Below are 56658 nucleotides of genomic sequence, written 5' to 3'. Positions count from 1 at the left end.
CGGGCAGCCGTCGCACAGGTCGCCCTTGCCGTCGCCGTCCGTGTCCTTCTGGTCCGCGTTGGCCACGAAGGGGCAGTTGTCCTTCCAGGTGGCGACGCCGTCGTGGTCGTCGTCCTCGCCGCGGAAGGCCTGGCACGCGGTGGTGCCGGCCTCCAGGGGGCACGGGTCGCACGCGTCACCCACGCCGTCGCCATCCGTGTCCAGCTGCCGCCCGTTGTCCATGGGGCGCACGGGATTGAAGATGGTGGGGCAGTTGTCGCTCGCGTCCTCGACGCCGTCCGCGTCCGCGTCCGCCGCGCTCGCCGCGCCGGTGTAGACGGTGGAGCCGTTGACGGCGGCCACCGGGAAGGAGGTGTTCACCGCGCTGCGAGAAGGCTCGCAGGTGGGCTCGTTCTGCGGGGTGCCGCACGCGAACAGCGGGTAGAGGCCCTGGGTGTCCGGGGAGCCCTGGAACTCCGTCAGCGTCTTGCCAATCTCCGACTTCACGCACGCCGCCTTCTGGGTGCCGCACACGTCCAGCGCGTCGCAGGCGTCCGTGCCCTTGAGGCCGTCCACCAGCGCCTGGTCGCCGAAGAGCGGCTTGCCGCCGCGCACCGTCAGCACCACGTCCTGCGGCTGCGCGGTGATGACCGCGCGGAACGGCGAGGCCGCGTTCGCGCCCACGCGGAAGATGGCCAGGTCCGCCATCTTGCCCGGGGCGATGCGGCCCACGCGCGTGTAGACCTCCACCGCGTCCGCGGCGTTGGCCGTCACCATGCGCCACAGGTCCTCGTCCGTGAAGGTCTTGGCGTAGCGCGTGGTGTTGAGGTGGTCCGCGCACGCCAGCTCGCGCAGGATGTTCATGGAGCCGGAGCGGATCCAATCCGTGCCCAGGGAGATGGACACGCCCATCCGCTTGAAGGCCGTCACCATCGCCGTGTCGCCGTACAGCGAGATGTTGGAGCGCGGCGACCAGATGAGGCCCGTGCCGTGCGCCGCCATCTCCGAAATCTCCCGGGCGGTCAGGCCCACGCCGTGGATGATGGCCGAGCGCGGGAACAGGACGTTGCCGCCGCCCGTGGACAAGCAGCGGAACTCGTTCTGCGCCGTGGCCGCGATGCCCTCCGCGATGTGCGGCAGGTACGCGGACGTGCGCCCGGTGATGGTCGCCGAGGACGGGAACGAGGAGTAGGAGCAGCCGTCCGTCAGGGTGCTGCCGGAGCTGTCACCCAGCGGGAAGGTGTCCGAGTCCGCGTACGACATCCCCAGGCCCTCCTGCTGAGCGGTGGTGGACACGTCCAGGTTGCGCAGGAACCCCGCCTGCCCGCCCGCGCCCGCGATGGCGGTGGTGCCCGCCATCACCTGGCGCAGCTCCGACCAGCGGATCGCGTCCGCCTTCGGGTTGGCCTTGTTGTCCAGCGAGGTGTGATTGTTCTTGCCCGTGCGCCAGTCGTGGCGGTGCTCGTAGCGCTCCACGCTGGTGCTGGCCAGGGGCGAGCCCGGGTAGGTGATGTGGTCATGCGGGTTGATGAGCCCCGGGGAGATGACGCCCGTGGGGCACGTCACCACCGTGGCCTCCGCGGCGCCGGCCGCCTTCGAGCAGTCGCACTCGGAGCAGGTGATGACGCCCTGGGCGTCCACCAGCACCTGGCCGCCCACCAGCGTCTGGCCATCCTTGAGCACGATGCCCGTGAAGAGCTGGCCCGCCGTGCCCGCCTTCGTCACCTCACAGGTGGCGCCGTTCGCCAGCGGCGCGGGAGGCGTGGCCCAACACTGAACCGTCTGGGTGGTCGTGACGGTACAGTCCGCCTCACACCCGTCTCCACCCGTGGTGTTGCCGTCGTCGCACGCCTCCGTGGGTGCCTTGACGCCGTCACCACACTTCGTACCCGGGAGGGTGCAGTTCGCTTCGCACCCGTCTCCCCCCTGGGTGTTGCCGTCATCGCACTGCTCGGCGCCTTCCCTCTTTCCGTCACCACAGACCGCATTGACCTCTGGATCTGAACTGCAGGCACTGCCCAACAGAAGGACCGCGCCCAGAGCGGCCAGCAATAAACGGGGGGAGCTGCGCATGAAGCCTCCTGCCCGAAGGCAGTGCCGTGAAGAAAGAACGGGTGCGACGAGGAAAGCCCCCGTGCCTCGCATGCCGCCTGGGACGGGGGTGCAACATTTCAGCGATACCTGACCCCTGAAGTCCACTTCGTGGGGCTCCAAGGGCCTTCCGTGTGGCGGAAGGTATGTTAGGAGCACACCCAACGTGTGGGGGAGCAGGCGGATGACGCGTCCTGCCACGTTCTAGAGTGGGGGGACATGATTACCCGGAATCCATCCAGCACCGTGTCGCGCTTCCTGGACTCGCATCTGCGGCGGGACGCGCAGGCCCGGGAGCTGTCCGTGGCGCGCTTCATGAGCATCCTGTCCGCCATCTGCGTGGTGGTGGCCGCGGCGCTGGGGCCCGCGATGGGCTGGGACCTGACGCTCGCGCTGATGGGGCTGTCCGCGGTGCTGTCGGGCTATTACGGCTGCATGTGGTGGGTGTTGCGCTCCGGCGCGTTCCACCCGGCCATCCCGTGGCTGAACGTCTTCATTGAAGTGAGCATCCCGGCGGTGGTGCTGGCGTTCGACCTGCACTTCAAGGGCCCCGTCTATGCGCTCACCGCGCCCACGCTGGTCATCTGGGGCACGCTGGTGACGCTGGCGGGCCTGCGCAGCAACCCGCGCCTGGGGCTGGCCGCGGGCGCGCTGGTGGCGGCGGAGTACCTGGGGCTCTACTTCGGCTTCGTGCGGCCGCTATTGCCGGAGGAGCCGCTCGTCACACTGGGACCGCTGTTCATCTGCGTGCGCGCGTTCTTCTTCGTGGCCACCGGCGCGCTGACGGCGACGCTGGCGCGGCACTTCCTGGAGCGCACGCGGAGCGCGCTCGCTGCGCTGCGCGAACAGGAGGTCATGGGCAAGTACGTGCTGCATGAGCGCGTGGGCGCGGGCGGCATGGCGGAGGTGTACCGGGCCACGTACTCGCCGGAGGGCGGCTTCGAGAAGCAGGTGGCCCTCAAGCGCATCCTGCCGTCGTACGCGGACGACGCGGCGTTCGTGACCATGTTCCGGCGCGAGGCGGAGCTGTGCTCGTCGCTCTACCACCCCAACATCGTCCAGGTGTTCGACCTGGGCCGCCACGGCGGCACCTACTTCCTGGCCATGGAGTACGTGGACGGGCTGCCCCTGAGCGCGCTGCTCAAGCCGCAGAACCGCCGGCCGCTGCCCGTGTCCGCCGCGACGTTCCTGGCCGCGGAGCTGGCGGGCGCTCTGGACTACCTGCACCGGCGCACCAGCGCGGACGGCGTGCCCCTGCGGCTGGTCCACCGCGACCTGAACCCGCCCAACATCCTGGTGTCTCGCATTGGCGAGGTGAAGCTGTCGGACTTCGGCATCGCGCGGGACGCGATGCGCGCGAACCTCACGGTGGCCGGCAGCGTGCGCGGCAAGCTGGGCTACATGGCGCCGGAGCAGGCCATGGGCAAGGACATCGACGGGAGAGCGGACCTCTTCGCCCTGGGGCTCACGCTGCATGAAGCCCTCACCGGCCGGCGCGCGCTGAGCGGCCACTCGGAGGAGGTGCTGCTGCGCGCGGCGGTGGACCAGGAGGTCGTCCCGCCCTCGCAGCTCAACCCCGCGGTGCCGCTGGCGTTGGACCTCATCGTCATGCAGCTGCTCCAGAAGGACCCGGAGAAGCGCACGCCCAACGGCGCGGCGCTGCGGCAGCAGCTGCTGGCGCTGGACGGCCCCGCGGCCCCCTTCCCTCACGGCCAGGGAGAGCTGGGGCGGGTGGCGCGCGAGGCGAAGGCGCTGACGGAGCAGCTGACGCAGGAGACCGTGGAGACGGCGGCCGTGGGGCCGTCCCTCGCGCGCCTGGCGTGACGCGGGGCGTGGCTGCACGGGGCACGGGAGCGCGTTAGAACGCGGCGCGTTTCCCGTCGCCTGGAGCCCGCCGCCTTGGACATCGCCGTCATCACCTACGCCGGACTGCCTCGGATGAACCCGCTGGACGCGCCGCTGGTGCCCGCGCTGCGGGCGCTGGGCCTGGACGCGCGGCCGGTCATCTGGGACGACCCCTCCGTGGACTGGAGCCGCGTCCGCGCGGCGGTGGTGCGCAACGCCTGGGACAGCCACCTGCGCCGCGAGGAGTTCCTCGCCTGGGCGGACCGCGTGGGCAGCGTCACGCGCCTGTTCAACCCCGCGGACGTGCTCCGGTGGAACACGCACAAGGGCTATCTGAAGACGCTGGAGGCGCGCGGCCTGCCGCTGACGCCCACCGTCTGGGTGCCGCCCGGCGGGACGCTGGATGTGGCGGCGACGGCGCGCGAGCGCGGCTGGGACGCGGTGGTGCTCAAGCCCGCGGTGGCGGCGGGCGGGCTCAAGGTCTTCATCGTCCGGCGCGAGCAGTGGGACGACGCGAGCGCGAAGGTGGCGGAGCTGGCGAAGGAGGGCGACGTGATGGTGCAGCCCTACCTGCGCGCCTTCGAGACGGAGGGCGAGCGCTCGTACATCTTCTTCAACGGCGTCTTCAGCCACGCGGTGCGCCGCCCGCCCACGCTGACCACCGCGCCCCGGGGCTTCGCGGAACCGCACGGCTTCACGCCGGACAACGCGGCGGAGCAGCAGCTGGCGCACGAGGTGATGGAGGCGTCCGGGGGCGCTCGGCTGCTGTACGCGCGCGTGGACGTGGCCACGGACAACGAAGGGCGCACCCGGCTGCAGGAGGTGGAGGTGACGGAGCCGTGCCTCTTCCTGCCCATGGACGCGGGCGCGGCGGAGCGGATGGCCAAGGCCGTCGTTGCCCGGTTGTAGCCTTTCGGGTGGGCCCATTCGCCCACTCGTGGACACCTGGGCGGCCGTCAGGGCGACGCGAAAGCGGCGGATGGGGTTATGAATGGGCCATGCGAGCCCTGTTGCTCTCGCTGCTCATCCGGCAGCACATGGCACTCAAAGAGAAGTTCAACGCCAAGTACCCGCACGCGTGGCTGGTGTGGGAGGCGGGCGCGTGGAACGTCCCCGAGGAGCAGAACGTGGCGGCCACGCGGCTGCCCATGATGGACCTGCGCGACTGCCTGCCCGCGGGCGACGCGCTGTGCTTCGAGCTGATGGGGGTGGCGGACCGCGGCCCCCTGAAGCTGGGGCGCGCGTCGCACAACACCTTCGTGGTGAATGACGCCACGGTGTCGCGCGAGCAGTTCGCCCTGCACCCCGCGCCGGACGGCGGCTGGAAGGTGGAGCGGCTGGCGCAGTCCCGGCCGGTGACGGTGAACGGCGAGGCGCTGGAGGCGGAACAACCGCGCCTCCTGAGCACGGGCGACGAGCTGAAGGTGGGCGACGTGCGCCTCACCTTCCACGACGCCCCGTCGTTCCACGCGCGCATCGGCCGCATCGCCGCGCAGGTGCTGGCGCAGGCCGCCACACCACCGTCGCCCCAGCGCTGATGCCAGTGCGGGCGGCCTCGCCGCGCTGATGCCAGTGCGGGCCGCCTCGCCGCGCTGAGGCCCGCGCGGGCTGCCTCGCCCGCGCCGCGGAAGCGTGTCGTGAACGTCCGGGCGGCTTTGGGAAGCCGCCTAACGCCCCACGGTGCCGAGCGTCGTGTCCCGGGGATTCGGCGCCGTGGCGAGCCACACCGCGCCGCCCGCGAGCAGCGCCACCGCGCCCGCGCCCGCCCAGACGTACCAGCGGCGCGTCCACGGCTTGGAGGCGCCCGCCTCCGTCTTCACGGACGCGTCCGGCACCTGCATGGCCAGGGCTTCCGAGGCCCCGTTCTTCTCCGGCGCGGCGGACGGATTCGCGGCGAGCCTCGCCTCGTTGGCGCGCGCCTCCGCCAGCGCCGCCTGCTCCCGCGCCTTCTGGAGCTCGCGGTCCCTGGCGAAGCGCTCGCGCTCCCGGCGCTGCTCCTCCTGGACGCGCGCCTTCGCGTCCATCTCCGCGACGAGCTCGCGCACCACGTCCGCGTTGGCCGGCTCCTCCTGCGACAGCGACAGGTAGCGCCGGTAGAAGAAGGACGCGCGCGACGGGTTGTTCAGCTGCCGGTGGCACTGCGCGATGTTGAAGAGGAACGCGGGCAGCGGCTTGAGGCGGTACGCCTCGCTGAAGGCCTTGAGCGCCCGGTCGAACTCGCCCAGGTCGTACGCCAGGTTGCCCTCGGAGAACTTCTCCCGCGCCGGGTCGTCCGCGGTGGTCGCCGTCGCCTCCGCCGCCACCACTGGGAACGGCGTCCCGAGCGCGAGCGCGAGCGCCAGGCACAGGGCCTTGGGCTCACTGCGACGCGAACGGATCAATGACCGCATCCCGGCTTCCTCCCTTGCGGCCCGGCGCACGCGCGGGGGCACGGCGCGGCCCCGCGCTCGCCTTCACGAGCGGTACGGACAGCTCCGCGGCGGCGGCACCCTGCTTCAGCTCCACCGCCCGCTCCAGCGGAACGTAGCCCGCGAGCTCCACGCGCAGCTGCGGCGGCACGGCCTTCCGGCTCAGCGCCTTCGTCAGCGGCGTGACGCCCAGCTCCTCGCCGGTGTCCACGCGCACCACCTTCGCGCCCGGCGGCGACGAGTGCACCGTGAGCGTCACTGGATCCGCCGCGCCCGCCACCGGCGTCCCCTCCGCGGCCAACTCCGTGACGGACGCCACCGCCACCGGATCCTGCCCGGCATGGGAGGCGCGCATCGAGTGCAGCCCCTTCCACGTGGTGATGCCGGACACCAGCGCGAGCGCCGCCAACCCCACGGACACCTGGAGCCGCCGGGAGCGCAGGAGGCCCGGCACCCGCATGCGCAGGGTGGGCCGCTCCGCCTCCTCCACCACCAGCGCCTCCGTGCGCGGCTCCGGAGCCGGCGCGGTGGGCATCAGGAGCAGCGCCGTGGTGACCTCCGCCAGCTGCTGGGGCCGGCCCTCCGGCTCCTTCGCCAGGCAGCGCATCACCAACTGCGCCAGCTCCGGCGGCACGCGCTCGCCCGAAGGCAGGTGCGACGGCAGCGGCGGCGGCGGCTGGGTGATGATCTGCACCACCAGCTGCCCGAAGGCCGACGCCTGGAAGGGCGGGTGGCCGGAGAGCATCTCGTAGAGGATGTTGCCCACCGCGTAGATGTCCGCGCGCCCGTCCACCGGCAGCCCCGCGGCCTGCTCCGGCGCCATGTACGCGGGCGTGCCGATGATGGTCCCGTCCAGCGTGCCGGTGAGGCTCACGCCCGTCTGCGTGGTGATGAGCTTCGCCACGCCGAAGTCCAACACCTTCACGAAGTCCCGCTGCCCGGAGCGCTGCGTGATGAAGAGGTTGTCCGGCTTGATGTCCCGGTGCACCACGCCCACCTGATGGGCCGCGCCCAGCGCCGCGCACACCTGCACGCCCATGCGCTGCACGCGCTCCAGCGTCAGCCCCTCTTCCTTCAAGAGCGCCGCCAGGCTCTGCCCGCGCAAGAGCTCCATCACGCAGTAGACATGCCCGTCGGGCGACTCGTCCACGAAGTCGAAGACCTCCACGATGTGCTCGTGGTTGATCTGATTGACGGTGCGCGCCTCCTGGAAGAAGCGCTGCACGAACGAGCTGTCCCGCGCGTGCTCCGGCTTGAGCACCTTGAGCGCCACCTGGCGCCCCAGCCGCACGTGCCGCGCCTGAAACACGCGGCCCATGGACCCTTCGCCCAGCAGCTTCTCCAGCTGGTAGTTGCCCAGCACCGCGCCTTCCTGCGCTTCCTGTCCGACCGGCGACATCACGACAGGCGCTCCGCCACCGTCGGTCACGGCGTCACCCGATTCGGACAGGACTGTGTGTGCGAAGAGGTCGTCGGTGCCCATGGGGGGATCAGGTTTCCATGCCCGGGCGACCCTGCAACCCACGGGAGGGCATCAATCGCGCGCGAAGCGGAAAAACTTTCGGCACGTGACGATTCACCCGCCGTGTACCGGATGGACGGGTGGCATGTACGGTGGCCACACACCTTGAGTCCACGGACATTGAAATACTTCTCCATACAGCCCACTCCCGTCCAAATCCCCCAGCGCGCGATGGTCGCCGCTTGGATGCGGCGGGTCAACGTGGGCGGAGGTCGTCAGGCACCGGGGGGCACGCAGAGTGTTCCCGTTCGTGTTCCCGCTGCGCGAAGGGGGCGGCGGGCGGGTCGCCTGGCCAGCGCGCGGAGGGGAGTCGGCTCGGTGGGGGAAGCTTGCCGGTGGGCGGGGGGGTCCGCATCCCTCAAGAGACAAGGAGGCGTGAAGATGGCGGACAAGAGGCTCTGGATCCTGGTGGCCAACGCGAGTCGCGCCCGGCTCTTCGCCACGGATGCGAAGGCGGAGAAGTGGGACCTCATCGAGCAGTTCCAGCATGACGAGAGCCGCACCAAGCCCGTCGAGCTGTTCAACCAGGCGGACAACCCCAACGCGGGCACGCTGCACGGCCCGGTGCCGGAGAACGACCCGAACGGCCGCAGGGAGCTGGAGCACGAGCGCTTCGCCCGGGAGCTGTCCGGGCGCCTGGACAAGGGGGTGGACTCGCACGCGTTCGACCAGCTGGTCATCGCGGCGCCTCCGGCCTTCCTGGGCATGCTCCGGGGGCTGCTCAGCACGCGCGTGAGGCAGCGGGTGCGGCTGGACCTGGACGCGGACTACTCCAGCCTGCCCGCGAGGGACCTGCCTGACCGGGTGCCGGTGCTGTAGGCGGCCAGCCGGACAGGGGGTTCGGGGCCCGGGTTCTGGTATAGGAATCCGGGTCCTCTTCTTTAGCGCCGGCGTGCCATGCCTTCTTTCATCCTGCCGTCCCTGACGCTGCGTGGGCGGCTGCTGCTGTACATGACCCTGGTGTCGTGCGTGCCGCTCCTGGCACTGACCGGCATGCAGGACAAGCTGATGCGCCAGCAGACGGAGGCGCAGATCCACACCTCCCTGCGCATGGAGGCGGAAGGGTTCAAGGACCTGCTGGAGTCCACCCTGGCGGAGCGCGAGGCGAGCGCTCACAGCTGGGCGGAGGACCCCGTCCTGCGGCAGGCGCTGCGCACGAAGGACCCCACCGCGAGCGACGCGATGCTGTCGCTCTTGCAGCGGCGCTACCTCACCCTCAACGGCATCGTGCTCTTCAGCGACGACGGCGCGGCGATCTCCGCCAGCACGTCCGAGCTGCGCAAGTCCTACGCCGGGAGCGCGGAAGCGGTGCGTCAGACGCCGTGGTTCCAGAAGGCGCAGGCCGGCACCACCACCGCCGAGGGCGTGGAAGCAGAAGACCCCATCTACAGAGTGCACGTGCTGCCGCTGGCGGTGCCGGTGATGGACGAGCGCGGCCAGCGGCTGGGCGTGCTGCTCGCCGCGTTCGACTGGGGACAGGTAGGAGAACTGGTGAAGCCCGCGCTCAACCGCGCCCAGCACCGCGGCCACGCCACCTTTTCGCTGGAGGTCCAGGGCGCGGACGGCCGGACGCTGTTCGACACGCGCAAGGGCGAGCACGACGACTCGGGCCGCGTGGCGGTGGTCGCGGTGAACGGCTCGGAGGTGCGCGACGTGGGGGACGGGTGGAGGTTCATCTCCCAGGTGGACCCCGCGGAGGCCTACGCGCCCCTCAACGGGATGCGCAGGCTGGTGCTGGGGCTGGCGGCCCTCTTCGTGGCGTCGGTGGGCCTGGGCTCGTGGGTGCTGGCGCGCGGCATCACCCGGCCGCTGCGCGCGCTCGGTGAGGTGGTCCGCCGCGTGGTGAAGGAGGGCGACCTCACGCAGGAGATGGAGGTGACGGCGGGGCGGGACGAGGTGGGCGAGCTGACGCAGGCCTTCGCGCAGATGATGAAGAACCTGCGCGAGACGGCGACCAGCCTCCAGGAGGGCACGCACGTCCTCAGCGAGACCGTGGCGGAGCTGAACCTCGCCTCCGAGGTCCAGGAGCGCAACGTGGCCCGTCAGGCCGCCGCGCTCCAGGAGACGCAGGTGACGGCGCAGGAGATCAAGCAGACGTCGCTCCTGGCCGCGGAGAAGGCGGAGACGGTGCTGGGCGTGGCGTCGCGCGCGGAGGAGGTGGGCCGCGCGGGCGAGGTCGCCATCCGCGACAGCCTGGGTGGCTTCCAGGGGCTGCACGAGCAGTCCGGTGAGATGGCCATGCGCATCGTGCAGCTCAACGAGCGCACGCAGCAGATTGGCGGCATCACCCAGACGGTGAAGGACCTGGCGGACCAGTCCAACATGCTCGCGCTCAACGCGGCCATCGAGGCGGTGCGCTCCGGCGAGCACGGCAAGGGCTTCAGCGTGGTGGCGCGCGAAATCCGCAACCTGGCGGACCAGTCCATCCAGGCCACGGAGAAGGTGCGCGACATCCTGGGGGACCTGGGCCACGCCATCATCTCCACGGCGAAGATGACGGAGCAGAGCCACTCCAGCGTCGCGGAAGGGCTGGAGCAGGTGCGCACCAGCGGCGAGCACCTGAAGGAGCTGGCCACCATCGTCCAGGACAACGCCGCGGCGGCGCGGCAGATCGCCGGAGCGGTGAACCAGCAGAACGCGGGCATCGCGCAGATCTTCAGCGCTGTGACGGATTTGTCCTCCATGATGACGGAGACGCAGACCAGCCTGAAGTCCACCACCGGCGCGGCGAAGCGGCTGCAGGAAGTCGCCAGCCAGATGGAAGGCGTCGCGCGCGCCTACCGCATCTGAAACAGGAGTCACCGTGTCCGCCGTGAAGGCCGTGTTGCTGGACCTGGGCAACGTGCTGGTGTTCCACGACAACTCGCTGCTCTTCGCGAGGCTCGCGGCGCGGGCGGGGTTGGAGCCGCAAGAGGCCGCGAGGCGGCTCACCGGCGCGGGCTGGACGGCGGCGAACCGGGGCCTGCTGGACGCGGAGGGCATCCGCAAGGACGTGTGCGGCGCGCTGGGCGTGGACCTGCCCATGGAGGAGTTCGCGCCCCTGTGGAGCAGCCACTTCAAGGTGCACGACGCGGTGCTGCCGCGCGTGGAGGGGCTGGCCGGGCGGGTGAAGCTGGTGCTGGTGTCCAACACCAACGCGCTGCACGTGGCCTGGCTGAAGCCCCTGCTGCCCGTGCTCCAGCGCTTCGACGCGCTGGTGATGAGCTGCGAGGTGGGGCACGTGAAGCCGGAGCCGGCCATCTACCAGCTCGCGCTCCTGAAGGCGGGCTGCGCGCCGCAAGAGGCCGCCTTCTTCGACGACCTGCCGGAGTTCGTGGACGCGGCCCGCGCGCTGGGACTGCGCGGGTACGTCTTCACGGATGCCCCTGCGTTCGACGCGCAGCTGAAGTCGCTGGGGCTGTGAGCCCCGAAGCGGATGGATTCTGAGTCCATCCGCTCGCATGGATATTGACGTGACGGCCTGTCATGCCGATACATTCCGGGCTGAAATCCATTCGAACGGATGGATTTTGGGAGTCCACGGCACATGGCTCGACCAGAAACCTCCTGGCTCCGTCCCCTCGCGGAGGCCGTCAGGGCACAACGCACGAAGCTTGGATTGACCCAGCAAGAGGTCAGCGTCCTGGCGGGTTGCGGACCTGTCTTCATCTACGACGTGGAGAGCGGCAAGAAGGCCACGCTGCGCCTGGACAAGCTCCTGGACGTCCTCCATGTCCTGGGACTCCAGCTGACGCTCGAGCCGGGCCAGCACCGCCTTCGGGTGAGCGAGCCGGCGTCATGATCCGCCCGACCGACATCGAGGTCGCGGAGGTGTGGCGCGAGTCCACCCACGTCGGCTCCATCACCCGAACCGCTCACGGCTCCAACTTCGAGTACGCGGCGGACTTCTTCGAGCAACACGCGGCAAGGCCTGGTGGCATCGCGGTCCACCTGCCCTATTCGAGACGTCGCACCGAGACCCTGGGCGCCAACCTCCACACCTACTTCGCGGGACTCCTTCCTGAAGGACTCCGGCTGCGGGTCCTCCTCCAGAACGTCAAGACGTCGGAAGACGACCTGCTCAGCCTGCTGGTGGCGGCGGGGGCCGATACCGTGGGGGACCTCTCCGTCGTTCCCCAGGGACAGACATTCCCGCGACCCGTCCCTCGCGGAGCGAAGTGGAAGCCCGAGTCCGTTCTCTTCACGGACCTCTTCGCCCAGAGCCTCCCGCGCCTGGGGACGGAGAACACCGAGCCGACGATTCCAGGCGTCCAGGAGAAGCTCTCCGCCTCCACCATCTCCTTCCCGGTGTCTTCGTCGGGGCAGCGTGACTACATCCTGAAGCTCAACCCGAGGGACAAGCCCGAACTCGTGCGCAACGAGCACTTCTTCATGGGCATGGCGAAGCAGTGCGGTTTGCGCGTCGCCACCACGCGGCTCGTCCATGACCGCGATGGGAACGACGGGCTGCTTGTCGAACGCTTTGATCGCAGCTGGGAGAAGGCGGAGAAGCGCCTGCGCCGCATCCACCAGGAGGACGCCTGTCAGTTCCTGGATCGCTACACCAGCGACAAGTACCGGCTCACCTGTGCGGCCATCGCCGAGGGTCTTCGCGAGACCTGCGCCGCGCCTGTTCCCGAGCTTGCGCGCTTCCTCCACCTCCTCGCGTTCAGCTACCTCATCGGGAACGGAGACCTGCACGCCAAGAACGTGAGCATCCTGGCGGAGGGGCCCGGCGGCGGTTTCCGTTTGTCACCCGCCTATGACCTGCTCACCACCCTGCCCTACGGCGATCACCGCATGGCCCTGAAGTTCGAAGGGCGCGACGACAACTTCCGGCGCGCGCACTTCATCTCCTTTGGCGAGCGCTACGGCGTGAACGCGAAGGCTGTCAGCGCCATGCTCGACAAGCTGTGCATCAGCGCGGAGCCCTGGATGGAGCGCCTGGAGGAGATTGGCTTCGACGCGCGCCGCACGGACTTCCTGCGGCGGACGATGCACAAGCGCCTTCAAGAGCTCCGAGCCCCGTAGCGCTCCTACCGGTAGCGCGCGAGCGGCGGCTCGCCGTGGGCGGCCTCCGTCCACTTGAGCATCGCGGGCAGGCCCAGCACCGCGTCGCGGTACGCGGCGGTCTCCGGGCGGAACGGGATGCCGTAGGTGACGAAGCGGGTGATGACGGGCGCGAAGAACGCGTCCGCGATGGAGAAGGCGCCGAAGAGGAAGGGCCCGCCCTTGCCATAGCGCTCGCGGCAGCCCGCCCACAGCGCCTGGACGCGCGCGATGTCCGCGTGCACGCCCGGCGCGTCCACCCCCGGCACCGTCTTGCGAGCGGTGAGGTCCATGGGGAGGTTCGTGCGCAGCGCCTGGAAGCCCGAGTGCATCTCCGACGTCACCGAGCGCGCCATCGCGCGCATCGCGCTGTCCGCGGGCCACAGCTTCGCTTCCGGGAAGGCCTCCGCCAGGTACTCGCAGATGGACAGTGAATCCCACACCACCGTGTCGCCGTGCTTGAGCACCGGCACCCGGCCGCTGGGCGAATGCAGCGCGATGAGTGCCGCCGTCTCCGGCGTGTCCAGCGGCACCAGCACCTCCCGGAACGGCTGGCCGGTGTGGGCCAGGGCCAGGTAGGGGCGCAGCGACCACGAGGAGTAGTTCTTGGAACCAACAACCAGGGTGAGCTCGGACATGGCGCGGCACCATACCGCCGCGCGTCCGGCAGTCAGCTTCAACCGTCCGCGCGCGCGCGCTTACGGCCCAGCAGTGAACGCACGCGCGACATGAGCGCCCGCTCGCCGCGGCCCTCCACCGGCGAGTCGATGCGGAACACCGCCACCGGCAGCCGGATGTTCTTCAATTCGTTGCGGCCCAGCTTCACCGGAGGCGCCTTCAGCCGTCCCTCCAACTGCGCGGCCACCGTCTCACTGACGTAGACGGTGCCCGGACGCGCCAGGGACTCGATGCGGGCCGCCAGGTTGACGCCCTCGCCGAAGATGTCGCCGTCGCGGTGCACCACCATGCCCAGGTGCGCGCCCGCGCGGACGGACATCCGACGCTCGGTGGGGACGGCGCGGTTGCGAGCATCCACGGCGTCGCGCCACTCCAGCGCGAAGGCCACCGCGGGCAGACCCGACTCGAACTCCAGGAGGAAGCCGCCCTCCTCCATCCGCTTCACTTCGCGGCCACCGTGCCGTGCGAGCAGCCCGCGCACCAGTTGGCCCTGCTCTTCATGCAGCGCTTGTTGTAGCGACTCATCCCGCCAGCGTTGACCTGCAGGGGCCTCCATGTCCGTGAACATGATGGCCGACATCGTCCGGGGCTCCGGGGCCTCCACCACCATCGTGCATCCTCCCTCCCCCCGGCGTGAGACGACCGAGATGCTACCGCACGTCGGGCGCCGACTCCCAACCACCCCGGGAAGGCGCCCGGACGGAGACGTTCCGGGGAACGCAACCGTGCGAAGACAGAGGCGGATTCAAGTCCGCATCCCCAAGGTAGCGACTTCCTGACGCGACGCACCAATCACCCGGTAGGTTCTGGACCAGGGTTGTCCTGCACCCGACGCGTCGCGGTGGGAGACGTCCAGTGCGAGTCAGGTGACGGGGGCGCGCAACGTCCGCGCCGGTCACGGAGGGCCCGCGGGCCATGATCCACTCAGACGAGAAGGTCCGGCAGATGGCGCGCTCGCTGTTGCCGTCGAAGAACCGGGAGGCCGCGCGCACCTCGCGCAAGCACATCCACCGCGCGGCCCGCAAGGAGGCCCGTCAGGAGCTGGCGGTGTGGATGAAGTCCGGAGACATGGAGCACGACCTGCCGCCCTTCGCGCCGTGGGAGCGCAAGGAGATCAGCGGGGAAGTGCGGTGGCGGCGCGGCGGCGACAAGGTGATGCCGTTCATCCGCTGGGCCACCGCTCGCACGCGTGAGCTGCGCAGGGAGGATCGCCTGAGCCACGTGCGGAGCCTGCTGCCCCCGGGCGTCATCGGAGAGCACGCGCTCGGCCACGTGGAGCACACGACCGCGTTCCGAGACCCTACCGAAGTCGAGTGGCGCGTTCTCCAATGGTCGCGCTCCGGACGCAAGGTGCACCGGATGGAGCGGGGGGAGATGGCCCAACTGCTGCGCGCGCTCCTCGCGGCGCCGGATGGCCACGCCACCTTCAACCGCTTCCTGCGCGAGCGACACACGTGGACACGGACCGTGAACGCCCAGGTCCCCGAGAACCGCAAGCTCGCGACGCTGCTGAAGCACCGCCCGCTGCTTGGCGTGCATGACGTGCTCCCCTTCCTGGACACGCTGGAACCCGCTGCGTGGGATCCGTACTTCAGGTGGGGCACCCTGACGCCGCCGCTGCACTGGGCGCGCCTGTTCCTCCAGCGATTCAAGGAACACCGCGGCTGCATCCCTTCCGTGCTGGCCGCGCTGGAAGCCGAAGGACTGATGGAGCGTGCCGTCCCAGCGCATCCGCGAGAGGCCCACGCGCGATGATCCACTCGAACGAGAAGGCGTTGCAGATGGCGCGCTCGCTGCTGCCGTCCACGGCCCGGCGACAGGCGCGCAAGGAGCGGACGGTCACGAACCGCGCCGCCCGCCGCGAAGCCCGGCTGGCGGTCGTGGCGTGGCTCCGCACCGGCGACCTGGACGCGGACGAGCCCGCGGAGGTCCCCTGGCGCAAGCACGAGATCGAGTTGATGGTGCTGGACCGGCGGAGGGCGGACAAGGTGAACCCCTTCGTCCGCTGGGCCGCCGCCCGCGTGCGCCGCATGCCCCATGATGCCCGCGAGGGCTACGTGCGCGGCATCCTGCCCAAGGGCGTCATCGGTAGGCACGCGTGGTCCCACCTGGAGCACACGCCCGCGTTCGAAGACACCGTGAAGCGCGAAGCACGCGCGCATCACTGGAAGCACCGGGAGCAGTTGGCCCGCAAGCGGGAACGCGATGAGGTGGCCTCGCTGCTGCGTGAGATCCTCGCCGCACCGGACGGCCACGCCACCTTCAACCAGTACCTGCGCGAGCACGCCACCTGGCGGCGCTCACCGTCCTCCAAGAAGGGATGGATTCCACGCACGCCCCCACTGCCTCACCGTCCGCTGCGCGGCGCGCACGACGTGAATGCCTTCGTGGACTCCCTCAAGCTTGATGGCCGGAGCGCGTACTGCTTCTCCTCGGAGACGATGGACGCGCCGGTGCGCTGGGTGCGCATCTTCCTGGAACGGTCCAAGGCGAACCTGGGAGACATCCCGGCCACGCTGGCCGCGCTGCGGGCGGAGGGATGGATGTCCCCCCGCCCCCTCGGGCAGCCCTGCTTCAGCGAGCCGGAGCCGCGGACGCCGCCTGCGCGCCCTTCAGCTCATTGACGACGCGGGTGGCACCGTAGACGTGCTCCAGCGCGGCCATGATGCCGTCGCCGTGCACCGCCACCGCGCGGTTCGTCTCCGGCACGTAGAGGTAGCGGCCTCCCAGCGACGGGAGGTTGCCGTCGAAGATGAGCCCCACCACCTGCCCGTCCCGGTTCACCACCGGAGAGCCGGAGTTGCCGCCGATGATGTCGTGGGTCGTCGCCATGTCCAGCGGCGTCGCGTCCGGCACCTTCCCCTTCGCCTTCACCCACGGCGCCGGCAGCTTGAAGGGCTCCTTGCCCGTGTCGCGCCCGTAAGCACCCCCGAACGTGGTCAGCGCCGGCACGGCCTTGCCGTTGTCCTCCCAGCCCTTCACCTGCCCGTAGTTGAGCCGCAGCGTGAACGTCGCGTCCGGAGCGCCCGCCGTGCCGTTCACCAGCAGGTACGCCTTCGCCAGCCGCTCGCCGTTGCGCTTGAGCACCGCCTCCACCGTGTCCTCGTAGCGCTTGCGCGACGCGCGCGTCTCCGCGTCCACCTTGCGCGCCAGGACGATCATCGGATCCTTCGACGCGTCCACCGCCGCCTTGCCGCCCTCCAGCAGCGCCTTGCGCACCTTCACGTCGCCCAGCTTGGAGCCCTTCACCAGCGCCTTCGCCAGGTCCGCCGGGGCCTCCTTCTCCAGCACCAGGCGCACGAACGGATCATCCGCGCCCAGCGTCTCGCGCAGCTTGTTGAAGCCGAACGTCAGCGTCAGCGTCTCCAGCTCCGCCGGGATGGGCGCCTCCCGCAGCAGCCGCTGCTTCAGCGTCGGCAGCTGGCCGTCCGTGTACTCGCGCAGGCGCTCCGCGTTGGCCTTGGGCAGCTCATCCGCCGCGCGCACCAGCGCCTGGGCGTAGGAGAACAGGTCGGAGCGGAACGCATCCCCCGCGCCCTTCATGCGGTGGTCGTTCGTCATCCGGCGCCACGCGTCCAGCGCCTGCGCCGTCTCCTCCCACATGCCCTGCGTCAGCGCCTTGGCCTGGGGGTTCGCGTCGATGCGCTTGCGCAGCTCCGCCTCCTCCTGCCGCTTGCGCGCGAGGACCGCGGGGTCCGCCAGCGTCTCCTGCCGGCCCTTCAGCGCCTTCAGTCCGTTCTCCACGCCGCGCAGGCTGGAGCGCGCCACGCGGAAGCGCTCCGGCGACGCGCTGGTGAACTCGCGCAGCGCGCCCCGCATCTCCGACAGCTGGAGCAGCGTCTGGGGCAGCGCCACGTCGCGCTGGAACTCCAGCTCCGCCACCGTGCTCTTGCGCTCCGTGCCGCCCGGGTGACCGGAGACGAAGACGAGGTCCCCCTCCTTCGCGCCCTCCTTGGCCCACGGCAGGTAGTCCGGGCTCTTGGCCGGCGCGTCGTCCTGCCACACGCGCACGAAGGACACGTCGTAGCCGTAGCGAGGGAAGTTGAAGTTGTCCGCGTCCCCGCCGAACGCCGCCATGGAGAACTCCGGCGCGAAGACGAGCCGCACGTCCTGGAAGCGGCGGTACTTGTAGAGCTGGTACTTGCCGCCGTTGTAGAGCGTGACCACGTCACACCGCACGTCCGCGCCGGTGGTGCACGCGGCCTCCACCGCGGCCATCTCCTTCTTGAGCGCGGTGTTGAAGGCGGCGCCGGTCAGGCTCTTCGTCGCCGCGTTCATCCGCTCGGTGACGTCCGTCATCTCCACCAGCTGGTTGGCTTCGACCTTGGGACAGCGCCGCTCCTCCTTCGCCGTCTTCGCCTGGAAGCCCTTCGCCAGCAGGTCGTCCTTCGCGGTCGTCAGCTCTTCGATGCAGCTGCGCACGCAGTGGTGGTTCGTCATCACCAGGCCGTCCGGCGACACGAAGCTGGCGGAGCAACCACCCGCGAGCCGCACGGAGCCCAGGCGCACCTTGTCCAGCCACGCCTGGGTCGGCTCGAAGCCGTAGGCCTTCTTCACCTGCGCGGCGGGAAAGGCATCGTAGGTCCACATGCCCTCTTCCGCCGCGGCGGGGAGGGACGACAGCAGGCCAAGCGCGAGCAGTCTGCGGTACACGGGGAGTCTTCCTTCGTGGGTAGGGGAAACGGGCGACCGTTTTGTCAATGCGTCCGGGCGCGCGTCAACCCCGTGGGACGCTGGGTATTCCAAGCCCATCCGGGGAGCGTGGGGTATGCTGGGCGACCCATGTCCGTGAAGCACCACGTCTACCTCGTCCCTGGTTTCTTCGGCTTCACCAACCTGGGCGAGCTCCTCTACTTCGGCCACGCGTACGAGTTCCTGAAGCAGGACCTCGCCCGCAGGGGAATCGACGCGGAGGTGGTGACGATCGTCTCGCACCCCACTGCCTCCATCCGCCAGCGCACCGCGGACCTGCTCAAGGCCGTGAGCGAGACAGCCTCCGGAGATGACGGCCCCATCCACCTGGTGGGCCACTCCACCGGCGGACTGGACGCCCGGCTGTTCGTCTCCCCCGGCGCGCAGGTGTCGGACGCGCTGGAGCTGGAGCCCTTCGCACGCCGCGTGCGCAGCGTCGTGACGCTGTCCGCGCCCCACGCGGGCACGCCGCTGGCCACGTTCTTCCTGGGCCTCTTCGGCCAGCAGCTCTTGAAGCTGTTGTCGCTGTTCACCATGTACGTGCTGCGCTTCGGCCGGCTGCCCCTGAGCGTGGTGTTCCGCTTCGGGCACCTGATGGCGCGAGCGGATGATCAGCTGGGGTGGAAGGCCACGCTGCTGGACCAGCTCTTCGACCAGCTCCTGGGCGACTTCTCCAGCGAGCGGCGCGACGCGGTGACGAAGTTCCTGTGGGACGTGGGCCGTGACACGTCGCTCATCCCCCAGCTCACGCCGGAGGGCATCGACCTGTTCAACGGCGGCACGCATGACCGGCCCGGCGTGCGCTACGGCTCCGTGGTGACGCAGGCCCGGCCGCCGTCCTTGCGCACGCGGCTGGCCGCGGGCCTGGACCCGTACGCGCAGCTCACGCACACCATCTACGCGTTCGTGTACGGCCAGACGCAGCGGATGCCGCTCACGCAGCTGCCCCTGCACACGCCCGCGCAGACGGCGGCGCTGGTGCAGGCCTACGGCGCCATGCCCGGCCCCACCGCGTGTGACGGCATCGTGCCCACGCGCTCACAGGTGTACGGCCGCGTGCTGGCGGCGGTGCGCGCGGACCACCTGGATGCCATTGGCCACTTCGACCAGCCAGCGCACCAGCCCCCGCACGTGGACTGGCTCATCTCCGGCTCCGGCTTCCGCCGCCCCCAGTTCGAGGCGATGTGGAAGACCATTGGCGACTTCCTCATGGAAGAGGAAGCGCCGCGCTAGCTTCTTCGCCTCGCTTCACCGCCCTGGAGCCGCGCCATGAAGACCCTTCGCTTGTGGTCCGCCTGTCTCACGCTCACTGCCTGTGCCAGCACGAACACCGCCTCGCGCACATCCCCGGAGGCCGCGCCCGGCGTGAAGCTCTACGCCATCCACTGCGGCCGCGTGGAGCTCGGCGACTCCGGCTTCATGGCGGACGACGGTTCGATGAAGGGCGTGCCCGCCGAGACCGTCGTTCCGTGCTACCTGATCCGCCATCCGAAGGGGGACCTGCTCTGGGACAGCGGCCTCTCTGAAAGCATCGCGGACATGCCGGACGGCATGCGCCCGCAGGGCCAGCCCGTGCACTTCGAGGTGAAGAAGAAGCTCACCGCCTCGCTCGGTGAGCTGGGGCTCTCACCGGCGGACATCGAGTTCGTGTCGTTCTCCCACCTGCACTTCGACCACGCGGGCAACGCCAACCTGTTCGCGGGCTCGACATGGCTCGTGGATGCGGAGGAGCGCGACGGCGCCTTCTCCGAACAGGCCCACCGGCGCGGGGAGGTCCCCCACTACAGCGCCCTGGAGCAGGCGAAGACCGTGCGCATCGAAGGTGACGCCCCCTACGACGTGTTCGGCGACGGCACCGTCTCCATCCACCAGGCGCCCGGGCACACTCCCGGCCATACCGTGCTGCTGGTGAAGACGGCGAAGTCCGGCGCCGTCCTGCTGACCGGCGACCTGTGGCCGCTGCGCGAGTCCCGCGAGCGGCAGCTGGTGCCGGTCTACAACGCCAGCCGCGAACAGACACTGGAGTCCATGAAGCGCGTGGAGGCGCTGGCGAAGGACACCCACGCCCGGGTCATCCGCGAGCACGTGCCCGAGGACTTCGCCGCGCTGCCCGCGTTCCCCACGCCGCTGGAGTAGGCCCTACCCGCGCTTGAACACGGCCAGGAAGCGCGATTCGGCGACGCACTGGCCGTCGGTACCCAGCAGGCGCACGGGAATCCACGCCTCCGCCTTGTCGCCCGTCGCGCGCAGCTCCGACGCGAGCTTCTGAAGCAGCTCATCCCCCGGCTCACACACCGCGCTCACCGCCGTCTTCGCCTTCGCGTGGAAGGCGACCTCCATGCGGTTGACCAGCATCTTGTATTGGCTGGGCGGGAAGCGGCGGAAGAGCATCACGCCCATCGTCAGCTCCATCACCGTCACCTGGGCGCCCAGGTACACGCTGCCCACGTGGTTCTTCGTCTTGCGGTTCAGCGGCACCGTCGCCTTCACGCGCGCGTCCGTCACCTCGTCCACGCGGTAGCCCATGGCCGCCGCCAACGGGACGATGTTCTTCACCGCCAACGTCGTCAGCGCGTTCGCCGCGCCCGGCGACACCTGCCGCACCTTCTCCACCATCTCCAACGCGAACATCCGGTCCTCCACCCTTCCCTGCTGACGTCCCGCGCGCATCCTAGCCACCCGGCGCTTCCGGCATAGAGTCCGCGGACCTATGGGTGACAACGCGGACGTGGTCGTCATCGGCGCGGGCGTCGCGGGACTCACCGCGGCCCGGGACATCGCTCGCACCGGAGCCACCGTCGCCGTGCTGGAGGCGCGCGACCGCGTGGGCGGCCGCACCCTCACCCGCGAGCTGGGTGGCGGGCTCGTGGACCTGGGCGGTCAGTGGGTGGGCCCCAAGCAGCGCCACGTGCTCAAGCTCGCGGATGGCCTGGGCCTCCAGCGCTTCCCCCAGCACCACCAGGGCACCAAGGTGCTGGAGCTGCGCGGCGAGCGCCGCACGTACCAGGGCAAGGTCCCGTCCCTGCCCCTCCTGTCGCTGTTGGATTTGCAGCGCATTGTCTGGAAGCTGGATGGACTGGCGAAGCGCGTCCCTCGTGAGAAGCCCGCCGCCGCGCTGAAGGCCGCCGAGTGGGACGCCCTCACCGTGGAGGACTGGAAGCAGCGCCACGTGCCCACCTGGGGCGCCCGCGCCGCGTTGGACATCGCCACCCGCGCGGTGTTCGCGGCGGAACCTTCCGAGTTGTCCTTCCTGCACTTCCTCTCCTACGTGCACTCCAACGGCGGCCTCATGCCGCTCACCGAAATCGAGGGCGGCGCCCAGGCGGAGCGCTTCGTGGGCGGGGCGCAATCCCTCTCACGGCGGCTGGCGGAGGCGCTTCCCGAGGGCCGCGTCGTCCTCTCCGCGCCCGTGAAGGCCCTGCTCCAGGACGCTCGCGGCGTCACCGCCACCACGGAGGATGGCCGGACCTTCCGCGCTCGCTACGCGGTGGTGGCCACTCCGCCCGCGCTCGCGGAGCGCATCGACTTTGGCGCGGACCTGCCGCCGGGTCGCCGCCGCGCGCACGCGGACATCCCCATGGGCAGCGTCATCAAGGTCGTGGCCACCTACGCCACGACCTTCTGGCGCGAAGCAGGCCTGTCCGGCGAGGCCGTCAGCGACGCGGGCCCGGTGCGCCTGTGCTTCGATGACTGCGGTCCCCACGGCCACCACCCCGCGCTCGTGGGCTTCTTCCTGGGCGACACCGCGCGCGCGTGGACCGGGCGCCCCGAGGAGGACATCCACCGCGCGGCGCTCGCGGACTTCGCGCGCTTCTTCGGCCCCCAGGCGCTGTCGCCCGTGGCCATCGCCGCGCTGGACTGGAAGCAGGAGGCGTTCAGCACCGGCTGCTACGTGGGCCTGCCCCGCCCCGGCACCCTCACCGCCATTGGCGACGCGCTTCGGGCGCCATTTGGCCGCGTGCACTGGGCGGGCACCGAGACGGCCATCGAAGGCTGCGGCTACCTGGACGGCGCGGTGGAGTCCGGCGAGCGCGCCGCCACGGAGGTCGCCGCCCGGCTGACCGCCCCCGACGCGGGCTGATCATCCACGACGCCCGGCCGCCCGCCCTTCGAGCCAGCCGGGCGGCCAGGCGACGCATGCCGCGCCATGGCCAAGGGCCCGGCCCATCCCCACCCTGTGGGAAGCGCCGAGACGTCATGCCGACGGCCTGCCGCGCGCACCCCACCAGCGAGGGACCAGGACCATGTACACGACCAGCCACGTGAACCTTCCCCAGGACGCGCGCGAAGAGCTCATCGACATGCTCAACACGCTGCTCGCCAACGCCATCGACCTGCACTGGCAGGTGAAGCAGGCCCACTGGAACATCCGGGGCACGCACTTCTACAGCCGGCACCTGCTCTTCGATGAAGTGGCCAAGCACGCGCGCAAGCACGCGGACTCCTACGCCGAGCGTTCGGGCGCGCTGGGCGGCTACGCCCAAGGCACCATCCGCCTGGCCACCAACAACAGCCAGCTGCCCGAATACGATCTGCAGGCCGTGGACGGCGAGGCCCACATCCGCGCGCTGGTCGAGCGCGTGGGCCGCTACGCCGCCGGCCTCCGCGACGGCATCAACAAGTCCGACGAGGTGAACGACCCCGTCACCGCGGACATCCTCACCCAGACCCTGGGCGAGACCGAGGAGGACCTCTGGTTCCTGGAGAGCCACCTCAACGGCGACGCGCGCGCGAGCGCCACCCTGCCCCCCAAGGGCGGCAACCGCCGGGGCCGTCAGGCCGAGGACATCAGCCAGGCCTCCACCTGACGCCTGACGCCACCCGCTTCCGCCTCCCTGGCAGGTTCTCCTGCGCGGGGAAGGCGGGGAGCGTATAGAACGCGTCCCCGGATTCCAGGAGGACGCGTCCCATGGCGGCAGGGCTTCCCGAAGACCGTCTCGACGGCAAGGTGTGCCTCATCACCGGGGCTACCGGTGGCATTGGCCAGGAGACGGCCAAGGCGCTGGCGCGGCGGGGGGCCACGCTGGTGCTCTCCGGCAGGGATGAGGCCCGCACGGCGGCCACGGTCGCCGCGGTGCGCGAGGCCGCTCCCGGAGCGCGGGTGGAGACGCTGCTCGCGGACCTGTCCTCCCTCCAGTCCGTGCGCGACCTGGCGAAGGCGTTCCGCGACCGCCACCCGCGGCTGGACGTGCTCATCAACAACGCAGGCCTCATCATCGACCGGCGGCAGGTGACGGTGGACGGCTACGAGGCCACGTTCGCCACGAACCACCTGTCCCACTTCCTCCTCACCCACCTGCTGCGAGACCTGCTGGTGGCGAGCGGCCCCGCGCGCATCATCAACGTGTCCTCGGAAGGACACCGGCTGGCGTACTCGAACTTCCTGGACGACCCGCAGACGGAGAAGCGTCGCTACGACGGCATCCGCGTCTATGGCAACGCCAAGCTCAGCAACATCCTCTTCTCGCGTGGGCTGACGAAGCGGCTGGCCGGCACGCAGGTGACCGCGAACGCACTGCACCCCGGCGCGGTGCGCACGGGCTTCGGGCACAACAGCCAGGGCTTCTTCAAGCACCTCATCAAGCTGGCCGGACCCTTCATGCTCTCCCCCGAAAAGGGCGCGAGGACGTCCATCTACCTGGCGTCGTCGCCGGAGGTGGCGGGCGTCAGCGGCGAATACTTCATCAAATGCCGCAAGGCGAAGCCGTCGTCCGCCGCCCGGGACGAAGCGCTCGCGGAGCGGCTCTGGCAGGTGAGCGAAGAGCTCACGGGAGTGAAGGCATGATCGACCTGTACACGTTCAAGACCCCTAACGGCCGCAAGATCTCCATCGCCCTGGAAGAGCTGGGCATCCCCTACAAGACGCACTCGGTGGACATCTCCAAGGGCGAGCAGTTCAAGCCCGAGTTCCTGGCCATCAATCCCAACAACAAGATTCCGGCCATCGTGGACCACGACGCGCAGGGGGGCCGTCCCCTGGCGCTCTTCGAGTCCGGCGCCATCCTGCTGTACCTGGCGGAGAAGACGGGCTCGCTGATGCCCACCGACCCGCGCGGCAAGGCGGAAGTGACGCAGTGGCTGATGTTCCAGATGAGCGGCCTGGGGCCCACCCTCGGCCAGCTCAACCACTTCGGACGCTACGCCTCCGCGAAGATTCCCTACGCCATCGACCGCTTCGAGGCCGAGGCGAAGCGCGTCCTGGGCGTGGTGGAGCAGCAGCTGTCGTCGCGGGACTACCTGGCCACCACGTACTCCATCGCGGACATCGCCACGTACCCGTGGCTGAAGGGCTCGCGGGACTTCTTCCCGGAGCTCTTCAACAACCTGCCCAACATCCTCCAGTACCTGCACCGCGTGGGCAGCCGTCCCGCCGTCCAGCGGGGCATGCAGATTCCCTGACGTCTGTTGTTTCCATCCATGGCCTCGCTCGAACAGCTCGTCTTCGACAACAGCTACGCCCGCCTGCCTCCCGGGTTCGCCGCCCGGGTGGCCCCCGCGCCCTTCCCGGACGCGTACGTGGTGAGCGTGAACCCGGCGGCCCTGCGGCTGCTGGGATTGGACGCGGAGGAGGCCGCGCGCCCGGAGTTCGCGCGCGTGTTCGGCGGGGCCACGCCGCTGCCCGGCATGGAGCCCCTGGCCATGGTGTACGCGGGGCACCAGTTCGGCGTGTACGTGCCGCGCCTGGGAGACGGCCGCGCGCTGCTCCTGGGCGAGGCGCGCGGCCCGGATGGCGACAGATGGGACCTGCAGCTGAAGGGTGGAGGGCCCACGCCCTTCTCGCGCGGCGGTGACGGGCGCGCGGTGCTGCGCTCCACCGTGCGCGAGTACCTGGCCGGAGAGGCCCTGCACGCGCTGGGCATCCCCACCACGCGGGCCCTGTGCATCCTGGGCAGCCGCACGCCGGTGTACCGCGAGGAGGTGGAGACCGGCGCCATGCTGGTGCGCCTGGCCCCGTCACACGTGCGCTTCGGCACCTTCGAGTACTTCCACCACACCGAGCAGCCCGGCCACGTGGCCACGCTCGCGGACCACGTCATCGCCGCGCACTTCCCGCACCTCGCGGGCCAGGAGGGCCGCCACGCGCGCTTCTTCGCGGAGGTGGTGGAGCGCACCGCGGAGCTGGTAGCGCGATGGCAGGCGGTGGGCTTCGCGCACGGCGTGATGAACACCGACAACATGTCCATCCTGGGGCTCACGCTGGACTACGGCCCCTATGGGTTCCTGGACGACTTCGACCCCGGCTTCGTCTGCAACCACTCCGACCACCAGGGCCGCTACGCGTTCGACCAGCAGCCCCGCGTCGCGCTGTGGAACCTGGCCTGTCTGGGCGAGGCGCTGCTCACGCTCATCACCGAGGACGAGGCGCGCGCCACGCTGACGCTCTTCCAGCCCACGTTCGCGCGGCACTTCCTGACGCGCATGCGAGAGAAGCTGGGCCTGACGGAGGCCCGCGACGAGGACCGCTCGCTGCTGGAGGACCTGTTCGCGCTGATGGCCGGCTCGCACGTGGACTACACGCGCTTCTTCCGCGCGCTGAACCGGTTCGACTCCAGCCCCGGTGCTCGCAACGACGCGCTCCGCGACCACTTCCTGCCGCCAGAGGGCTTCGACGGGTGGGCCGAGCGCTACCGGGCGCGGCTGGAGTCGGAAGGGAGCGTGGACGGCGAACGCCACGCGCGCCTGGACCGCGTCAACCCGAAGTACGTGCTGCGCAACTGGGTGGCGCAGCAGGCCATCGCCCGGGCCCAGGAAGGGGACTTCGCGGAGGTGGACCGCGTGCTCGCGCTGGTGGCCGCGCCCTTCGACGAACACCCCGGTCATGAGGCCTACGCGGCCTCGCCTCCGACGTGGGGACGGCACCTGGTGGTGAGCTGCAGTTCGTGACGCGAGGGCACAACGGGACGCCGGGCAGGCGGGCAGGCGCCCGCGGACAGGAATCCCGCGCGCGCGGTGCCTAGCTTGGAAGGCATGATCGAACCTGCCGCTCCGCCCCGCATCGTGTTCCGAGCCCTGGGTCCTGGCCTCGTCGGCGCCGCCGCGCTCACGCTGGTGCACGAGAGCGCCCGGCGCGTGTTGAAGCACCCGCCGCGCATGGACGTGCTGGGCATGCGCTCCCTGGAGAAGGGCGTCCGCTTCTTCGGTGGCGAGCCCGCGAAGGGGCGCCAGCTGCATCGCCAGACCTTGGCGGGCGACATCCTGTCCAACGGCCTCTTCTTCTCGCTCGTGGCCCTGGGACGTCCCAAGCGGCCGTACCTGCGCGGCGCCACGCTGGGCCTGCTCGCCGGCCTGGGTGCGGTGGTGCTGCCTCCGAAGCTGGGCTTGGGCCGCAAGCCGTCCCAGGCCCGCCCGTCCACGTCGCTGCTCACCGTGGCCTGGTACACGTTGGGAGGACTGGCCGCGGCGCGCGCCACACGGAAGCTGGTGGCGCGCCGTCAGCCAGAGCCGCCCCTGGGCCGGCCCCTGCATTAGCCCCAGCCGGGCTGGTGACTGGAATGCGTTGCACGCGGTGGACTACAAGTCTCCGCGATGCATCACATCGACATCCCCTCCGGCGAGCTGAACGAGTTCGACCTGCCAGCCATCTGCATCGTGACGGGTGAGCGGCAGGGCGTGGTCTTCAAGCCGGTGAACTTCTCCTGGTATCCGCGCTGGATTGGCTTCCTCGCCCTCCTCAACCTGCTCATCGCCATCATCGTCGCGTCCGTGATGACGAAGCGGGTGACGGGCACCCTTCCCTTCACGGAAGAGGCCTGGAGCCGGTGGAAGCGCGGACAGGTCATCATGGCCGTGTCGGTGTTGGCCGCCATCGCGCTGCTCATCCTGGCGTTCTGCCTGCTGGCGTCCGACGCGCCCGAATGGCAGGGCCTGGTCGCGCTGGCATCGAGCGTGGCCATCCCCGTGCTCGCCTGGGTCTTCTTCCTGCGCGGCCGGGGCCCCAAGGTGCGGCGCATCGACCCGGACAACATCTCGCTCGCCATCCCCAACGGTCCCGCCGCGCATGCCATCACGGGCCACTTCCTGGCCGGGCTGAAGTCTCCAGCACGGGATGACGGTGAGAGCCTGGACGCGAACGAAGCTCCGGCTCACGCCCTCTGCGCGCGGCACGACGACAGCGTCGCGAACCAGGTGTGCACCCGTTGCGGCGCGTTCATGTGCCCGCGCTGTGAGAACCGCGTCCGCAGGGAGTCGCTGCCGCTGTGCCCGGGCTGCTGGGAGCTGCGGGGCCACACCATCGCCGTGCAGGCCAAGGCCCCCGGCCTCACGCTGGCGAACTCGGGCCTGTTCATGGGCGTCATCTCGGTGATTCCCATGTGCTACGCGGTCCACGTCGTGTCGCTGGTGCTCAACACCGTGAGCCTGGTGCGCAACCGGCACCCCGACTCGCCCCGCATCGACCGGAAGAAGGCCATCGCCGGGCTCGCGCTCACCGGCATCGGTCTGTTGCTGACGCTCGGAATGCGGCTGTATTCCGGGCGCTGGTAGGCGCTCGGCGCCCCCCAAGGTTGGCGAGTGAAACCCCCTGGCACGGGGGCACTTGCCGGGGACGGAACGGCGACCCCAGCCTGAAGGTCCATGGCCACCGACTTCACCCGCCTGCCCCTGCGCGGCGCTCAGGATGCGTTGCACGTCGTCGTCGAGTCGCCCCGCGGTTCGACGGTGAAGCTGAAATACGACTCGAAGCTCCAGGCCTTCACGCTGTCCCGGCCGCTGACGCGCGGCTTCCGTTACCCATTCGACTGGGGCTTCATCCCCAGCACGAAGGGCCCGGACGGAGACCCGCTGGACGCGCTGGTGTACTGGGACGTGCCCACCTGGCCCGGCGTGGTGCTGCCCTGCCGGCCCCTGGGCGTGCTCCTGGTGGACCAGAAACCGAAGGGCGCGACGAACGGCGAGCGCGAGCGCAATGACCGCCTGCTGCTCGTCCCGGTGAACGCCACCCGCTCGGACGACCTCAACTCCTATCAAGACCTGTCCAAGCGCGAGCGCGAGGAGCTGGAGCACTTCTTCCTCGCGGTGGTGCACTTCGCGGACAAGGACGCGCGCATCCTCGGTTGGGAGGGCCCGGACGCCGCGGAGCGCATGGTTCAACAATACGCCCTCAAGGAGGACTGACCCGCCATGCCGCCTCCCACTCCCATCCGGGGCCTGGGCCCCGACACCGCGCTGGGCGACGCCGCCCGCCGCATCCTCGCCGGCCGACTCGCCGACGTGCGCCACCCCGAATCCCAGCTGGACGACGAGTTGGGCGAGGACGGCGTGCACGACATGCGCGTGGCCACCCGCCGCCTGCGCGCCGCGCTCCAGGTGTTCCAGGCCACCGGCAAGCTCACCCGGCTGGAGACGGACGTGAAGCGCCTCCAGGACGCGCTGGGCGACGTGAGGGACCTGCACGTCCAGGACAAGTGGTTGGACACCGCCGCCAAAGGCAAGAAGGACGCGAGCAAGGCGCTGGCCGGCCTGCGCGAGTCCCACCTGTCCGGCCTGAAGTCCCGGGAGAAGAAGCTGCGCGCGGAGCTGGAGCGCTGGACGGACCGCACCGTGCCGCGCCTCCTGAAGAAGGTGGACACGCTGGAGGACACCCACCGCTTCGCCGGCAAGCGCGTGCGAAGCCACCTGCGCCAGCGCCTGCGCCGCGTGGAGAAGCGCCTGGAGCGCTACGCGGACGCGCCGGACGCCGCCTCCGCGCACGCCCTGCGCAAGGATTTGAAGAAGCTGCGCTATGAGCTGGAAATCTTCCAGCCTGCCTTCCGCCGCACCGTGGGCGCGCTGCTGGAGGTCCTGGTGCCGCTCCAGGACGGCCTGGGCGAGCTGCACGACGCGGACGTGCGCCTGGAGCTCTTCGAGCGCGCCGCCGCGGAGGCCCCGCCCGGCCAGCGCAAGGCCGCGCGAAAGCTGCTGCCCCAGGCCCGCGACGAGCGCGCGGAGCGGTCCGCCGAAATCGCCCGCGAGGTGCAGCGATGGCACGCGGAGGCCATCCCCAAACGGCTGCGCAAGGCGTTGACCTGACGCACCTGGGGCTCGTGGGATTCCTGATCCGTGCCCGTCACGCCCTGGCGGCTAGGGATTGCTCGGCGCGGTGTTGTTGCTCGACTGCTGCGCCGCGTCCGCGGCGGCGCGGATGATGGCACCGCCCGACGCCGCGGCGGCACCGGTCAGCGCCGCGTTCGTTGTTCCTTCCGCCGGCTTCGGCTCACAGACGCAGCCGGCGGAGTTCATGATGATGACCACCGCGCTCAGCTTCATGTCGATCTGCTCGCAGAGCTGCCGGCACTCCGTGGCCCGCTCCATGGGCAGCGCGAACGAGGTCGCCCTCGCCGTCGAACAGGCCGCGAGGGGAAGCACCAGCGACAGCAACAGGGGCAGACGGGTCGTCTTCATGGGTGAAGCCTGACACACCAGGACAGAGCCGTCTTCCATGTTATTTCTGATAGACCCTGGGAACCATCTTCATCCTAGGAGTCTGTCCTTGCACCCGAACCCCTCCCGTCTCCTGGCCCTCGTGGCCGGGAGCGCGTTGTTTGTCATTCCTTCGCTGCGTCCGGCCCATGCGGCCGACACCTGCGGCCCCGGGGACCTGTACGAGGACGTGCAGCCCGCGTTCACCGCCGCGGGGTTCGACCAACTCCAGCAGGTGACGCTCACCCCGCAGAAGACGCTGCGGTCGGTGAACCCGTTCTGGACGCCCACGTCGGTGGACTCCATCGTGTTCCCGTCGGACCAGAACGTCACCATCAGCTTCGTGTACGAGAGCGCCGGCGCGAGCCACGCGCTGGGCTACGTGTACATGAGCGACCTGCGGGCCCGAGGCTACGTCAACGCCCAGGGCGACCTGGTGGATGCCAATGGCAACGGCATCGCGGACCTGCACGAGGACCTCTACAACCTGGCCCCGCCCTCCGGTGCCCAGGCCCGCCCGTACATCGGCGTGAGCCCCCGCTGTTCCCGGACCTTCGTCTCCCGTGGCTTCACCTACCGCCAGCCGGACCTGGCGCTCAACTCGGCCTGCGCTTCGGCCTTCATCACCAACCGGGACATGACGGATGCCCGTCCCGGCCGCACCTCCTCCGCCTACAACATCACCGTCGACGTCGTCGGGAGCACCCCGCCGTCAGCGGCCGGCACCGGCTATTCGGACAACGGGCTCTTCACGCGCATCCCCAACCTGTTGGAGCCCGCGCACGCGTCCAACAACAACATGGGCATCGGCCACCTGGCCTTCCTCCTGGCCGACGACGACTCCGACAGGGAGACCTTCCAGGGGCTGGGCACCGTCGCTGACGCGACGGATGTGAACGACGGCGTCCCCGACTACGACGTCTCCGCCTATGACGGCCATGGCCTTCCGAGGACCTCCAACCCGGACCCCGGCATCACGCCCTACGACCGCACGGTGGACCTGGGCGTCATCGCTGGCGGACAGGAGGTGATCTTCTTCCTCGTCTCCGCCTATGAGACGCAACACAACACGGACAACGGCACCGTCTTCCCCTGCCTGAGCAGGGATGCCAACCTCAAGTGCACGCTGCACCTGAAGACGCCCCTCAACGTGTTCTTCTCCAAGGCGAAGTGGAACCTGGATCAGGACTTCATGGGCCAGAACCCCGTCGTGTCCCGGAACATGGGTTGTGATTACCGCGACGCATGCAACGCGGCGAACCCGGCTTCGTCCCCGTACGCCTGCACCCTGGCCGGCACAACCCAGAAGCTGTGCGGGTGGTTGGATGACTGGACCCGGGAGCGCCTGGCGACGATGCCCTACGGCAACACGAGCCTGCCCATGGCCGCCACCACCGTCGCCGCGCCGGGCAACCTCGTCATGCCCCACGCCGTGCTGAGCAACGTGGGCCCCGCGTCCGACCGGTGGCTCCTGGCCTTCGAGGACCTCCCGGGTGGAGGCGACCGGGACTTCAACGACGTCGTCTTCATGCTGCGCAACTGGGCGCCCACGTCCGGCCGCGTTCGCTCCACCGTGCTGAGCCCCGCGGCCCCCAGCTGCGCCATCCAGCAGGTGTACATCCACAAGGACGACGCCCAGGACCCCACCTGCTCCTCTCCGGTCGCCATCCACTACGCGGTGGCCACCGACTGCCGCGTGTGCCTCGCCAGCACATGCGTCCCCAATCCCACGCCCACCTGGCATCCGGTGACGTTCGATTGGAACCGGGACGCCGTGCTCGACGTGTCCGGCACTCCCGGCCATCAGCTCTGCTGGAAGGCGGACCTGATCGCCGGGAACGGTCCGTGCCAGGCCACCATCAACAACGTGGACATCGGCTACGAGTCCGGACCCGTCAATCCCTGACAGCCAGGGATTGCCACCGATGGAGCTGCCCGTCACCTCCATCTGATAGACCCTCGGGGCTGTCTCCACCCCGAGGAGTCTGTCCTTGCAGCCTCATCTCCTTCGCCTCCTGGCCTTCGTGGCCGGGGGGTTCCTGCTTGTCATTCCCTCACCGCGCGCGGCCCACGCGGTGGCCCCCGGGAGCACCAAGCCCTTCCATGTGCTGCCGCGACTCACCGGCTTCTCGCAGTCCTCGGCGGTCCTGCCTCCCGGCGGCACCGCGGAGGTGGGCATCCTGGCCATGGATCCCCAGGGAAATCCGCTGACGTTCTCCTGGGACGCCAGCACGGGCACCCTGGGGACGCAGGTGGACACCGGGACCTCGAGCCTCCAGACCTGGACCGCGCCGCAGTGCCTGGCGGAGGACGCCACGCCGGTGGCCGTCACGGTCACCAGCAGCTATGGCCAGTCCATCTCCTCGCAGTTCGGCTTCAGCGTCGCCCAGGACCTGGCGGTGAACCGGCAGCCGCCGTTCGTGGACTCGGGCTTCGAGCTCCTGGAGAACGCTGGCGCCGCGTCCTGGCAGGAGCTGTGGTTGACCGCTCCTTTGGCCCCCAGGTCCCCGGAGCGCATCGTGTTCGCGACGGACCAGGAGCTGAGCGTCACCTTCATCGCCAAGGAATCGGAGGCCACGCACGCGTTCGGCTACGTGTACTACGACGACCTCGTCGCTCGCGGCTACGTCAACGCCCAGGGCGACCTGGTGGATGCCAACGGCAATGGCATCGCGGACCTGCACGAGGACCTCTACAACCTGGCCCCGCCCTCCGGCGTCCAGGCCCGCCCGTACATCGGCGTGAGCCCCCGCTGTAGCCGGACCTTCACGTCCGGTGGCTTCCTCTTCCGTCAGCCGGAGCTGGCGCTCAACTCGGTCTGCGCTTCGGCCTTCTTCACCAGCCAGGACCTGACGGATGCCCGTCCCGGCCGCACCTCCTCCGCCTACAACATCACCGCCGACATCGTGGGGACCGTCCCCCCCGTTCCCTCCGCGAACGCGGGCACCGGCTTCTCCGACAACGGCCTCTTCCCGCACATCCCCAACCTGCTGGAGCCCGCCCACCCCACCAACAACTTCATGGGAATGGGCTCGCTGGTCTTCCTGAGCACCGAGGACGACAGCAACCTGACCACCTATCGCGCGATGGGTCTGGTGCCGGACGCCGATGATTTCGAGGACGGCATCCCGGACTACGACGTGTCCCGGTACGACACGCGGGGCCTGGTGCGGTCCGTCAACCCGGATCCGGGCATCACCCGCAAGGACCGCACGGTGGACCTGGGGCTCATCCAGGGAGGCAAGGAGATGGTCTTCTTCCTCGTCACCGCCTTCGACGCGGCCCACTACCTGGACGACGGCACCGTCTTCCCGTGCCTGCGCAGGGACGCCAACCTCAAGTGCACGCTGCACCTGAAGACGCCCCTGTCCGTCTTCTTCTCCAAGGCGAAGTGGAACCTGGATCAGGACCCCGTGGGCCGGATGCCGACGCTGCAGCGGAACATCGGCTGCGCCTTCTCCGACCAGTGTGACCCGGACCACGCCCAGTCCTCCTCGAAGGCCTGCGCCGTGGTGGCGACCAGCCAGAAGATGTGTGGCTGGCTGGATTCGTTCGTGCTGCAGCGCAGCGCCCAGCCGCATTACGGGGGCCTCGTCCTTCCCAGGGAAGGCGCCACCGTCCCCGCGTCGGGCAACCTCCGCATGCCGCATGTGCTGATGACGGCGCCCACGACCGTGCCGGGCCAGTGGCTCCTGGGCTTCGAGGACCTCAATGGTGGCGGCGACCGGGACTTCAACGACGCCGTCTTCCTGTTCCAGGGCCAGGCGCCGATGGCCGCGCGCTCGAAGGTGTTGAACCCTCCGGACGCAAGCTGCGCCGTGTCCCGCGTGCGCTTCACGAAGACGGACACCGTGCCGACAGGCTGCGCCACCAGCCAGCCCGCGCCCTCCTATGCGCTGGCCACCGACTGCCAGGTGTGCGGCGACGGCGTCTGCGCATCCAACCCCACGCCCACCTGGCACCCGCTGCCGCTCATGCGCGGGGCGGACAGCGTCACCGTGGATGTCTCGGGCACGCCCGGCAACCAGCTCTGCTGGAAGGTCACCCACCCCGGTGACGCCCCCGCCTGCCTGCCCGCGGCGGTCCAGGTGGACGTGGGCTACGAGCTCACGCCCGTGGACCCCTGAGCGGTCCGCCACTTCCGGACACCCGGCGCCCCGGTCCCCTGGTGTGGGGGCCGGGGCGTGCCCACATCCCTGCTGGATGTGATCCGCCCTGTGCCCGGGTCGGAGGGCAGGCAACCCTCCCTTCGGGGCACCCGGAAGAAGTGTCGGAACCCCTCGCTGTAAAAAGTGCCGGGTTCCGCCCTAAGCATCGAAGCCAATTCGCGCAACGGCCTGGAATCATTGAGGTTGCCCGTCGGCTGGCATTGGCCCGTGCGTTGCTAAAGGTCTCCCCGTCGCAGCAAACGGCGGTCGCACACACCGCCCTCTTCCCCGAGAGAGACCCCCATGCAGACCTCCAGCTCCTTCTCTTCCGCCGACTCGCTCTCCACGTACCTCTCGGAGATCAACCAGTACCCGCTGCTGAACCCGCAGGATGAGCAGTCGCTGTCGCGCGCCTTCCGCGCGGGCGACCTGTCCGCGGGCCACCGCCTGGTGACGAGCAACCTGCGCTTCGTGGTGAAGGTGGCGTACGAGTACCGCTCCTACGGCCTGAAGATGTCCGACCTCATCCAGGAGGCGAACATCGGCCTGATGAAGGCGGTGCAGAAGTTCGACCCGGAGAAGGGCATCCGCCTCATCTCCTACGCGGTGTGGTGGATCCGCGCGTACATCCAGAACTACGTGCTCCGCAACTGGAGCCTGGTGAAGCTGGGCACCACGCAGGCGCAGCGCCGGCTGTTCTTCAGCCTGGCCCGCACGCGCCGCGAGTTGGAGAAGCTGGGCGCCGGCGACGGCCACATCGTCAACGCGGACGAAATCGCCAAGAAGCTGAACGTGAAGCCCACGGAAGTGCGTGAGATGGAGCAGCGCATGGGCGGCCGGGACCTGTCCCTGGACGCGCCGGTGGGCGAGGACGGCGACGCCACGCACCTGGACTTCGTGGAGTCCGATGCCGCCTCCCACGCGGACGAGGTCGCCGACCGGCAGCAGGCGGGCCTCACCCGCAACCTGGTGCAGCGCGCGCTGACGCGCCTGGATCCGCGCGAGCGCTTCATCATCGAGCAGCGCGTGATGAGCGACTCGGAGATGACCCTGAGCGAGCTGGGCGAGCACTTCGGCTTCTCCCGCGAGCGCGCCCGCCAGCTGGAGATCCGCGCCAAGGACAAGCTGAAGGCGGAGCTGGCGAACCTGATGGCCGAGGCCGGCCTGGACCAGGCCGAGCTGGCCGCGTAACGCGCGGGTAGCAACAAGGCTGCGACACGGCACGGCCCCGTCCCCTCGCGTTGGGAAGCGCGAAGGCACGGGGCCGTGGCATGTCTGGAGTCACGGTTACCGGGGCACGCCGGGCGAGGACTCGCCGCTCTCCGCCGGTGCGGGCGCGGCCGGCTGCGCGCGGGACGTCGCGTCGATGCGCAGGGCCTGCGGCTCGCCGCTGCTCGCGTCCGTGCGGTAGGAGGCGCGGACCTGCGCGCCCTCCTGGATGTCCGCGGCGCTCGCGGCCCGGCCGTCCACCTGCACCTGCGTGCTGGGGCCCACCTTCAGGCGCAGCCGCGGCTCTCCGCGCTGGCTGACCAGCACCTCCTGGGCGCTCGCGCTGAGCACGTCGCCGGAGATCTGCTGCTCCTGGGCGGGTGCCGCCCGCGAGTTCTGGGCGATGGCGGCCTGCTGCGTGGCGACGTTCGGATTCACGGCCTGTTGCTGCTGGGCGTCCGGGTTCGCGACGCGCTGGTTCGCGGCGGCGTTCTCGTTGGAGGCCTGCTGCTGCTGCGTGGTGAAGTTCTGCTGCGCCTGGCGCTGGGCGGCCAACGCGCTGGCCTGGGCCTGCTGGGCCACGGACTGGGCCTGCTGGGTGCGCGCCTGCGCCTGCTGCTGGCTGGCCTGGGCCTCCTGGGATTCCTTCTGGGCCTTGGCCTGGGCCTCCTGGAGCTCCTGCTGCTTGTGCTGCACGTCCTCCTGGGCGCGGGCGGCCTCGCGCTGCTGACTGGAGGCCTCCTTCTGCGCGTCACGTGCGTCGTCGAAGGCCTTCTCCGACTGGAGCTGGGCCTGCTCCACCTGCTGTCCGGGGGTGTTCTTCTCCGCGGTGTCCTGGCGGGAGCGGTCTCCGTCCTGGCAGGCGGTGGTGCCCACTACGAGTGCGGCGACTCCGGCACCCAGCCATGCTGCGCGCGATTTCATGGGGTTCTCCTGTCAAAGGGATGACAGGGCAAAGATGGCGGTGGCCCGTGGAGCGCCAAGCCATCCGTTGGCGAGCGCCCGCCCGGCCGCTCGCCCTGCGGCAGACAGTCACTTTGGGGCTACCGCGTCCGGAAGAATGGCGATAAGGGGCGCCCCCCCATGCGCGCCTGCGGACTCGACTTCGGAACCAGCAACACCGCCCTGGCCCTGCCGGACGGCACCGTGTTGCCGCTGCAGCCCCACACCCCGGAGCCCCGGCTGTTCCGCTCCGTGCTCTTCTTCGCGGAGGAGGAGCGGGAGGTCTTCACGGGCGCGGACGCCATCCAGCGCTACCTGGAGGACAACAACGGCCGGTTCATCCAGTCCGTGAAGTCCTTCCTGCACAGCTCGTCCTTCCGGGCGACGCAGGTGAAGGGGCGCACGTACACCATCGAGGACCTGGTGGCCATCCTGCTGCGCCGCGTGCGCGAGGCAGCCGGGGCGCACCTGGGCGAGCCGCCGGACGCGGTGGTGCTGGGCCGGCCCGCGGTGTTCACGCCGGATGCGGATGCGGACGCGCTGGCGGAGAAGCGGCTGCGCAAGGCGGCGGAGATCGCGGGCTTCACGCACGTGCAGTTCCTGATTGAACCCATCGCGGCGGCGCTCGCGTACGAGGCGCGGCTCGAGAAGGACGAGCTGGTGCTGGTGGCGGACTTCGGCGCCGGCACGACGGACCTGACGTTGATGCGGCTGGGCCCGTCGCGGCGAGGAAACCTGGACCGCAGGCCGGACGTGGTGGGGTCCACGGGTGTGCGCATCGGTGGTGACCGGTTCGACGCGGAGATCATGCGGCACAAGCTGCTGCCGAAGTTCGGGGCGGGGTCCACGTACAAGGTGAAGGGCTTCAGCCACAAGCGGCTGCCCATTCCGCAGCACGTGCTGGCGAAGCTGCTCAACTGGCACGAGATGTCCTTCATCCGGGAGAAGTCCACGCAGGAACTCCTGGAGGTGATGCTCGACACGAGCGACCACCCCGCGGAGATTCAAGCGCTCTACGACCTGGTGATGGACAACCTGGGCTACCGGCTGTTCCGGGCGATTGAAGCGACGAAGGTGAAGCTGTCGAGCGAGGAGGTGGCGACCATCGACTTCGAGGACGCGCGCATCCACCTGCACGAGCCGATGACGCGGGCGGAGTTCGAGACGGCGAGCCGCACGTTGTTGGATGAACTGTCGCAGTGCACGGAAGGGCTGTTGGCGAAGCACCCGGAGGCCAGGGAGATTGACGCGGTCTTCCTGACGGGCGGTTCGTCGCAGATTCCGGCGGTGCGGGAGCTGTATGTGAAGCGCTTCGGGGAGGAGCGCGTGCGTACGGCGGACGCATTCACCTCCGTGGCGGAGGGCCTGGGCCGCGCGTCCGCGTGGCTGACGGGGTGAACCATGGCGGCACAGGCAGCACGGCGACGGTGGCTTCAAGTCGCGGCCGTGCTGTCCCTGTGCGCGGCGTGTGTCGGGCCCACGGACCGGACCTTCGTCACGGGGCGGATTTTGCCCCGGCAGATCCGCTTCGTGACGATTCTTGAAGAAACACCGGGCGACGAAGCAGGAGGCCAACGCTCCGCATGCATCCATATCCGGATTTCGCGTGCCAATACGGGTGAGTCCATCCTGTGCAGGTTCGGAGTCGACACGCCGTTGCGGACCCGCGAAGGACCCATTTCCACGGCGCTGGCTCAACGCATCGCCGCGGATCGCATCAATGAAGCGACGCAGCGGATCTTCAGTGCCGCCACGCTGGAGTCACCGCTCGGAATGCTGTGTGAGTCACTGAAAGTGACGCTGCGAACAAGCTTCGAGGCATCTCTTGCTGGAGCCCGCTTCAGGACCCGATGCGATGCCAGGACTACACCTGTGGAATTCGGTGATTTCATCCTCTGACGCCGGAGTCTTCGCGCCATGCGCCCAAGCACGGATGACCTGCTAGCCACCGCGCGACACTACTGGCCTGCATCGATGGCGGATGCGCTCGAAGAAGCCAATCCTGAGTTCCAGCGACGCACCCAACGCTGGAACGAAGCGCTTCGACAAGTCGAGCAGTGGGACGGATTCCGCCAGCACCTCAAAGCCTTGCTCCCAGGCTGTTCCATGGGAGACGGCACCACGACGTCCCAGGCGTCCTTCCGCTGTATCGTCTATCCCGCGAAGGGCTACCCCATGCCGCCCATTCCCTGGGCCGTCGTGGGCTGCATGAGCATCCTGGCTCCGGTGTTCACCGTGTACGGCATCACGTTCGAATACGAGGGGCGCAAGCGCCGTGCGGCCCAGTTGCACCTGACGCCCCTGTCCGGACCCATGGAGGAAACGGCGCGCATCATCGCCAGGGAGCTGGAACTTCGCTTCCACGTCACCGAGTTGCCCCGTGAAGTGGCAGCGACCCCTGTTCCAGTCGTCGTCGAGTGGACGGAGCCCCCCAAGACCACCCTGTTCGACGCGCTCTTCGACAGCGAGCCGACCATCGTCCCGTGAGCGGGGGACCGGCTACGGGGCGCCACCGTCCAATGCAACGCCTTCCAGGACTCCTGCATCCATGTCCGGAGGCGCCAGTGGAACTTCAGGTTCCGCACCCACGCTGCGCCTCAGGACTCGACCATCAAGGCTGACCGCGTAGCGTGCGCCGGTGTCCACACCGATGAAGGCGTTGCCGCAGGCGTCCGGGGCCTCGTGGATCAGGATGAAGAAGACGTCGCCCTGACGGATGACACGGTAGCGGTATGCCTCCGGTCTTCCCCAGCAAGGTGTGTCCTTGGACCGCTTGGGGAAGAAGTCGTCCATGGCGACCTGGACAGCCCTGAGCAGGTTACCGTCCAGCACATACGCCTGCTCTTCGCCCCCCACCTGCACCGCTGACTGCAGGTAGAACGGAGGAAACGCAATGCTCCGGTCGCCCTCCCAGTCAGCGGGCCGGGCGCCCTGTCCTCCCAGGCAGCCCGCCAGGAGCAGCACTCCGCCCATCAGGCCCAGCCCTCCACAGCGCATCGCGCTCGTCAGTCGTGGCATCCGCAGTGCTCCTGAACAGGCCGCCCACACCATCCCTATGAACGCTCGGGTTCTCAAGGCCACACGTCCACCGTACGCGTCGCCCAGTCCGTGCCGCTGGGCCGTCGCGATGGGGACCTTGACTGCAAGCCGGACGTAGTGGGGCCACGTATAAGGTGAAGGGCTTCAGCCATAGGCGGCTGCCCATTCCGCAGCACGTGCTGGCGGAGTTCGAGACGGCGAGCCGCACGTTGTTGGATGAACTGTCGCAGTGCACGGAAGGGCTGTTGGCGAAGCACCCGGAGGCCAGGGAGATTGACGCGGTCTTCCTGACGGGCGGTTCGTCGCAGATTCCGGCGGTGCGGGAGCTGTACGTGAAGCGCTTCGGGGAAGAGCGCGTGCGCACGGCGGACGCATTCACCTCCGTGGCGGAGGGCCTGGGCCGCGCGTCCGCGTGGCTGACGGGGTGAACCATGGCGGCACAGGCAGCACGGCGACGGTGGCTTCAAGTCGCGGCCGTGCTGTCCCTGTGCGCGGCGTGTGTCGGGCCCACGGACCGGACCTTCGTCACGGGGCGGATTTTGCCCCGGCAGATCCGCTTCGTGACCATCGTCGAAGCAGCTTCGGGTAAGGCCGGTGGCTGGCGGGCCGCCTGCATCCACATCCGCATTTCCCGAGACAACACCGGTGAGTCCATCCTGTGCAGGTTCGGGATTGAAACGCCCCTTCACAACGTCGAGGGCCCCATCTCCACAGCGCTAGCCCAGCGAATCGCGGCGGACCGCATCAACGAAGCCACGCAAGCCATCTTCAGCTCCTCCACCATGGCGTCTCCCTTGGGGATGCTCTGCGAGTCAGTGAAGGCCACGCTGCGAACGACCGTCCCTGCGTCCATCGCGGGCTCGAAGGTCCCGGCCGTATGTCACGAGCGAGCCCTCCCTGTGCATTTCGGTGACTTCACCCTTTGAGGCCGGAGCCCGCGCACGATGACTCCCAGCACGGAGCAGTTGTTGGCCATCGCCAGACACTACTGGCCTGCCTCGGTCTCCGACGCGAGCGAACCTGGTCCTGAACCTTCCCGCCTCTTCAAACGCTTTGACGAAGCACTTCAGGGCCTGGGCCAGTGGCATTGGTTTCTCGACCATCTGCGCACGCTGTTTCCTGGCTTCTCAGTAGGCGACGGTACGGGCCCCACGCGATGCAGTTTCCGGTGCATCGTCTATCCCGCGAAGGGCTACCCCATGCCGCCCATTCCCTGGGCCGTCGTGGGCTGCATGAGCATCCTGGCCCCGGTCTTCACCGTGTACGGCATCACGTTCGAATACGAGGGGCGCAAGCGCCGTGCGACCCAGCTGCACCTGACGCCGCTGTCCGGAGCCATGGAGGAGACGGCAAGCATCGTCGCCCGGGAGCTGGAGGCCCGCTATCAGGTCAGCGAGTTGCCCCGCGAGGTGGCCGCCACACCTGTGCCCGTCGTCGTCGATTGGATGAAGCCGCCCCAGACCACCCTGTTCGACGCGCTCTTCGACAGCGACCCGACGAACATTCCGTGAGGCCCCTCAGGGCCCCACGTCCACCGTGCGCGTCGTCCAGTCCGTGCCGCCGCGACCATCGCGGGCTACCACCCAGACCGTGATGCGCTCGGGCGTCTTGGCTGTCGTGTAGGTCGTCGTCGGGTCGCCGGGCTTGCCGTCCACCGGCTCCAACGAGCGGAACGACCCCACCTCGCCCTCGCCCGTCGCGAACCAGCTGTAGAAGACCTGCTCCGTCCTCAGCCCGTCCGCCGTGGAATAGGACTCCTCGCTGCCCTCTCCCAGCACCGGCGTGAACGTCACCTCCGCGTCCAGCGGCAGTGGCCCGGACAGCGGCGCGTCGTTCCACAGCACGTCCTGCACCACCGGGTTCTGGTTCGGAGTCTCCGTCGAACGCAACGTGATGCGCCGCACGCCCCGCTCCACTCCCTCCGGTGTCCCGCTGCCGTCCGTCGCCTCGTACCCCACGAACAGCGGCAGCCCCGCCTGCAACACCTGCTGCACCGCCGGGTCGTTGAAGTCGAACGAGCCTCCCTGCCCTCCCCCCGTGCTCCCCGTGGCCGCCTGGAACGCCGCGATGAGCAGCGCCTGCACCGCCGGGTCACTCAACGACAACACCCCGCCCGGCAACGGCACCCCGCTGTCCCCCGGACACGCCACGTCCCCGTAGGGGTTCACGTCCGGCCGGCACAGCGCGTACGTCACCGTCACCGGACGCGCATCCGGCGTCACCGCCAGCGCGGTGAACGTCACCGGCGGCGGCAGCGTGGAGGCGTTTGGCTCCAACGCCAGCTCCGGCGGCTCCGCCTTGATGCCGAGCACGCGCACGCTGCGAATCTCACTCTGGGCTTCGAAGTCGGGGCCACTGCATGCGCTCGACCCCAGCAACGCAATGACAGTCAGCAGGACGGGAGTGCGCATGGCGTTCAGAAGGCTCCCTTCAAGCCGAGCACGGGCAGGATGGGCAGGCCCTTGAAGTACTCGCGCTTGGAATAGTTGTAGTTGTAGGCCACGCCCTCGACCGACTGGTTGTTGTACGCGTTCGTCAGGTCCAGGTAGAGGTCCAGGTTCCAGGTGTCGAAGATGAGGTTCTTGTCCACGCGGATGTCCAGCTGGTTGAACGACGGCAGTCGCTGGGAATTGACCAGCCCGTAGTACGGGATGAAGACGTCCGTCGTGTCGTCGCGCTTGGAGCCCAGCACCGGCGTCGTCGGGTTGCCGGACGCGAAGCGGAACCGCGCGCCCACCTCCCAGCCCTTCGGCAGCTTGTAGCTGGCGATGGCCGTCAGCACGTGCGTCTGGTCGTTGTCGAACTTGCGCCAGCGCGCTCCCGGCGCGTCCCGGCGCTCGCTGCGGCTGAGCGTGTACGAAATCCAGCCGAACAGCCGGTCCGTCAGCGCCCGGCGCACCAGCAACTCGAAGCCATAGATGCGCCCCACGCCTCCGTTCTTCAGGTTCTCAGGCACGGACTCGCCGTCGCGCACGACGCGCGCGTTCGAGCGGACGATGAGGTCATCCAGGTCGTTGTAGAAGACCTCGCTGCCCACGAACCACTCCGGCCGCGCCTGCCACTCCGCGCCCACGCTGTACTGGAGCGACCGCTTCGCCCCCAGGTCCGGATTGCCGAACCCCGGCGACGGCTCATCCTGCACCGGAGGGCTGTGGTAGACGCCCGCGCCGCCCTTCAGCGTCAGCGTCTCCGTGAGCGCGTAGCGCACCGCGAGCCGAGGGTTCACTGTGCGCTTCACCTCCTGCTGGTCCGTGAAGATGTAGCTCTCCGTGCGCACGCCCGGCACCACCAGCAAGTCTTTGATGGGCCGCCAGCGCACCTCCGCCCAGGCGGACGGGTAGTACTGGGTGAACTTCCCGTCGATGTTGATGAGGTCCTCCGTCACCAGCGGCGACGGCGGCTCACCCTCGCGCGGCGGCTGCTGGATGCTGGCCGTCACGTTCGCCAGGTTCGCCACCACGTCCAGACCGCCCGCGACCATCACGCTGTCGTTGAACGCGTACTCCACCGTGGGCCGCAGATACAGGTCCGTGGACGCGATGCGCAGCCCACGCTCGCCAATCTGGAAGTCCAGGATGGTGTTGCCCACGAGCCCATGCGTGTCGACCGTCAGCCTGCCCTCGCGGAACTGGTGCCGCAGGCGCAGCTGGTTGAAGCCCGTCGTCACATCCAGGCCACCATTGACGGACGGGTCGCCATCCGCCGGCTGGTCCAGGAGCAATGCCAGACGGTCGCGTGACGTCAGGCCCTGCAGCGTGAAGGTGTGGCGGCGGCTCGGCTTCCACACCAGCTTCGCCTGCGCGTCGTAGTAGCGCGGCGCCACCTGGAGGCTGTCGTCGTCGAACGGCACCGCCTTGAGCACCAGGTCGATGTACGAACGCCGGCCGCCAATCGCGAAGCTCAGCGTGTCCGTGATGGGGCCCTCAATCACCGCGTTGGACTCAATGAGGCTGATGCCCACCGTGGCGTGGTAGCGGTCCGTGCGGGGCTCGCGGCTGCGCACGTTGATGACGCCGCCGGTGATGTCGCCGTAGTACGCGGAGAAGTTGCCGGGCAGGTAGTCCACCGCCTCCAGCAGGTCCGAGTTGTACACGGAGGTGAGACCACCGAAGTGGTACAGGATGGGGATGCGCAGGCCGTCCAGGAAGACGCCGGACTCCTGCGGGCTGGTGCCTCGGATGACCAGCGCGCCGCCGTTGAACGCGGGCCGCGCCACGCCCGGCAGGTTCTGCACCACCTTGAGCGTGTCACCCTGCGTGCCCGGTATGCGCTGCACCTCCGCCACCGAGATGGTCGTGCGCGTCACCTCCTTGCGCTCGCGGTCGCTGCGGACCACCGTCTCGTATTGGCTGAAGATGCGCTTCTGCACGTAGTACGTGGCCCGCGTCTCCTTGCCCTCTTCAATCGTCTCCTGCGTCTTGAAGCGGTCGTAGTTGCCCAGCACCACGACGACCGGGTGCGTGCCCACGGGGACGCCTCGGAAGGAGAAGCGCCCTTCGCCGTCCGTGACGGTGGAGCGGTCCAACTCCGTGAGCACCACCTCCGCGCCCACCAGGGGCTTGCGCGTGCCGCGCTCCACCGCCTGGCCGCTGAAGTTCACCGGCCCCTGCGGCTCCGCGACGCCGCCGTCCGGCGAGGCCTCCGGTTGCGGCTCCGGCGCGCGGAAGACGAACTGGTAGGCGTACTGGATGCGCACCGGCGCGGGGACGTTGTCCACCTCCGCGGGCTCGAACTGGAACTGCTTCACCGCTTCCGTGGCGGCTTCGTCGAAGCCGTGGCCCGCGGGCTGGGTGATTTCGACATTCGTGACGGCGCCCGTCTCCGAGATGTCGATGAACATCACCACCGTGCCCTCGAGCTGCTGGGCGGCGGCATCCGGTGGGTAGGCCGCTTCGACCTGACGCAGGAGGGCGGGCGGCTTCGTCAGCACGCCCGTGGGAGCGCCAGCATCGCCGGCGAGAGTTCCTGCGTCCGGAGCCTGTGCCACGGCTCCGGTCGCAAGCAATACACAGACGACGCAGAGGAGCGTTCTCATGAAGGGTGCGCGGGTCTCCCGCGCCCCCTCCTAGCGCCCCCCGAGGCCGGGGGCGAGCACGATTTCGATGCGCCGGTTCTGGCTCTTGTGCTCCGGCGTGTCGTTGGGAACGAGCGGCTGGTACTGCCCGTAACCCGCCGCGGACAGCATGGTCGGGTCCACGCCAGAGTCCTGAAGCGAACGAACCACCGCCATCGCGCGCGCCAGGCTCAGCTCCCAGTTGGTGGCGAACTGTCCGCCGCCGGTGGGCACGTCGTCCGTGTGGCCTTCCACGCGCACGATGCGGCCCTTCACCGTCTTGAGCGCGTCGGCGATCTTCACCAGCGCGTCCTGCCCTTCCTTGCCCACGCGCGCGGAGCCGGACGCGAAGAGGATCTTGTCCTTGAGCTGCACCGTCATCCGGCCCTTCATCTCCGACAGCTCGATCTTGCCGTCGGAAATCTCCTGCTTGAGGGACTGGGCCAGGTTCTCGTACTCGGAGCTCTTCTTCTCCAGCTCCTCCTTCGCCTGCGCGAGCTTCTTGGCGTTGCGCCCCAGCTCGTCGTTGAGCGCGGCCAGCTGCGCGTTCTTCTCCTCCAGGGCGCGGCGCTCGGCCGCGGCGCCGGTGAGGCGGTTCTCGGAGGCGTTGAGGCGCGTCTCCAGCGCGGTCTTCTCCTGCTCCAGCGCGGTCTGCTTCTCCTCCAGCTCCTTGATCTTCGCCTCGGCGGCCGCGCGGGCCGCCTTCTCATCCGTGAGGTTCTTCGTCAGCCCCTCCGCCTCCAGGGCCTTCTCGTTGAACTTCCCCTGCGAGACGCAACCCGTGGAAAGGGCAACGAGGGCAGCCAGAACCAGACGTGTCCGCATAGGTGCGATTCCTCCTGACAAGGATGTTGGTGGGTCCGAGATTACCGCTCTCGGGCCCGCAGCCTAGGAGAAACGCGCATCCAATTTGAGGCCAAAGCTTCCCCGCCCGACGAGCGGCCCTACTTGGGGAAGATGGGGTGGGTGTCCAGCCAGGAGCTGAAGAGGGCGTCGGCGAAGGACTTGCCGGGGATGTGGACCCCGCCGGACGCGCCGCCGGAGACGTGGAGGCCGGAGCCGGGCAGGTAGGTCAGGACGAGGTCGTCGCCCTTGCGCACGTCATGGAGGGACGACAGCAGCTTCTCCAGGGACTGGTTGAGGGCGTCCTGGCGCATGGCCGGGTTCTGGCGGAGGCCCTCGCGGAAGCTGCCCACGAGCTGGTCCTTGCTGATGGTGCGCAGGAAGCGGAAGTGCAGTCGTTTCAGGCTGTTGGACGACACAGCCTCCTTGAAGCAGGTGGGCTCCTCCTCCATGTAGAGGCTCCACACGTACACATTGAAGAAGAGCTTCTTCTTCAGCTCCATGTGGGTGAGCGCCAGTGTGCGCCCCTCCACCTGGAGGGAATCCGGCATGTTGACCCCGCCCGCCTGTCCCGCATGGGCGGCAGCGCCCACCAGCAGGAGCATCCCCAGCGCGAGCCCTCGCGCCCCCTTTTTCAACGCCGTCCCCATCATCGCCTTCCCCTTCACCCTCTTCCCAACGCCGGTGATCGCAACGGTGCGCATGCTCTTAAAAACCGCCACCGGTCACGATCATTGGTTTGTGCACCATTGGACGGCAACCGGAGGCCCAAGGCAAGGCTGTTGGGGGCTCAAGTGACTCCCCGGTTGTCCGGCGGACACGACGGATGGCGCAGGGTGTCATGAAACCCGGGAGCTGAGCTTACTCCGGAAGCGGGTTGGGGCGGGCCAGCGATTCGCGGAACTCGTCCACGAGCTTCCAGAACAGCACCCACACGTCGTGTTTGCGTCCGGCCGCCTTCACGATCATGGCGACCGGCCCACAGCACGCGCTCCAGCCTCTCGTCTCCTGGAGGTAGTTCGCGAAGTCCATGACGAAGCCGAAGCCTGCTTCTGGAACACCGTGGGCCCTCAGCGCGGACGAATACCCGTGCAGAAGAAGCTCCAGGCCCCGCAGCTGCTCGACCCGCTGGGAGTCATCGAACCCCACGAACATTCCAGGGCGCTTTCGAAAGCCTTCCATGAAATCGAAGACATCTGGAGCGGGTGCGAAAGCCGTCTCGGGCGCGGCACGAATCACCTCCGCGCCGCGAGCCAGAACCCAACCGCCAAAACCCACGGAGGGAGCCACCTCATACAAGGTGTACCTGTCCGTCAGCACCATCCGCGTCCAGAACTCATCCAGTCCCAGGTCACGGCAGCGTTCAGCGGTTGCGACATTGCTCGCCTTCCATTCATGGATGTCGAGCAGCACGTTCTGCCGTTCGAAGCGAGAGAGCGACCACTGACAGGCGCTGGAGAAGTCCACCCGGACCTTCTCACAGGTGTGCAGGGCCAGCTCCAGCTGAAGGAGTTCTCTTACCGGATCCATCCGTACGCCCGTGACGCTGGCGTCGTGGAGCGGCACGTTCAAGAAGGACATGGGCTGCCCCATGCTACTCCGCCGTGGCGGCGAGTCGCTGTTCGGCGTCCACCGCACGGAAGGTCACCTGAAACCCAATGCTTTTGCGTGCGCGAGACATCAGCCGGTAGAGGTGCCCCGCCTCATCCAGTTTCTCCAGGCTCATGTAGTCGCCGTACGTGATGAACTGGGCAATGCGCCAGATCTCCGAGACGAACTCAGGACCCGCGGGGCCTGTGACCACGTGGTTCCCGCCGTCCTCTCTCGTCCGCTTCCAACCGGGTTTGAGGAGGAAGTCGAGCTCGATGGAGACGCCTTGCAGGGAGCTCTCTTCCCAGGTGCGCGCCATCGTCGCGGCACGGGCGACGACGTAGCCGCCCATCCCCACGGACGGCTCGAACTCGTACAGGGCGAGTTCACCCGCGAGGACCTTCTGCGTCCAGACGGCATCCAATGCCCACTCCGCGCAACACTCAGCGGCTCCGTCCATCCCCGCTCGCCATTCGCGGATGTCGAAGAGCACGTTCTGAGTCCAGAGCCTCTCCAGGGACCATTCCTCCGCACCGTGGAAATCAAACCAGACGGTTTCGCGGGTGTGCAGGACCAGCTCCAGTTGCAGGAACATCTTCTCCCGATCCATCCGCACGCCCGAGACCTCGGCGTCGTGGACCGGCACGTTCAGGAAAGCCATCGTGGGGAACAGTCTGTCACCCAACGGCCCCACGCGGGGAAGAGCCGGCGTAGGCTCTCCGTCCATGAGCGCTTCCGTCCATTTCCGCACCTGCAATCTCTGTGAAGCCATGTGCGGCGTGCGCATCGAAGTGGCGGACGGGCGCATCACGTCCATCAAGGGGGACACGGAGGACCCGTTCAGCCGGGGCCACATCTGTCCCAAGGCCGTGGCGCTCCGCGACCTGCACGAGGACCCGGACCGGCTCCGCCATCCCATGAAGCGCACCGCTTCCGGTTGGGAGCGCGTGTCCTGGGAGGACGCCTTCCGCGACATCACGCAGCGGCTCCATGCCATCCAGAAGGAACATGGACCGAACGCCGTGGGCGCGTACCTGGGCAACCCCAACGTGCACAACCTGGGCGCGATGATGTTCGGGCCCGGGCTGCTTCGCGCGCTGCGCTCGCGCAACCGGTTCTCCGCCACCTCCGTGGATCAGCTTCCTCATCAGCTCGCGGCCCATCTCATGTTCGGCCACCAGTTGCTGGTGCCCATCCCGGACATCGACCGCACCCGGTACATGCTCGTGCTGGGCGCGAACCCGCTCGCATCCAATGGCAGCCTGATGACGACGCCGGACGTGCGCGCCCGGCTGCGTGCCATCCAGGAGCGAGGCGGCAAGGTCGTCGTCATCGACCCTCGCCGCACGGAGACGGCGGTCATCGCGGACCAGCACGTCTTCGTAAGGCCCGGCACCGACGCGCTCGCCCTCTTCTCCCTGCTGCATGTCGTGCTGGAGGGGAATGCGCACCGCATGGGACGGCTCGCGGAGTTCGTGGACGGATTGGACACCGTGCTGCCGCTCGTCCGCGACTTCCCGCCGGAGCGTACGGCGCCTCACACGGGCATCGCACCGGAGGTGCTTCGCGGCATCGCCCGGGACTTCCTCGCCGCGGACGGGGCTGTCTGCTACGGGCGTGTCGGTGTGTCCACGCAGCCGTTCGGCTCGCTCTGCCAATGGCTCATCAACGTCCTCAACATCGTCACCGGCAATCTGGACCGCGAGGGCGGCGCGCTCTTCACCCTTCCTGCCTTCGACCTCATTGGCGGGCCTCGCGCGTTCGGTGTCAGCCCTGGCAGCCATGGGCGCTGGAAGAGCCGGGTGCGTGGCCTGCCGGAGTCCTCCGGAGAGCTTCCCGTCGCGGCGCTCGCGGAGGAGATCCTCACCCCGGGCGAGGGCCGCATCCGCGCGCTCATCACCCTTGCCGGAAACCCCGTGCTGTCCACGCCCAATGGCACGCAGTTGGACACTGCGTTGGGACAGCTCGACTTCATGGTGAGCGTGGATCCGTATCTCAACGAGACCACTCGCCACGCGCACTACATCCTGCCGCCCGCGTCCCTGCTGGAGCGAGGACACTACGACCTCGTCTTCCACGTGCTCGCCGTGCGCAACACCGCGAAGTATTCGCCGCCGGTGTTCCCAGCGGGTCCGGACTCGCGTCAGGACTGGGAGATCGCCCTGGAGCTCCAGCACCGGCTGGAGACCCTGCGCAAGGGACGGAGTGTTCGCGCACTGCTCCAGTACCAGGCCCTCAAGCGCATGGGGCCGGAGCGCATCCTCGACCTGGGCCTGCGCATGGGGCCCTATGGCTCGCGCTTCCATCCGCTCAAGAAGCACGGCCTGTCGCTCGCGAAGCTTCGTGCCGCGCCTCATGGCATCGACCTGGGCCCGATGAAGCCCAGCCTGCCCGGCAGGCTCCGCAACCGCGCCAAGCGCATCCAGTTGGCACCGGAGTTGCTCGTCGCGGACGTGGCCCGGCTTCGCGCCGCGTTCCCGGACGACGTGGCACCTCGCGAGGGCGAGCTGCTGCTCATCGGCAGGCGGCACCTGCGCGACAACAACTCGTGGATGCACAACGTGCCGGGGCTCGTGAAGGGCCGTCCCCGCTGCACGCTCATGGTCCATCCGGACGACGCCTCACGCATAGGGCTCGCGGATGGCGCCAACGCCACCATCCGCTCACGCGTGGGAGAGGTCACCGTGCCCGTCGCCGTCACCGCCGATGTGATGCCCGGCGTCGTCAGCCTGCCGCATGGCTACGGACACCAGCGCCCAGGCATCCGCCAGCAGGTCGCCAGCGCGCACGCGGGCGCCAGCATCAACGACCTCACGGATGACCAGGCGCTGGACGCCGTCAGCGGCAACGCCGCGTTCAGCGGGACACCGGTCCAGGTCCGACCAGCCTGAATCCCCGAACATCCGGGGTGTACACCGCCGGTCTGACGCGGTTCCTCGAAACCTGTCCGACTGTCGGACAGGTTCACCGCCCGGATGGGGCGGAGGCTCTCCGGCCACGGTTCCCCAAAACCTGTCCGACTGTCGGACAGGTTTCCGCAGCGTGGCTGGGACGGAGCCCCCGGCCACGGTTCTCCAGAACCTGTCCGACTGTCGGACAGGTTTTCGCCGCTCGGGTGGACCAGGGGCCCTGGCCGCGGCTCTTCAAAAGCTGTCCGACTGTCCGACAGGTTTCCGTTGCTCGGGTGAAGCGGCGGCTCCGGGCTTCGGTCCTTCAAAACCTGTCCGACTGTCGGACAGGTTTTTACGGTGCGACTCCGCCAGCGAGGCCCCACTGGGCTCTCGCCTTCTCATCCGTGAAGACGGAACCTGGAGCTGCCAGGGCCTAGCGGTACACGGGCGCGGACAGCACGGGCGGCACCACCGGCGCGGCGGCCGCCACCTTCGCCTTCGCGCGCCACACCAGCGGCGTGAGCGCTCCCACCAGCACGAACACCGCCTGCACCGTGTGCGCGAGCAGCGCGATGGACATCGCCTTCGCCGCCGTCGTCCCCATCGCTCCCGCCGCCAGCGAGAACATCCCGTCCGTCACGCCCACCTGCCCCGGCACCAGCGAGCCCATCGCCAGCGCCACCAGGTAGAGCCCCTGCGTGAACAGCGCCTGCACCACCGACGCGTCGATGCCCACCGCGTGCGCCAGCACCGCGTACTGCATCACCTGCAATACGCGGCTGCCCAGGAAGGCCAGCATCGGCCGCCACGGACACAGCCCTCCGGCGCACACCGATGCCTGGAACGCCTCCGCGTGCTCGCCCCACTTCCCGCACCGCCTGCGCATCCACGCGCCCAGCCGCTTCGCCCGCAGCCCCGCGCGCACGCCCAGCGACGCGAGCAGCAACACGACGCCATGCACCAGCATCGCCACCGTGAACGTGCTCCAGCCCGTCATCAGATATGCCGCCAGCGCGCACGGGAAGGAGATGAGCCCTCCGGCTCCCAGCGACGCCGACTGCGACGTGGCCGCCGCCGCCGTCGCGGCCGCGCCTCCCGTGTACGGCGTCAGCAGCGTGGCCTTCGTCGCCTCCGCCGCCGTTCGGCCCGCGGGCGCCATGCTCGACACCGCGGTTCCAATCAGCTGCGCTCGTACCAACACCGACAACGGCACCTGCCGTGCACGCGCGCCATAGGACAGTCGCGTCGCCGTGGCGTCGCACGCCTGCCGTCCCATTTCGATGAACACCACCCAGGGGAGCAGCGGCAGCGCATCCAGGAGCGTGGTCTTCAGCTCGCCCGCGCCGGCCTTGTGCACCAGGGTCCCCAGCATGCCCAGGCCGCCCATCGCGAACACCGGCTTGAGTACCGTCAGCAGCCTGCGTCTCCAGACGCACGGTGAGGCGGAAAGCCCCTCCCTTGCGACGGCCCCCGGCCCGGCCAGGGCCCCTTCGCGGTGCACGTTGCTCACACTCGCCCTCCTCGCCCGTCCCCACCCGCCCCACCGAGGGGTCCATTTCAGAACCTGTGCAGCCCTCAGCGTCGTGGCGAGGCCCGATCGTCGCCGACCGTCAGCCTCCTTCCTCTCGCGTTTGGGGGTGGACAGAGCGCCGCGCCCCCGGGACGGGAATGCAGGCGGAGCGGATCCATCCACCAGCGGATGCACACCGCGCGTGGCACCACAGCGCACGCTCGGCAGCAGGGCGGAAGGCGGTTAGGGTGGCGCCGCCTTCACAGCGCGGGAGCAATGCCATGAAAGCAGTGCGCTTCTCGGCCTTCGGGCCGCCTTCCGACGTCGTCCAGCTGGCCGAGGAGTCCCCCGCGCCGCTGAAGCCCGGCGAGGCGCGGCTGGCCGTGCTCGCCACGCCCATCAACCCGTCCGACCTGCTCACCCTGTCCGGCGAATACGGCGTGCTGCCCAAGCTGCCCGCCACGCCCGGCAACGAGGGCGTGGGCCGCGTGGTGGAGGTGTCCGGCTCCGACACCGTGGCCGTGGGCGACCTCGTGTTCCTCCCGCTGGGCGCGGGCACCTGGCGCACCCACCTCACCGCGCCCGCCGCGCAGCTGTTGCCCGTGCCGCCGGGACTGGACCTGCTCCAGGCGAGCATGCTGCTCATCAACCCGCCCACCGCCTACCTGATGCTGCGTCAGTTCGTGACGCTCCAGCCTGGCGAGTGGGTGGTGCAGAACGCCGCCAACTCCGCGGTGGGCCGCTACCTCATCACCCTGGCGCAGGTGATGGGCCTGAAGACCGTCAACGTCGTGCGCCGCCAGGAGCTGGCCGACGAGCTCAAGGCCCAGGGCGCGGACGTGGTGCTGCTGGACACGGACGAACTGCCCCAGCAGGTGCGCGCGGCCACCGGCGGCGCGAAGGTGCGACTGGGCATCGACGCGGTGGGTGGCGAGTCCGCTCGCCGCGTGGGCGACTGTCTCTCCACCGGCGGCACGCTGGTGAACTACGGCGCCATGAGCGGCAAGGGCCCCATGCTGTCCGCGGCGGCCAGCATCTTCAAGGACGTCACCCTGCGCGGCTTCTGGCTGACGCGCTGGCTGCGCGATGCCCCTCGCGAGGAGCAGAACGCCACGCTCGCGCGGCTGGCGGAGCTGATGGCCGTGGGCACGCTCCAGGCGCCCGTGGACGGCACCTATCCGCTGGAGCGCATCCAGGACGCGGTGAAGCGCGCGCTGGAGCCGGGCCGCAACGGGAAGATTCTCCTCACCCCCAACCCCACGGCGTGAAGCACCCGCCGTTCACATGAAGGAACGACGACCATGAAGCGAGTCGAAGGCAAGGTGGTCCTGGTGACTGGCGGCGCGGGGGGCCTGGGCGCCGCGTCCGCACGGATGCTCGCGCGCGAGGGCGCGAAGGTGGTGGTCACCGACCGGCGCGAGGGCGAGGCCCGCGCGGTGGCGGAGGAGTTGGGCGACGCCGGCCTGTTCCTCCCGCTGGACGTCACCCGCGAGGACCAGTGGGTGAGCGCGCTGGCGCGCACGGTGGAGAAGTTCGGACGGCTGGACGTGCTCGTGAACAACGCCGGCATGGGCATCGTGAAGGACGTGGAGGAGATGTCCCTGGACGAGTGGAGGTTCGTGCACTCGGTCAACCTGGACGGCGTGTTCCTTGGCTGCAAGCACGGCATCCGCGTGATGAAGGAGTGCGGGGCCAAGGGCTCCATCATCAACATCTCCTCCATCGCGGGGCTCGTGGGCGTGCCGCAGTTCCCCGCGTACTGCTCCAGCAAGGCCGCCGTGCGCATGCTGTCCAAGTCCATTGCGCTGCACTGTGCCTACAAGGGCTACGGCATCCGCTGCAATTCCATCCACCCCGGCTACGTGGAGACCGCCATGGTGGAGGCGCTGGCCCAGGCCGGTGGACAGGCGGAGAAGACGCGCGCGCGCATGCTCAAGGGCATCCCCATGGGCCACTTCGGTGAGCCGGACGACGTGGCCAACGCCGTCGTCTACCTGGCGTCGGACGAGTCCAAGCTGATGACCGGCGCGGAGATGGTCCTCGACGGCGGCGCTACCGCGCAGTAGCGCGGCAGGCCCCCACTCCAGGCGCCCGGGGACATCACTCCCAGGGCGCCCCGAGCAGCTCCCCGAAGCGCATGCCCAGCTCCATGCGGCCCACCATCACCTGTCCCCAGGCGGTGGCCTGCGCGGCCCAGGTGGCGGGCGTGAGCCCCAGGGTCTCGAAGAGCTTCATCACGTCCCCACCCTGCTGCATCGCCTTGATCATCCGCGCGTAGTCCACAATCGTGGGGAAGGCGGACTCCGGGAAGAGCACCTCGCGGTCCACGTCCTTCAGCGGCACGCGGGGCTGGAGCGTCACCAGCAGGCGCTGCGCATTCACGCGGGAGAGCGTCTCCTGCTGTTCGCGCTCCACCGCCTGCCGGGCCCGGAGCGCTTCGGCCTCGCGGCGCTGGGCCTCCAATTGGCGCTCCTGGTCGCGGCGGCGGGACTCGGCCACCTGTCGATCGATGGCGCGCTGCCGCTCGCGCTCCTCGTCTTCACGCCTGCGCTCGCGGCGCTCGCGCATCATCCGCAGCGCGCTGTGCGTGTCGTCCAGGAAGTCGCGGTGGATGTTGGACTCCTCCTGCGGAGACGGCGTGGCGAGCACGCGCTGTTCGAAGGCAGGGAGCCACGACTCGAAGTGCTCCAGCTCCGCGTCCAGGACATCGAGGACGTGAACGTCGCGGGACTCCAGCCCGTTGCGCAGCGCCATGGCGCCCTTCGATACGGAGAGGGACGCCGTGCGCGGGCGCGTGCCCACCAACTCCTCCGCCGCGTCCCAGAGGGCGCGCAGCCTCTTGGGGAGCGCGTCCACCGGGACTCGGTCCAGCAGCTGCTCCGTCTGGCGGTAGAGCCCTTCCGGATCCACGCGCCACCAGGTCTGGAAGCGCACGAGCGCGTCCGGCTCCACGTCGCACTGGTACTCCCACAGACGGTCTCGCCAGGCAGCGAAGGCGGTGAGCAGGGGAGCGCGCTCGGCGGGATGGGACTGGAAGCGCCTCCACACGGCTTCGACGAACAGCTCGCTTCCGGTGAGGGAGCTCCAGGAACGCACCACTCGGGTCAGCGGCGCCACCAGGAGGTGCTGGCCCGGCCCTTCCCAGACGGCCATCAGCAGCCGGCCGAAGTGACCGGGGTCGGGGTGCTTCTCCGTGCTCGGGCGCTCCGGAATGAGGCTCAGGTTCCGGGCCCTGGAGGGGAACATGAGCAACGCCTCCAACAGGGCCTCGCCGCTGTTCGGGTCGCGGGCCCAGTCGTTCAGCCGCCGCTGTTCGTCCACGCCCGAATGGTGGAGGAAGCGCGCGAACGAGGAGTCCTGGAAGCACTCGGTGCGGTCCTTCTTCGCGCCCCGGTCGATGGCGTGAACGGTCTCCTCCAGGAAGGCCCACATCGCCTCGGACTCTTCTTCCTCGGGGGGCTCGGGGTCGTCGCGGGGAGGCGTGGCGGCCCAGCTGAAGAAGTCGAGCGCGGTCTCCGCGGGCAGGTCGCTCAGCACCGAGCGCGCCCAGCGGGCCCAGCGCCGCTGGTCTTCCAGCCCCCATTCGCGGAAGGGGCGCCGCTTCGCGAAGGAGAGCAGTTCGTCCGCGAGCGACCCGACCGTGCGCAGCGACACGGTGAGCAGCGCTTCCAGGGCGCCCTCTGGTGGAGGGGTGGGAAGTTCGCGGAGGACCTCCTTGGCGAAGGCCGCGTCCCCATCCCGCTGCAGGCGCGTGAGCAGCCGGCGTGAGCCCCACTGGCTCAAGGTGCGCCGCGCGAAGGCGGCGAGGTCCGCATCGGAAGAGTCCAGCGCCTGGGCCACCTCCACCTCGTCGTGGAGACACAGCGCGCACTCGAAGCGGACGTCGGGGTCCATGCCATACAGGCCCCGACGGAGCGCGGTGGAGACATTGTCCGGCGGCGCTTCGTGCGACGCGCGCACCCAGGCGACCGCGGCGCGTGAGGACAGCTCCGGCACGTCGAGCACGCCCAGGGCGAGGGTGCGGATCCGCTCGCGCTCCTCCTGGTTCAAACGGGGGAAGAGGCCGCTGCGCCAGCGCGTCATCGCGAGCATGGCCTCCACCGCCACGCGGCCCTCGCCGTGCAGCAGCTGGTTGCGCACGGAGAAGCGCGCCTCCTGCGACCAGGTGCCCTGATGCACCCAGGCGAGCGACGCCAGCAGGCGCAGGGTCGGATCCGGGGACTTGCTCGCCAGCCACTCCACCGAGTCCGGCATGGGACTGAAGGGCGCGAGCATCTCCTCCAGGGATGCCTCCTCGATGGGCAGAATCACCGCCCACGCGTCCTCCAGCTCCCGCACGAAGCCGCGCTGGATGAGGAGGGGCTCGATGCGCCGGGCGTCCTCGGACAGGCGCTGCACCGCGCCCCACTGCCGTGCGTAGCGCGCCTCCAGCACCGCCACCTGGGCGGGCTCCAGCGCGGCGGTGCGGGCCGCCAGGGAGAAGCGGTCCACGCCAGACTTCACCAAAGCCCGCGCGGAGCCATAGCGCTCCGGCGGGATGGCACCACAGAGGCAATGCGGGCACGCGGCATCAGCAGGGATGAAGCGGATGCACCCGGGGCAGCGAACCTCCGCGCCCTGGCGCACGCCGCTGTCGAGCAGGGCGGACATCCCGTGTGTCTACCCCGGTCCGGGGGTGTCGCGCACGGCCCAGGCTTCACCCAGGTGCCCTGCCCCGCCAGGCCATGGCGACCGGGCAGTCCTCTCAGCAAGACTCGCCGTCAGGCCTGTGGGCCCGGGTGCTCCACCGAGGATGAAGCAGGGGCAACTGCCAGCCGCTCCCAGGCCGTCCGTATGTCATTCCAGGGAGGCACACACATGGGCGCATTGGACGGGAAGATCGCGGTCGTCACGGGCGGAAGCACGGGCATTGGCTTCGCCATCGCGGAGCGCTTCGCCAGCGAGGGCGCGGAGGTGGTCATCGCCGGGCGCCGGCAGCAGCGCCTGGAGGATGCGGCGGCGAAGATTGGCCGGGGCGCCCGGGGCGTCGTCACCGACGTGGGCGACGACGCGCAGGTGAAGCGGCTCATCGACTCCGTGCCTCGCGTGGACCTGCTGGTGACGTGCGCGGGTGGCGCCGTGTTCGGCGCGGTGGACAGCGTGCCCTCGCAGTCGTGGCGGGCCCTCTTCAACGACCGCTTCTTCGGCCAGCTCTCCGCATGCCACTACGCGGTGCCGAAGATGGCCCCGGGCAGCGCCATCATCCTGTGCTCCGGCATCGCGGGTCACACTGCGCTGGTGAACTACTCGGGCGGCGCGGGCCTGTGCGGCGCGGTCAACGCCATGGGCCGCTCGCTGTCCGTGGAGCTGGCGCCCAAGGGCATCCGCGTCAACGTCCTGTCCCCAGGGCTGACGCGCGACACGGATATCGACTGGGGCGTCCCGCCGGAGCAGGTCAGCGCATTCCTGGACGCGCTCGTGAGCAAGGTGCCCCTCAAGAAGCCGGGCACCGTGCACGACATGGCGGACGCGGCGTACTTCCTCGCCACGTGCGCGTACGCCACCGGGCAGGTCATCGACATCGACGGCGGCTGGACCGCCGGGGCGTAGCGCTCCGAAGGCCGAATGCGCCAGTGCCGGAGGAGCGATAAAAAGTCGCTCCGACGAAGCGCGTCGCGCGCTGGAGGCCGTCTATGCACGCGTGGAAGCGCGTGCCGCCGACATCTCCGGTGCCCACGACGGGTGGCCCTGCCGCCGTGGGTGTGATCACTGCTGCCGCCACCTGGCCGCGCCGCTCCCCATCACGCAGCTGGA

The 56658-nt window shown here is 69.5% G+C and carries 51 protein-coding genes and 1 pseudogene (1 of these 52 only partly in view); 34 read left to right on the top strand and 18 right to left on the bottom strand.

The window, feature by feature from the left end; all coding sequences use genetic code 11:
• Nucleotides 1-2052, bottom strand: partial view of a lamin tail domain-containing protein gene (locus GTZ93_RS03320; RefSeq protein ID WP_139921580.1) — the beginning only. The gene continues 2541 nt to the left of window position 1, outside the view; 2052 of the gene's 4593 nt are visible here — the first part of the coding sequence; it begins with the start codon at nt 2050-2052; its stop codon lies beyond the left edge, outside the window.
• A gap of 237 nt (nt 2053-2289) precedes the next feature.
• Here GTZ93_RS03320 and GTZ93_RS03315 point away from each other — a divergent pair, with 237 nt between their 5' ends.
• The 3 genes from GTZ93_RS03315 (at nt 2290) to GTZ93_RS03305 (ending at nt 5453) form a co-directional block, all read left to right on the top strand.
• Nucleotides 2290-3894 (top strand): serine/threonine-protein kinase, encoded by a 1605-nt coding sequence (locus GTZ93_RS03315; RefSeq protein WP_139921579.1) that lies wholly within the window; start codon nt 2290-2292, stop codon nt 3892-3894.
• A 75-nt stretch (nt 3895-3969) separates the two neighbouring features.
• Nucleotides 3970-4824, top strand: a complete 855-nt coding sequence (locus GTZ93_RS03310; protein WP_121780150.1) for an ATP-grasp domain-containing protein — start codon at nt 3970-3972, stop codon at nt 4822-4824.
• 89 nt (nt 4825-4913) lie between these two features.
• On the top strand, nt 4914-5453 hold the full coding sequence (locus GTZ93_RS03305; RefSeq protein WP_139921577.1) for an FHA domain-containing protein: 540 nt from the start codon (nt 4914-4916) through the stop codon (nt 5451-5453).
• A 129-nt stretch (nt 5454-5582) separates the two neighbouring features.
• On the opposite strand, the gene GTZ93_RS03300 is transcribed toward GTZ93_RS03305, so the two are convergent.
• Entirely contained in the window at nt 5583-6305 is a 723-nt protein-coding gene (locus tag GTZ93_RS03300; RefSeq protein WP_139921575.1) for a tetratricopeptide repeat protein, read from the bottom strand.
• Nucleotides 6274-7806: a serine/threonine-protein kinase gene (locus GTZ93_RS03295; protein WP_139921573.1), complete on the bottom strand. Its 1533-nt coding sequence runs from the start codon at nt 7804-7806 to the stop codon at nt 6274-6276. Before GTZ93_RS03295 ends, GTZ93_RS03300 begins: the two co-directional genes overlap by 32 nt.
• A gap of 420 nt (nt 7807-8226) precedes the next feature.
• Between GTZ93_RS03295 and GTZ93_RS03290 the strand changes: the two genes are divergently transcribed.
• The 5 genes from GTZ93_RS03290 to GTZ93_RS03270 all read left to right on the top strand — a co-directional run bounded on the left by GTZ93_RS03290 (nt 8227) and on the right by GTZ93_RS03270 (nt 12855).
• A complete protein-coding gene (locus GTZ93_RS03290) occupies nt 8227-8664 on the top strand; it encodes a host attachment protein (RefSeq protein ID WP_121758303.1) in 438 nt (145 codons plus the stop codon).
• A 78-nt stretch (nt 8665-8742) separates the two neighbouring features.
• Complete coding sequence (locus GTZ93_RS03285) at nt 8743-10635, top strand: methyl-accepting chemotaxis protein (protein WP_139919082.1); 1893 nt, start codon at nt 8743-8745, stop codon at nt 10633-10635.
• A 13-nt stretch (nt 10636-10648) separates the two neighbouring features.
• Entirely contained in the window at nt 10649-11248 is a 600-nt protein-coding gene (locus tag GTZ93_RS03280; protein WP_139919083.1) for an HAD family hydrolase, read from the top strand.
• A gap of 99 nt (nt 11249-11347) precedes the next feature.
• Nucleotides 11348-11626 (top strand): helix-turn-helix domain-containing protein, encoded by a 279-nt coding sequence (locus tag GTZ93_RS03275; RefSeq protein ID WP_315967309.1) that lies wholly within the window; start codon nt 11348-11350, stop codon nt 11624-11626.
• Nucleotides 11623-12855, top strand: coding sequence for a type II toxin-antitoxin system HipA family toxin (locus GTZ93_RS03270; RefSeq protein WP_139919084.1), 1233 nt, complete (start codon nt 11623-11625; stop codon nt 12853-12855). The genes GTZ93_RS03275 and GTZ93_RS03270 overlap by 4 nt, the downstream gene beginning before the upstream one ends.
• A 5-nt stretch (nt 12856-12860) precedes the next feature.
• On the opposite strand, the gene GTZ93_RS03265 is transcribed toward GTZ93_RS03270, so the two are convergent.
• Both GTZ93_RS03265 and GTZ93_RS03260 read right to left on the bottom strand, forming a co-directional pair.
• Nucleotides 12861-13511: a glutathione S-transferase family protein gene (locus GTZ93_RS03265; RefSeq protein ID WP_120578148.1), complete on the bottom strand. Its 651-nt coding sequence runs from the start codon at nt 13509-13511 to the stop codon at nt 12861-12863.
• 38 nt (nt 13512-13549) lie between these two features.
• A complete protein-coding gene (locus GTZ93_RS03260) occupies nt 13550-14161 on the bottom strand; it encodes an adenylate/guanylate cyclase domain-containing protein (protein ID WP_139919085.1) in 612 nt (203 codons plus the stop codon).
• Between the two features lie 305 nt (nt 14162-14466).
• On the opposite strand from GTZ93_RS03260, the gene GTZ93_RS03255 reads away from it, so the two are divergent.
• Complete coding sequence (locus tag GTZ93_RS03255; protein ID WP_139919086.1) at nt 14467-15306, top strand: hypothetical protein; 840 nt, start codon at nt 14467-14469, stop codon at nt 15304-15306.
• A complete protein-coding gene (locus GTZ93_RS03250) occupies nt 15303-16175 on the top strand; it encodes a hypothetical protein (protein ID WP_139919087.1) in 873 nt (290 codons plus the stop codon). Before GTZ93_RS03255 ends, GTZ93_RS03250 begins: the two co-directional genes overlap by 4 nt.
• Here GTZ93_RS03250 and GTZ93_RS03245 read toward each other — a convergent pair.
• A complete protein-coding gene (locus GTZ93_RS03245; RefSeq protein ID WP_139919088.1) occupies nt 16126-18204 on the bottom strand; it encodes a S46 family peptidase in 2079 nt (692 codons plus the stop codon). The genes GTZ93_RS03250 and GTZ93_RS03245 overlap by 50 nt on opposite strands.
• A gap of 129 nt (nt 18205-18333) precedes the next feature.
• On the opposite strand from GTZ93_RS03245, the gene GTZ93_RS03240 reads away from it, so the two are divergent.
• Both GTZ93_RS03240 and GTZ93_RS03235 read left to right on the top strand, forming a co-directional pair.
• Nucleotides 18334-19476, top strand: a complete 1143-nt coding sequence (locus GTZ93_RS03240; RefSeq protein ID WP_139919089.1) for an esterase/lipase family protein — start codon at nt 18334-18336, stop codon at nt 19474-19476.
• Between the two features lie 36 nt (nt 19477-19512).
• Complete coding sequence (locus GTZ93_RS03235) at nt 19513-20379, top strand: N-acyl homoserine lactonase family protein (protein ID WP_139919090.1); 867 nt, start codon at nt 19513-19515, stop codon at nt 20377-20379.
• 3 nt (nt 20380-20382) lie between these two features.
• Here the strand turns inward: GTZ93_RS03235 and GTZ93_RS03230 are convergent, their stop codons facing one another.
• Complete coding sequence (locus GTZ93_RS03230; RefSeq protein WP_167547800.1) at nt 20383-20913, bottom strand: DUF4442 domain-containing protein; 531 nt, start codon at nt 20911-20913, stop codon at nt 20383-20385.
• Nucleotides 20914-20953: 40 nt separating this feature from the next.
• Between GTZ93_RS03230 and GTZ93_RS03225 the strand changes: the two genes are divergently transcribed.
• The 9 genes from GTZ93_RS03225 (at nt 20954) to GTZ93_RS03185 (ending at nt 29250) form a co-directional block, all read left to right on the top strand.
• Nucleotides 20954-22324 carry a flavin monoamine oxidase family protein gene (locus GTZ93_RS03225; protein ID WP_139919091.1) on the top strand — a complete coding sequence of 457 codons (1371 nt, stop codon included), beginning with the start codon at nt 20954-20956 and terminating at the stop codon, nt 22322-22324.
• A 163-nt stretch (nt 22325-22487) separates the two neighbouring features.
• Nucleotides 22488-23051, top strand: a complete 564-nt coding sequence (gene dps, locus GTZ93_RS03220) for a DNA starvation/stationary phase protection protein Dps (protein ID WP_139919092.1) — start codon at nt 22488-22490, stop codon at nt 23049-23051.
• 101 nt (nt 23052-23152) lie between these two features.
• Nucleotides 23153-24028 carry an SDR family oxidoreductase gene (locus GTZ93_RS03215; protein ID WP_139919093.1) on the top strand — a complete coding sequence of 292 codons (876 nt, stop codon included), beginning with the start codon at nt 23153-23155 and terminating at the stop codon, nt 24026-24028.
• Nucleotides 24025-24642 carry a glutathione S-transferase family protein gene (locus GTZ93_RS03210; protein ID WP_139919094.1) on the top strand — a complete coding sequence of 206 codons (618 nt, stop codon included), beginning with the start codon at nt 24025-24027 and terminating at the stop codon, nt 24640-24642. Before GTZ93_RS03215 ends, GTZ93_RS03210 begins: the two co-directional genes overlap by 4 nt.
• An 18-nt stretch (nt 24643-24660) precedes the next feature.
• Entirely contained in the window at nt 24661-26127 is a 1467-nt protein-coding gene (locus GTZ93_RS03205; RefSeq protein WP_139919095.1) for a protein adenylyltransferase SelO, read from the top strand.
• A gap of 84 nt (nt 26128-26211) precedes the next feature.
• Entirely contained in the window at nt 26212-26712 is a 501-nt protein-coding gene (locus GTZ93_RS03200) for a hypothetical protein (RefSeq protein ID WP_126935034.1), read from the top strand.
• Between the two features lie 57 nt (nt 26713-26769).
• Nucleotides 26770-27726 carry a B-box zinc finger protein gene (locus tag GTZ93_RS03195; protein WP_139919096.1) on the top strand — a complete coding sequence of 319 codons (957 nt, stop codon included), beginning with the start codon at nt 26770-26772 and terminating at the stop codon, nt 27724-27726.
• 90 nt (nt 27727-27816) lie between these two features.
• Nucleotides 27817-28356 carry an inorganic diphosphatase gene (locus GTZ93_RS03190; protein ID WP_120578163.1) on the top strand — a complete coding sequence of 180 codons (540 nt, stop codon included), beginning with the start codon at nt 27817-27819 and terminating at the stop codon, nt 28354-28356.
• 6 nt (nt 28357-28362) lie between these two features.
• On the top strand, nt 28363-29250 hold the full coding sequence (locus tag GTZ93_RS03185) for a CHAD domain-containing protein (protein WP_139919097.1): 888 nt from the start codon (nt 28363-28365) through the stop codon (nt 29248-29250).
• Nucleotides 29251-29301: 51 nt separating this feature from the next.
• On the opposite strand, the gene GTZ93_RS03180 is transcribed toward GTZ93_RS03185, so the two are convergent.
• Nucleotides 29302-29622, bottom strand: a complete 321-nt coding sequence (locus GTZ93_RS03180) for a hypothetical protein (protein ID WP_139919098.1) — start codon at nt 29620-29622, stop codon at nt 29302-29304.
• 88 nt (nt 29623-29710) lie between these two features.
• Here GTZ93_RS03180 and GTZ93_RS03175 point away from each other — a divergent pair, with 88 nt between their 5' ends.
• From GTZ93_RS03175 to GTZ93_RS03165, 3 genes are all read left to right on the top strand, one after another.
• Nucleotides 29711-31546 carry a DUF4114 domain-containing protein gene (locus tag GTZ93_RS03175; RefSeq protein ID WP_139919099.1) on the top strand — a complete coding sequence of 612 codons (1836 nt, stop codon included), beginning with the start codon at nt 29711-29713 and terminating at the stop codon, nt 31544-31546.
• Nucleotides 31547-31631: 85 nt separating this feature from the next.
• Nucleotides 31632-33767 carry a DUF4114 domain-containing protein gene (locus tag GTZ93_RS03170; RefSeq protein WP_161662640.1) on the top strand — a complete coding sequence of 712 codons (2136 nt, stop codon included), beginning with the start codon at nt 31632-31634 and terminating at the stop codon, nt 33765-33767.
• Nucleotides 33768-34091: 324 nt separating this feature from the next.
• Entirely contained in the window at nt 34092-34979 is an 888-nt protein-coding gene (locus tag GTZ93_RS03165) for an RNA polymerase factor sigma-32 (RefSeq protein WP_121752106.1), read from the top strand.
• 96 nt (nt 34980-35075) lie between these two features.
• Here the strand turns inward: GTZ93_RS03165 and GTZ93_RS03160 are convergent, their stop codons facing one another.
• Nucleotides 35076-35921, bottom strand: a complete 846-nt coding sequence (locus GTZ93_RS03160; protein ID WP_139922770.1) for a hypothetical protein — start codon at nt 35919-35921, stop codon at nt 35076-35078.
• Between the two features lie 159 nt (nt 35922-36080).
• Here GTZ93_RS03160 and GTZ93_RS03155 point away from each other — a divergent pair, with 159 nt between their 5' ends.
• From GTZ93_RS03155 to GTZ93_RS03145, 3 genes are all read left to right on the top strand, one after another.
• Complete coding sequence (locus GTZ93_RS03155) at nt 36081-37337, top strand: Hsp70 family protein (protein WP_139922773.1); 1257 nt, start codon at nt 36081-36083, stop codon at nt 37335-37337.
• A 3-nt stretch (nt 37338-37340) separates the two neighbouring features.
• Entirely contained in the window at nt 37341-37838 is a 498-nt protein-coding gene (locus GTZ93_RS03150) for a hypothetical protein (RefSeq protein WP_167547799.1), read from the top strand.
• A 207-nt stretch (nt 37839-38045) separates the two neighbouring features.
• Entirely contained in the window at nt 38046-38426 is a 381-nt protein-coding gene (locus tag GTZ93_RS03145) for a hypothetical protein (protein ID WP_257979489.1), read from the top strand.
• Nucleotides 38427-38438: 12 nt separating this feature from the next.
• On the opposite strand, the gene GTZ93_RS03140 is transcribed toward GTZ93_RS03145, so the two are convergent.
• Nucleotides 38439-38957, bottom strand: a complete 519-nt coding sequence (locus GTZ93_RS03140; RefSeq protein ID WP_139922779.1) for a hypothetical protein — start codon at nt 38955-38957, stop codon at nt 38439-38441.
• 203 nt (nt 38958-39160) lie between these two features.
• On the opposite strand from GTZ93_RS03140, the pseudogene GTZ93_RS03135 reads away from it, so the two are divergent.
• The 3 genes and pseudogenes from GTZ93_RS03135 to GTZ93_RS03125 all read left to right on the top strand — a co-directional run.
• Nucleotides 39161-39406 (top strand): annotated as a pseudogene (locus tag GTZ93_RS03135) (Hsp70 family protein); the annotation flags it as partial.
• A 3-nt stretch (nt 39407-39409) separates the two neighbouring features.
• Nucleotides 39410-39904, top strand: coding sequence for a hypothetical protein (locus tag GTZ93_RS03130; protein ID WP_167547798.1), 495 nt, complete (start codon nt 39410-39412; stop codon nt 39902-39904).
• An 18-nt stretch (nt 39905-39922) separates the two neighbouring features.
• A complete protein-coding gene (locus tag GTZ93_RS03125) occupies nt 39923-40489 on the top strand; it encodes a hypothetical protein (RefSeq protein WP_139922782.1) in 567 nt (188 codons plus the stop codon).
• A gap of 6 nt (nt 40490-40495) precedes the next feature.
• Here GTZ93_RS03125 and GTZ93_RS03120 read toward each other — a convergent pair whose 3' ends face one another.
• From GTZ93_RS03120 to GTZ93_RS03095, 6 genes are all read right to left on the bottom strand, one after another.
• Nucleotides 40496-41389 (bottom strand): hypothetical protein, encoded by an 894-nt coding sequence (locus tag GTZ93_RS03120; RefSeq protein ID WP_161662639.1) that lies wholly within the window; start codon nt 41387-41389, stop codon nt 40496-40498.
• A gap of 5 nt (nt 41390-41394) precedes the next feature.
• Nucleotides 41395-44013, bottom strand: a complete 2619-nt coding sequence (locus GTZ93_RS03115; RefSeq protein ID WP_139922337.1) for a TonB-dependent receptor domain-containing protein — start codon at nt 44011-44013, stop codon at nt 41395-41397.
• Between the two features lie 30 nt (nt 44014-44043).
• The gene (locus GTZ93_RS03110) at nt 44044-44856 is read right to left on the bottom strand and encodes an OmpA family protein (protein ID WP_120599470.1); all 813 of its coding nucleotides are present in this window, start codon (nt 44854-44856) and stop codon (nt 44044-44046) included.
• Between the two features lie 119 nt (nt 44857-44975).
• Nucleotides 44976-45578, bottom strand: a complete 603-nt coding sequence (locus tag GTZ93_RS03105) for a chalcone isomerase family protein (RefSeq protein ID WP_233597476.1) — start codon at nt 45576-45578, stop codon at nt 44976-44978.
• Between the two features lie 157 nt (nt 45579-45735).
• Complete coding sequence (locus GTZ93_RS03100) at nt 45736-46455, bottom strand: hypothetical protein (protein WP_139922338.1); 720 nt, start codon at nt 46453-46455, stop codon at nt 45736-45738.
• A 13-nt stretch (nt 46456-46468) separates the two neighbouring features.
• Nucleotides 46469-47059 carry a hypothetical protein gene (locus GTZ93_RS03095; RefSeq protein ID WP_139922340.1) on the bottom strand — a complete coding sequence of 197 codons (591 nt, stop codon included), beginning with the start codon at nt 47057-47059 and terminating at the stop codon, nt 46469-46471.
• A gap of 130 nt (nt 47060-47189) precedes the next feature.
• Between GTZ93_RS03095 and GTZ93_RS03090 the strand changes: the two genes are divergently transcribed.
• A complete protein-coding gene (locus GTZ93_RS03090; protein WP_139922341.1) occupies nt 47190-49355 on the top strand; it encodes a molybdopterin oxidoreductase family protein in 2166 nt (721 codons plus the stop codon).
• A 433-nt stretch (nt 49356-49788) separates the two neighbouring features.
• Here the strand turns inward: GTZ93_RS03090 and GTZ93_RS03085 are convergent, their stop codons facing one another.
• On the bottom strand, nt 49789-50865 hold the full coding sequence (locus tag GTZ93_RS03085) for a lysylphosphatidylglycerol synthase domain-containing protein (RefSeq protein WP_180946163.1): 1077 nt from the start codon (nt 50863-50865) through the stop codon (nt 49789-49791).
• 281 nt (nt 50866-51146) lie between these two features.
• On the opposite strand from GTZ93_RS03085, the gene GTZ93_RS03080 reads away from it, so the two are divergent.
• The gene (locus GTZ93_RS03080; protein ID WP_139923259.1) at nt 51147-52133 is read left to right on the top strand and encodes a zinc-dependent alcohol dehydrogenase family protein; all 987 of its coding nucleotides are present in this window, start codon (nt 51147-51149) and stop codon (nt 52131-52133) included.
• A gap of 33 nt (nt 52134-52166) precedes the next feature.
• On the top strand, nt 52167-52931 hold the full coding sequence (locus tag GTZ93_RS03075) for a glucose 1-dehydrogenase (protein ID WP_139923257.1): 765 nt from the start codon (nt 52167-52169) through the stop codon (nt 52929-52931).
• Nucleotides 52932-52965: 34 nt separating this feature from the next.
• On the opposite strand, the gene GTZ93_RS03070 is transcribed toward GTZ93_RS03075, so the two are convergent.
• Nucleotides 52966-55515 carry a hypothetical protein gene (locus GTZ93_RS03070; RefSeq protein ID WP_139923255.1) on the bottom strand — a complete coding sequence of 850 codons (2550 nt, stop codon included), beginning with the start codon at nt 55513-55515 and terminating at the stop codon, nt 52966-52968.
• 207 nt (nt 55516-55722) lie between these two features.
• Here GTZ93_RS03070 and GTZ93_RS03065 point away from each other — a divergent pair, with 207 nt between their 5' ends.
• Entirely contained in the window at nt 55723-56454 is a 732-nt protein-coding gene (locus GTZ93_RS03065) for an SDR family NAD(P)-dependent oxidoreductase (protein WP_120578223.1), read from the top strand.
• The last annotated feature ends 204 nt before the right edge of the window (nt 56455-56658 follow it).

It is taken from the genome of Corallococcus exiguus (genome assembly GCF_009909105.1).
Lineage (GTDB): Bacteria > Myxococcota > Myxococcia > Myxococcales > Myxococcaceae > Corallococcus > Corallococcus exiguus.
The sequence above is the reverse complement of the archived record's forward strand: the minus strand, read 5'-3'. Positions and strand labels throughout refer to the sequence as shown.

Coding starts and splice junctions, on each gene's coding strand:
- GTZ93_RS03315 (WP_139921579.1), top strand. CDS start 2,290: ATGATTACCCGGAATCCATCCAGCACCGTGTCGCGCTTCCTGGACTCG.
- GTZ93_RS03305 (WP_139921577.1), top strand. CDS start 4,914: ATGCGAGCCCTGTTGCTCTCGCTGCTCATCCGGCAGCACATGGCACTC.
- GTZ93_RS03300 (WP_139921575.1), bottom strand. CDS start 6,305: ATGCGGTCATTGATCCGTTCGCGTCGCAGTGAGCCCAAGGCCCTGTGC.
- GTZ93_RS03295 (WP_139921573.1), bottom strand. CDS start 7,806: ATGGGCACCGACGACCTCTTCGCACACACAGTCCTGTCCGAATCGGGT.
- GTZ93_RS03290 (WP_121758303.1), top strand. CDS start 8,227: ATGGCGGACAAGAGGCTCTGGATCCTGGTGGCCAACGCGAGTCGCGCC.
- GTZ93_RS03285 (WP_139919082.1), top strand. CDS start 8,743: ATGCCTTCTTTCATCCTGCCGTCCCTGACGCTGCGTGGGCGGCTGCTG.
- GTZ93_RS03275 (WP_315967309.1), top strand. CDS start 11,348: ATGGATTTTGGGAGTCCACGGCACATGGCTCGACCAGAAACCTCCTGG.
- GTZ93_RS03270 (WP_139919084.1), top strand. CDS start 11,623: ATGATCCGCCCGACCGACATCGAGGTCGCGGAGGTGTGGCGCGAGTCC.
- GTZ93_RS03265 (WP_120578148.1), bottom strand. CDS start 13,511: ATGTCCGAGCTCACCCTGGTTGTTGGTTCCAAGAACTACTCCTCGTGG.
- GTZ93_RS03260 (WP_139919085.1), bottom strand. CDS start 14,161: ATGGTGGTGGAGGCCCCGGAGCCCCGGACGATGTCGGCCATCATGTTC.
- GTZ93_RS03255 (WP_139919086.1), top strand. CDS start 14,467: ATGATCCACTCAGACGAGAAGGTCCGGCAGATGGCGCGCTCGCTGTTG.
- GTZ93_RS03250 (WP_139919087.1), top strand. CDS start 15,303: ATGATCCACTCGAACGAGAAGGCGTTGCAGATGGCGCGCTCGCTGCTG.
- GTZ93_RS03240 (WP_139919089.1), top strand. CDS start 18,334: ATGTCCGTGAAGCACCACGTCTACCTCGTCCCTGGTTTCTTCGGCTTC.
- GTZ93_RS03235 (WP_139919090.1), top strand. CDS start 19,513: ATGAAGACCCTTCGCTTGTGGTCCGCCTGTCTCACGCTCACTGCCTGT.
- GTZ93_RS03230 (WP_167547800.1), bottom strand. CDS start 20,913: ATGCGCGCGGGACGTCAGCAGGGAAGGGTGGAGGACCGGATGTTCGCG.
- GTZ93_RS03225 (WP_139919091.1), top strand. CDS start 20,954: ATGGGTGACAACGCGGACGTGGTCGTCATCGGCGCGGGCGTCGCGGGA.
- dps (WP_139919092.1), top strand. CDS start 22,488: ATGTACACGACCAGCCACGTGAACCTTCCCCAGGACGCGCGCGAAGAG.
- GTZ93_RS03215 (WP_139919093.1), top strand. CDS start 23,153: ATGGCGGCAGGGCTTCCCGAAGACCGTCTCGACGGCAAGGTGTGCCTC.
- GTZ93_RS03210 (WP_139919094.1), top strand. CDS start 24,025: ATGATCGACCTGTACACGTTCAAGACCCCTAACGGCCGCAAGATCTCC.
- GTZ93_RS03205 (WP_139919095.1), top strand. CDS start 24,661: ATGGCCTCGCTCGAACAGCTCGTCTTCGACAACAGCTACGCCCGCCTG.
- GTZ93_RS03200 (WP_126935034.1), top strand. CDS start 26,212: ATGATCGAACCTGCCGCTCCGCCCCGCATCGTGTTCCGAGCCCTGGGT.
- GTZ93_RS03195 (WP_139919096.1), top strand. CDS start 26,770: ATGCATCACATCGACATCCCCTCCGGCGAGCTGAACGAGTTCGACCTG.
- GTZ93_RS03190 (WP_120578163.1), top strand. CDS start 27,817: ATGGCCACCGACTTCACCCGCCTGCCCCTGCGCGGCGCTCAGGATGCG.
- GTZ93_RS03185 (WP_139919097.1), top strand. CDS start 28,363: ATGCCGCCTCCCACTCCCATCCGGGGCCTGGGCCCCGACACCGCGCTG.
- GTZ93_RS03180 (WP_139919098.1), bottom strand. CDS start 29,622: ATGAAGACGACCCGTCTGCCCCTGTTGCTGTCGCTGGTGCTTCCCCTC.
- GTZ93_RS03165 (WP_121752106.1), top strand. CDS start 34,092: ATGCAGACCTCCAGCTCCTTCTCTTCCGCCGACTCGCTCTCCACGTAC.
- GTZ93_RS03160 (WP_139922770.1), bottom strand. CDS start 35,921: ATGAAATCGCGCGCAGCATGGCTGGGTGCCGGAGTCGCCGCACTCGTA.
- GTZ93_RS03155 (WP_139922773.1), top strand. CDS start 36,081: ATGCGCGCCTGCGGACTCGACTTCGGAACCAGCAACACCGCCCTGGCC.
- GTZ93_RS03150 (WP_167547799.1), top strand. CDS start 37,341: ATGGCGGCACAGGCAGCACGGCGACGGTGGCTTCAAGTCGCGGCCGTG.
- GTZ93_RS03145 (WP_257979489.1), top strand. CDS start 38,046: ATGGGAGACGGCACCACGACGTCCCAGGCGTCCTTCCGCTGTATCGTC.
- GTZ93_RS03140 (WP_139922779.1), bottom strand. CDS start 38,957: ATGCCACGACTGACGAGCGCGATGCGCTGTGGAGGGCTGGGCCTGATG.
- GTZ93_RS03130 (WP_167547798.1), top strand. CDS start 39,410: ATGGCGGCACAGGCAGCACGGCGACGGTGGCTTCAAGTCGCGGCCGTG.
- GTZ93_RS03125 (WP_139922782.1), top strand. CDS start 39,923: ATGACTCCCAGCACGGAGCAGTTGTTGGCCATCGCCAGACACTACTGG.
- GTZ93_RS03120 (WP_161662639.1), bottom strand. CDS start 41,389: ATGCGCACTCCCGTCCTGCTGACTGTCATTGCGTTGCTGGGGTCGAGC.
- GTZ93_RS03115 (WP_139922337.1), bottom strand. CDS start 44,013: ATGAGAACGCTCCTCTGCGTCGTCTGTGTATTGCTTGCGACCGGAGCC.
- GTZ93_RS03110 (WP_120599470.1), bottom strand. CDS start 44,856: ATGCGGACACGTCTGGTTCTGGCTGCCCTCGTTGCCCTTTCCACGGGT.
- GTZ93_RS03105 (WP_233597476.1), bottom strand. CDS start 45,578: ATGCGCACCGTTGCGATCACCGGCGTTGGGAAGAGGGTGAAGGGGAAG.
- GTZ93_RS03100 (WP_139922338.1), bottom strand. CDS start 46,455: ATGTCCTTCTTGAACGTGCCGCTCCACGACGCCAGCGTCACGGGCGTA.
- GTZ93_RS03095 (WP_139922340.1), bottom strand. CDS start 47,059: ATGTTCCTGCAACTGGAGCTGGTCCTGCACACCCGCGAAACCGTCTGG.
- GTZ93_RS03090 (WP_139922341.1), top strand. CDS start 47,190: ATGAGCGCTTCCGTCCATTTCCGCACCTGCAATCTCTGTGAAGCCATG.
- GTZ93_RS03080 (WP_139923259.1), top strand. CDS start 51,147: ATGAAAGCAGTGCGCTTCTCGGCCTTCGGGCCGCCTTCCGACGTCGTC.
- GTZ93_RS03075 (WP_139923257.1), top strand. CDS start 52,167: ATGAAGCGAGTCGAAGGCAAGGTGGTCCTGGTGACTGGCGGCGCGGGG.
- GTZ93_RS03070 (WP_139923255.1), bottom strand. CDS start 55,515: ATGTCCGCCCTGCTCGACAGCGGCGTGCGCCAGGGCGCGGAGGTTCGC.
- GTZ93_RS03065 (WP_120578223.1), top strand. CDS start 55,723: ATGGGCGCATTGGACGGGAAGATCGCGGTCGTCACGGGCGGAAGCACG.